The organism is Listeria sp. ILCC796 (assembly GCF_900186175.1).
GTDB classification, from domain to species: Bacteria; Bacillota; Bacilli; order Lactobacillales; family Listeriaceae; genus Listeria; species Listeria goaensis.
This window is the reverse complement of sequence record NZ_FYBV01000003.1, coordinates 115,343-173,013: the sequence shown is the minus strand read 5'-3', so window position 1 is coordinate 173,013 and position 57,671 is coordinate 115,343. Positions and strand designations below refer to the sequence as shown.

Here is a 57,671-nt window from a genome sequence, read left to right as displayed (position 1 = left end):
ACTGGATAAAGCCTCTCTTCAATATCCAAAAAATAGTCCGAAACAACTTTTCGCCCTTTATCATCTGTTACAGCAGACACGACACCCCTAGGCTTATAAAATAAAAAATAACGATGAATTTCTTTTGTAATTTCAATACCTTCTACTTCGATACGGTCAGAACCACTGACCTTCACGCCTAATTCCTTTACGACTTTCCCGTTCACTTTTACTTTACCTTCTTGGATAAGCACTTCTGCTTTTCGTCTTGAAGTCACCCCTGCATTTGCAATCGCTTTTTGCAATCTTTCCATTATTCGTCTTCCTCCGTTCGGTTAAATTTATCAAAAAACAGATCCAATTCATCTTGTTCCGGTTCCGCCGAAGGTTCTGCAAGTTTTGGCAGCTCTTCAATACTACTCAAACCAAAGGCATCTAAAAATTCGCTTGTTGTGACGTATAACTTGGCACGGCCAGCTCCGTCTGCTCGACCTCTATCCGTTATGAGTCCTTTAGCGACAAGCGTGCGTATTGGACCATCCGTTTTCACACCACGAACTTCATCAACTTCCATACGTGTAATCGGTTGGTTATACGCAATAATCGCAAGCGTTTCAAGAGAAGCTTGTGAAAGAGAGCCTGAGTGTGGTGCCTCCACCAATTTGCGCAAGTATTCAGCATGCTCTTTTTTCGTAGCAAGCTGAAAAGACCCAGCAAGTTCAAGAAGAATAAGGCCACGAGAATCGTCCTGTTCATAGCGTTCCCCGAGGCTCTCCAGCAAGTTCAATGCTTCAATATAGGTGATTTCCATCGTTTCCGTTAATTGCTTTGTCGAAAGCCCCTCATCACCTGCCGCAAAAAGCAAGCTTTCTAACACGCCAATTTGTTGCTCTTTATTCACTAATTTCCCCTCTACCTTCTACATACAAGTCTTCTAAGCTTCCAGATTGCTCAACCGAAATTAATTTTCGCTTCATCAATTCGAGCAGTGCAAGAAAAGTTACGACAAGCTGGTCTTTCGTTCCTTTTTCGAACAAATCATCGAATTTCATTTTCCCTTTAACTTGATTTAGCTTCTCTAAAACTTCATCCATACGGGCGTCGATAGAAATTTCCTGTGTGGTGATACGCGTATGAAGCGGCTTATTGAGTTTTTGCCGACGCAGTAACTTATTGAAAGCCCCCAGCATATCGTTTAGCGTCACGTCAAGCTCCACCGAAGTTGTGCCATCATCATATTCGCCTAAATCCATCGGCGCTTTACTAAAGTAGAAACTGCGTTCGTTTTCCTTTTCCTTTAAATCTTTCGCCGCTTCTTTATAACGTTTATATTCCATTAAACGTTCAATCAACTCATCACGCGGGTCAAGTTCCGGATCAAACTCGTCAAAATCTTCTTCAAGCTCTTGTTTTGGTAGTAACATCTTACTTTTAATCGCAAGTAGCGTAGCCGCCATAACCAAGTATTCGCTTGCCACATCTAACTCCAAAAATTGCATTGTATGAATGTATTCCATATATTGCTCAGTAATTTCAGCAACTGGAATATCATAAATATCCACTTCCAATTTGCCAATAAGATGTAAAAGTAAGTCAAGTGGCCCTTCAAATGCCTCTACTTTAAAATTCATTTCCATCATGCGTTCACCACGGTAAATCGTTTTGCACTAGATTTTCATACGATTCGCGTCGCACAACAAGTTTTGCGTTACCATTTTCCACAAATACAACTGGCGGACGTGGAATGCGATTATAGTTGCTTGCCATCGCATAACCGTAGGCTCCTGTACAAAATACCGCTAGCACATCACCAGAATTTGATTTTGGAAGCGGCAAATCCCAAATTAACATGTCACCAGACTCACAACATTTCCCAGCAATTGAAACAGTTTCTTCAGTCTCAAGTAGTGGTGCATTCGCAAGCACAGCTTCATAATGTGCCTCGTAAAGCGCAGGACGAATATTATCACTCATGCCACCGTCAACCGCAACATATTCTCTAACACCCGGAACTTCTTTTCTAGAACCAATTTTATAAAGGGTCGTTCCCGCTTCCCCCACTAACGAGCGGCCTGGTTCAATCCAAATTTCAGGAACGCGCAACCCATTTTCATTCGCCATTTTCTTCACTTCTTGGATAATTTCCTTCACATATTCAGAAGGCTCAAGCGGCTTGTCCTCTTCCGTATAACGGACACCAAATCCACCACCTAAATTTAAAACTTGTGAGTCAAACTGCAATGTGTCATGCCACTCCACCAGTTTTTCCATAATGCGATGAGCAGCCATAATAAACCCTGTTGTTTCAAAAATTTGGGAACCAATGTGGCAATGAAGCCCGATTAAATCAAATTGATTCGGTGCAGCCAAAATGCGTTTAATGGCCTCTTCCGCTTGACCATTTGTTAAACCAAAACCAAATTTTGAATCATCTTGCCCCGTCAATATGTAATCATGCGTGTGCGCTTCAATTCCAGGAGTTACACGAACTAAAACAGGCATTTTAGTCGCCCGTTTTTCAAGTATTTCCTTTAACAATTCAATTTCATAATAATTATCGACCACGATACAGCCAATGCCATAGTCAATCGCCATTTCAATTTCTTCCGCCGTTTTATTATTCCCGTGGAAATGAATCCGTTCAGGTGGGAAATTCGCTTTCATCGCCGTATAAAGTTCACCGCCTGATACAACATCAAGCGATAAGCCTTCCTCTGCCATAAGTTCATAAATCGCAATGGAAGAAAATGCTTTACTTGCATAGGCCACCTGCGCACGAACGCCTAACTTTTCAAATGTTTTCTTAAATCCTCTGGCACGCTCACGAATTAGCGCTACATCATAGACGTATAAAGGGGTTCCAAATTCTTCGACTAACTTTAATGTGTCTACCCCTCCGATTTCTAGATGTCCTTCCGTATTCACATTCATAGTCCCAAAACGTTCAAATGTCACGCCTATCCCCCACCTTTACCAAAGAAATTTAATTTAAGTTCTTTACTATAGTAGCATAAAGGGCACTTCGGAAACAATAACAATCTAAATAAAAATACCTTTACTAAAAAAAGTAAAGGTATCGAATACGCCTATTAATTTAATTCGCCAACAATTGCTTTGACGTATGTTAAAAATGTGCTTCTAACTTTGTCAGTTGTTTCGATAACTTCGGCGTGAGATAACGGCTGGTCTAAAATTCCTGCCGCCATATTTGTAATGCAAGAAATCCCTAAAACGCGCATGCCAGCGTGTCTTGCCACAATGACTTCCGAAACCGTCGACATTCCAACGGCGTCAGCGCCCAGTGTGCGCATCATGCGAATTTCGGCTGGCGTTTCATATGTTGGACCGCTGAAGCCTGCATAGACGCCTTCTTGAATGTTAATTTCCAATTTGTTTGCCAGTTTTCTTGCTGTTTCGCGTAACGAAAGTTGATATGCTTCTGACATATCCGGAAAGCGGGGGCCAAAATGGTCTTCATTTTTTCCAATAAGAGGATTGGTTCCCGTAAAATTAATATGGTCGGAAATCAGCATCAAATCGCCCGCTTTGTAAAGCTCGTTCACACCGCCAGCCGCATTTGTCACAATCAAAATTTCGACGCCAAGCTCCTTCATCACGCGAACAGGGAACGTAACGTCTTGCATGGAATAACCTTCATAAAAGTGAAAGCGTCCTTGCATCGCAACAACTCGCTTATTTTGAAGTTCACCGAAAACAAATTGGCCAGCATGCCCTTCTACCGTTGAAACTGGGAAATGTGGCACTTGATCATAAGATAATTGAACAGGATTTACAATTTCATCTGCCAAAACGCCTAACCCGGAACCGAGAATGAGTCCAATTGTTGGACGTTCTTGATAACTTTCTCTAATTTTTGCTACTGCTTCGTTCACTTTTTGAGTGCTCATGTCTTTACTCCTTCTTTTCTATTATTTTAAGTCGTGTAAAAAACTTTTACCATATTCAGGCATTTTAACAGCGAAGTTTTCAGCAACCGTTGCACCTAAGTCTGCAAAAGTTTCGCGAAGTGGTAACGCTTTTCCGCCATCTTTAAAGCGTTTGGAATACACAAGAAGTGGTACATATTCACGCGTATGATCGGTGCCGCGGTAAGTGGGATCATTTCCATGATCCGCTGTAATCATTAATAAATCGTCTTCCGCCATTTTTTCAAATACTTCTGGAAGTCGTGCATCGAATTCTTCAAGTGCACGTCCGTAGCCTTCTGGATCGCGGCGATGACCGAATAACGCGTCAAAATCAACTAAATTGAGAAAACTCATACCTTCAAACGGTTTGTCTAAAACTTGTACAAGTTGGTCCATTCCGTCCATATTAGACTTCGTACGGATGGATTCTGTGACGCCTTCCCCGTCAAAAATATCGGAAATCTTGCCAATCGCAATGACATCCTTTCCGCCGTCTTTTAGCGCATTCATAACAGTTGGTTTAAATGGCTTAAGTGCGTAGTCGTGACGATTCGCCGTCCGTTTAAACGCGCCTGGTTCCCCGACATAAGGTCGTGCAATAATTCGGCCTAGCATGTAAGGGTCGTCAAGCGTAATTTCTCGACAAAACTCACAGATTTCGTAAAGCTCTTCAAGCGGGATAATATCCTCATGCGCCGCAATTTGCAGCACCGAATCAGCAGATGTGTACACAATTAGTGCGCCGGTTTTCATTTGTTCCTCGCCGAGCTCATCTAAAATTTCCGTACCGCTCGCAGGTTTATTGCCAATTACTTTCCGCCCCGTCTTATCTTCAATCTGCTTAATTAGCGCATCCGGAAAGCCGTCAGGAAATACACGGAAAGGCGTATCAATGTACAGCCCCATAATTTCCCAGTGTCCGGTCATCGTGTCTTTCCCACGCGACGCTTCTTGCATTTTCGTAAAGTAGGCAAGTGGTTTCTCTTCTTTTTCTATGCCTAAAACGGGTTCAATGTTGGAGAGGCCCAGTTTGCCCATTTCTGGCATGTGTAAGCCTTTCATGTGTTCAGCAATATGACCAAATGTATCGACACCAAAATCGTCAAATTCGGCCGCATCCGGCGCCTCACCAATCCCAACTGAATCCATCACAACAACGTGAATACGTTTAAACTTTTCAACCATTTCCTCATCGCCCTTCTATAATTTATGCGCGCGGATGAAACTCTTTGTAGACATCTTTTAAACGCGCCTTTGTTACATGTGTATAAATTTGTGTCGTCGAAATATCTGAATGACCAAGCAGTTCTTGAACAGAACGCAAATCTGCCCCGTTTTCAAGTAAGTGCGTCGCAAATGAATGCCGTAACGTATGCGGGGTAATCGGTTTTTCAATGCCCGTCTTTTTCGCAAGCTGTTTCAAAATTTTCCAAAACCCTTGCCTTGTAAGCCCGTTTCCGTGATGATTCAAAAAGACAAAATCATTTCGATTAGAAGACTTCCTAAGTTTTGGTCGACCGTTTCGCAAATATTCTTCCAAAACCGTTGTCGCCGTTTTCCCAAGCGGAATGATACGCTCTTTGTTCCCTTTTCCAATCGTTTGAATAAAGCCCATATGTAAGTGAAGGTCATCCATTTTAAGTTGCACCAGCTCAGTAACACGAAGCCCTGTCGCATAAAGCACCTCAAGCATCGCTTGGTCGCGCAAGCCAAGCGGCGTATTCGTATTTGGCGCATCTAGCAGCTTCTCAACCTCTGCAAGACTAAGCACTTTAGGTAAACTTTGCGCTTGTTTTGGCGTCTCAATTTGGATCATTGGATCGCCTTTAATTTTACCATCATGAAGTAAAAAATGAAAAAACGAACGAAGTGATGCAATGTAACGTGCCACCGTACGCGGCGACTTCCCGTCATTTCTAGCCACACTAATAAATGCCACAATATCTTCACGCCCAACCTTTTCAAAATCATCATCGTTTGATTTTTCCTTGTAGAAGTTCGCAAAGTAAAGCAAGTCGCGTTTATAGGCAGCAAGCGTATTCATCGATAAACCACGTTCAACAGATAAAAAATGCAAAAAATCCTCAATTAAATCGTTCATTTTCTCGCCTCCTGCCCATTCATTTTAACATGAAACCCTTTTCTGGTGAACTTTTATCTGCTCACTCCGAAATTGTTGTTTTTTTCATATAATTAAAAAAGAACTACTACATTCTTGTAGCAGTCCCAAACTATTTCTTGCTTTTTTTCTTGCAGTCTGAACAAACACCTTGAAACGTTAAACGATGGTCTTTAATAAGAAAATTCCAGCGCTGTTCAATTATTTTCTCGACATCTTCAAGCAAGTCTTCTTGAATCTCTTCCACCGATCCGCATTCTAAGCAAACAAGGTGATGATGGAAATGCTTGGCACCTTCTTTACGCAAATCATAACGCGATACGCCATCACCAAAATTAATTTTATCGACAACACGCAGCTCCGTTAAAAGTTCGAGCGTCCGATAAACCGTTGCAAGGCCCGTATCAGGCGCGATATTCTTCACACGTAAAAAGACTTCTTCTGCACTTAAATGATCTTTTTCATTTTCCAGCAAAACACGAACTGTCGCTTCACGTTGCGGCGTTAATTTATAACTCGCATCATGAAGCTGAGCCTTAATTCGTTTAATGCGACCTTCCATATAGACGCCTCCCTTTAAAAATAAATATTCTCAATCAGAAACCATTATTTAGAATTATTATTATTTAGAAATGAGTATCTTCACATTTCAACACTCTAAAAATATCCGCATTTCCATTCAGATAACTATGTTTATAACGATAACATAATTTACAAAAACTGTCTATAGTGATTATCATTTACAGTAAAAATCAAGATTATTTATAATTATTATTATTTATAATTTTTACTTCCTAAAAGTTTGCCTTGAAAGTTACGCCTAAAACGTCTATACTAAATTCATTGAGAATCATTATCACTAAAATAAATGGAGTGATTTTATGCAAAACTTATATACAGAAAACCTGCAAATTGCTTATGATAAACGAATTATTGTTGACTCATTAAATATATCTATTCCTAAGGGAAAAATTACCGCCCTAGTTGGCGCAAATGGTTCTGGAAAATCTACCATTTTAAAAACAATGTCTCGCCTTATGAAACCAAGTAAGGGACATGTCATTTTAGATGGTAAAAAAATCCATCAAGTCGCGACAAAGCAAATTGCGAAGGAACTTGCCATCTTGCCACAAAATCCGACAGCTCCCGGCGGCTTAACGGTTTATGAACTCATTGCTTATGGCCGCAGTCCTCATCAAACTGGTTTTAAAATCAGCAGTAAAGAGGATCAACATATGATTGAATGGGCGCTTAAAATGACGAATCTTGAAGAGTTTAAAGACCGCCCTATTGAAAACTTATCTGGTGGTCAAAGACAACGCGCTTGGATAGCGATGGCACTTGCACAAGATACATCCATTTTATTTTTAGATGAACCTACTACCTTTTTAGATATGACACACCAATTAGATGTGATGAACATTTTGAAGCAGTTAAATCAAACTGAAAATCGTACCATCGTTATGGTCGTACATGATTTAAACCATGCTTCACGGTACGCTGAACATATGATTGCCATCAAAAACGGGCAAGTTGCCGCAAGCGGAACACCTCAAGAAGTGATGACTTGCGAAATTTTAGAAGATGTTTTTAATATTAAAGCCGATATTTTAATGGACCCTAGAAGCGGCGTACCGCTTTGCCTGCCATATGAAACTTGTAACGGTTGTGAAATTAAAGATGTTGTAAGGGAGCTTGATCATGTTGAAGCCATCTCTATTTGATGTCACCATAATTGGTGGCGGCCCAGTCGGTCTATATGCCGCATTTTATAGCGGTCTTCGTTCTATGAAAACAAAAATTATTGATGCTGAACCAGATGTTGGCGGCAAAATTCGCTACTTCTATCCTGAAAAGCTGATTCATGATATTGGCGGCATCCCTGAAATTCTCGGTGCTGATTTAGTCGCTAATTTTAAGAAACAGGCGGAAACGTTTAATCCGACCTTTGTTTTAAACACCCGCGCAACGTCTGTCGTCAAACAAAATGATGGCACTTTCTATATTAAGACGGACGACGGGACCGTTCATTTAACCAAAACGATTATTATTGCAGTTGGTAGTGGGACTTACAAAATGAATCCGCTCGAAGCTCGTTTTGCGGAAAATTTCCCAGCACAGATTCACTATCATTTGCGCGATTTGGAAAAGCTTAGAGATAAGAAAGTCGTCATTTCAGGAGGTGGCGATGCGGCGCTTGATGCAGCATTGATGCTTCTTCCGATTGCTAAAAGTGTTGAACTTATTTACCGTGGCGATGACTTCAAAGGCTATGAGGAACGCGCGAAAGCCGTTCATTCTTCTGGTATTACGACACATTTGCACCACGAGATTACAAGCTTACATGGTGATGAAAATTTGAAAGAAATTGAATTAACTTGTAAGCATTCTGGGGAAAATAAAAAAGTTATGTGCGATGCGGTTTTTGTCAATCACGGCGTTGAAGTCGATATTGGTACGATGCGTGACTGGGGATTTGCAACTGAAGAATGGGGCATAACAGTCGACAAAGAAATGCAGACGACTGTGCCAGGTATTTATGCTTGCGGCGATGTCGCCTGCTATCCGAGAAAAATTCGAATTATTGCAGCGGGGCTTCACGAAGGTCCAATTGCTGTCAATAGCGCGAAAAAATATTTGGATCCAAATGCGGCGCCAGAAGCAATGGTTAGCACACATCACGAGCATTTTATGCACTAAAAAAGGTTGGGAATTTTGAGCCACCAAAAAAAGTTAGACCTAAAATCTAACTTTTCGGGGCATAACATTTTCCCAACCTTTTACTGTTCTTCTGCTTTTAATTGTTCTAACTCTAAATATTGAATTGCAAACATTGTTTTGGCATCGCAAATTGAAGCTTCTTCAATTAATTGCTTGGCTTCATCTAAAGTGACTTCTAAAACATTGATAAATTCATCATCATCTTGGGCTAAAGGTTTATTTTGTTTATGTAAGCCTCGTGCGACATAAATATGGATAATTTCATCAGCAAAGCCTGGTGCCGTGTAAAAAGAAGTTAATAACTCTAGTCCACTTGCCTTATAGCCTGTTTCTTCTTCTAGTTCACGTTGTGCTGTTTCTTCTTTTGGTTCATTTACTTCCATTTTACCTGCTGGAATTTCAACGACTGTTTTCTCTAAAGGTTTACGATATTGCTCGACCATAACAATTTTCCCATCGTGTGTAATCGGAATAATCCCCACTGCTCCCGGATGTTTAATGAGCTCTCTTTTCGCGATTTTACCGTTTGGAAGGCGCACATCTGCTACAGAAAGCTCCACAACACGTCCTTTAAAAATGGTTTCCTCACTAATTGTTTTTTCTTCTAAATCCTTCATTTAGAGCACCTTCTTTCTATTTATATATTTTAACATAAAATTTGGTCCGAGATGAATTTACATCGCACGACTGATAACATCATTTCTTCAATTATGGTATGATGAAGTCAAATCAAACATCCTTTCTAAAAAGAAAAAATCTTGTATAATGAAAGTAAGTAATCCCAAGAGATTACATAAATTTATTTTTTAGAATAGGTATCTGAAGGAGAAGATAAACAATGACTACATTTAAAAAGATTATGGCGTTTACAGGTTCCATTTTTATCGTCATCGTGTTATTCGGTATTCTTTCAGCCATCTTAAAGAGTAGCTGGCTTCTGATTGCTTTAATCACCATTGCTGTAGCTTCTATTCTGTTTTTCTTTTCTGCAAAAGCAGGTGACCAAGCTTTAACCGAAAAGACAGGTTTAACAAAAAAAGAATTCAAATATATTCGCTCAAATTTAGAGGAAGCGCGTCTTAAAATAATGCGCCTTCAAAAAATCATGTCTACAAATAAAGGACTCTATTCTTTTCAAGAACGTAACAAAACACTTCAACTGGCGAAAAGAATCTATGGGATTGTAAAAGATGAACCAAAACGTTTTTACGAAGCGGAAGATTTCTTCTTCTCCCACCTTGATTCACTTGTAGAACTTACTGAGAAATATGCTTTTCTTGAGAGCCAACCTGTTAAAGATAAAAAAATCTATCAAACTTTGTCAGACACTCGCTCACTTTTAAATGATTTGAGCCGTGTGATTGAAAAGGATTTGTTTACACTCCTTAATCAAGATGTTAACAGTCTTGATTTTGAGCTTGAAGTTGCTAAAAACTCAATTTCCAAGCAAAAACAAAAGTTCGAAAGGAGCTCGAAACATGAGTGAGAACAGTGAAAAAAAAGAATTAAATCAAACTGAATTACTTGAGAAAGATATGAATCATACATTAGATGATTTACTTAGCAATCCATTCGGAATGGATGATACAAAAAACACGAGCATTACGAATAGCGAAAATGACGCGGCGCCTCGCCTCGTAGATATGCTTCCTGAAAGCAATAAACGTCAGGCTCTTGAACTGAGCAAACAAATTGATGCGGGAAATCAGGCGGCCATTCTTGGATACGGTGCACCTGCTCAAGCGAAACTTCATGATTTTTCGCACTCAATGCTCGCCCACGTGCAGAAGCAAGATGTTGGTCCGATTGGGGATATCATTAGCGACTTGATGTATCGACTGCAAGAAGCTGATCCAGACGAGCTTGCTGCACGCAATAAAAATATTTTCACAAAAATGTTTCACCGTGTGAAACAATCGATTAATGAAATCACGTCAAAATATCAAAAAATTGGCACCCAAATCGACCGAATTGCTTTAAAACTAGAGCATTCGAAAAAACGCTTGATGGAAGATAACTCCTTCTTAGAGCAACTTTATGATAAAAATAAAGATTATTTTCAAGCTTTGAATATTTATATCGCGGCTGGCGAATTGAAGCTTGAGGAAATCAATGATAAATTGTTGCCTGAACTTCGCAAAAAAGCTGAAGAAACTGGCGATCAAATGGATTTCCAAGAAGTGAATGATTTGACGCAATTTGCTGACCGTCTTGAAAAACGTGTGCATGACTTAAAACTTAGTCGGCAGATTACGATTCAACAAGCACCGCAAATTCGTTTAATCCAAAATACGAACCAAGCGTTAGCTGAAAAAATTCAATCGTCCATTATGACGGCTATTCCGCTTTGGAAAAACCAAGTGGCGATTGCCTTAACACTTTTAAGACAACAACAAGCAGTTGAAGCACAACGTCAAGTTTCTGAAACGACAAATGAACTTCTGAAACGCAATGCTGACATGCTGAAAACAAACGCGATTGAAACTGCGCGTGAAAACGAAAGAGGTATCGTGGATATCGAAACGCTTAAACATACGCAATCAAGTTTAATTGAAACACTGCAAGAAACACTTAAAATTCAACAAGAAGGCCGTGCTAAACGTGCTGCAGCAGAAAAAGAACTCGTTTCTATGGAACAAGAACTAAAAGATCGTTTAATTGAATTACGTTAAAAATACTATAACTTAAACGTGTCGCGCAAAACTAGGCTTTGGAATCTCAAAGCCTAGTTTTTTAATGTGCGGTACATTAGTGTCACCGCGTAGAACTTGTCGTGAACGCGGAAATAATCGGGATACTCCCCCGCCACATTAAATCCGAATTTTTTATATAACAGAAAGGCAGCTCGGTTCTCACTCACAACTTCAAGCGTCAAAATGTGCAGGCCGGCTGTTTCGGCCGAATGGACAAGCGCCTCCAGCATTTGCGAGCCGATTCCTTGTCCCCAAAACGCTTTTTTCACAGAAAGTGAAATCTCCCCGCGGTGCGCCATTCGCTCTTTAGGTGGCACAATCACAAGCCCAACGCTAATCAGCTCATCATGTTCATAAGCCACGAGCATACAAGCCTTTTGATGATAAAAATAATCTTCGATGATGGCTTCTTCGTCTGAACGGGAAACTAAAAATTCATTTTTCCCAAAAGTTAAAAATGAAGTTTCTCCCCCAACACCGTTTAAATAACGAATAATATTTTCGGCATCCTTTTTTTCAGCAACGCGAATTGTAACCATATACTCCTCCTTTTATATACCTTCTAGGCGCATATTTTCAAAATGAATGGGTTTTAAGTTTGTGACGGTCAAACCGATTAGACGAATAGCTTCTTTACCATCATAAACATCATTTAGTAGCGCGGCTCCGGCTTCGTATATCATTTGGCGATCATGGATATAATCGGTAAGCGTCATCCGTTTTGTTATCGTCGTGAAATCACTATATCGCAGTTTTAAGACTACCGTTTTTCCGTGCTTTTGGATTTTAAGTAGTCGCGTTTCAATCTTTTCTGCAAACCGCATTAAACTTTTTTCAAGCAGAGCCTCATTTAAAACATTTCGTTCGAAAGTGGTTTCTTTCCCAACTGATTTACGGTCACGATGCGGATTGACAATGTTATTCGAACGACCTCGCACGTGGCGATACAAGTAGTAGCCATGTTTATGGAACTCTCGAATCAAATCCCATTCACTCCATGCTTTTAAGTCTTTACCCGTTTTTATGCCTAAACGATGCATTTTTTCGGAAGTTACTTTTCCTACTCCATAAAATTTGTCAATGGGAATAGTTTCTAAAAATTGTTCAGCTTTTTCTGGCGGGACGACTGTCAGACCGGCTGGCTTTTTATAATCGGATGCTATTTTAGCAATAAATTTATTGTAGGACACTCCAGCAGACGAAGTGAGGCCTAATTCATTGTATATCGCATATTGGATTTCCCTTGCGATAAGTGTTGCGGAAGTCATGTTTTTTTTATTTTCTGTCACATCTAAATACGCCTCGTCCAACGAGAGCGGCTCAATGATGTCCGTATAGCGTCTGAAAATATCGCGAATTTGGCTAGAGATTTCCATATAGTGCTCCATGTTTCCATGAATGAAAATCCCTTCTGGGCATAGCTTAACTGCTTGTTTTGTGGGCATTGCAGAGTGTACACCAAATTTACGCGCTTCATAAGAACAGGTCGAAACAACACCGCGCTTGTTTGGATCGCCGCCGATTATAAGCGGTTTCCCGCGGTACTCAGGATGGTCGCGTTGCTCAACAGAAGCATAAAACGCATCCATATCAATATGAATTATCTTTCTGCTCACATCCATGTTAAGCCACCCCTCTGAAAACGAACGTTTGTTCTATTTCTATTATACCAGAATCTTAATTTTTTTCAAGAAAAAAAACGCCTAATATGGCGTCATTTTTTCATGAAAGCATTTCGCCCAAAAAACTCGACGACACTCGGCATTACTTGATAAATTCTTGTCCCCATGTTCATCAAAAACGGCAAATTCACCTCGCGCCGATTTTTCCCAATGATTCGGATTGTTTTTTCAGCTACTTTTTCGGGTTTTAAAACGAAAAATCCTACGCTTTTTAAATACTCTCCTGATTCATCTGCAAGGTCAAAAAAGTTTGTCGCAATCGGTCCAGGATTCACCGTTGTCACCTTAATGTTGTCCGCCTTTAGTTCCATCCTTAACGCATTTGAATAGCCTAACACCGCAAATTTGGTTGCCGCATACGCACTCGATTTTGGCGTCGCAATTTTGCCGGCTTGAGAAGCAATATTTACAATATGCCCGCTTCGTTTTTCCTTGAAATGCGGAATAAAAAGTTGCGTCAAGCGAATGAGTCCCAAAACATTCGTATCAAACATCGCTTCCACCGTTTCAAACGGAGTGTTTTCTGCCGTTTCAAACAGACCAAAGCCAGCGCAATTGATTAGCACGTCGATATCGTGAGCCTGTAAAATTTCTTTGATTATTTGTTCCATAGCAAGAAAATCTGTCACATCGAGCGGGTAGACGTGTGTACTGACTTGGTAGTCACGTTCAATACGCGCACTAATTTCGGCAAGCTTAGCCGCATTTCGCGCAATCAAAATAACACTCGCTTCTGATTTCGCCGCATAATGGGCTAAATTTTCGCCAAGACCGCTTGAAGCGCCCGTTATTAGAACCGTTTTTCCTTTTAAAAAAGAATTCATTTTTGCCTCCTAAATAGTAAAACTAGCAAAGTCTTCAGCGATATCCGTATTTGGAAACACTTCACGCGCCTCGTCGCAAAGCTGTAAACTGGCTTCCTTGTCGTACCGCGAGCTAATATGCGTCAAAATAAGATGTTTCGCGCCAGCAATTTGGGCAAGCTTGGCCGCATCGGTTGTCGTTGAATGCATGTATTCTTTCGCCATCTCTTCTTTAGACGCTTCAAACGTTGCTTCATGCACAATGATATCTGCATTTTCCGCTAACGCTCGCTCGTTCTCTTGTGGCCTCGTATCACCAAAAATCGCAATAATGCGCCCTTTTTGTTTTGGCCCAATAAACGCCTCACCATCAATCATTCGACCGTCAGGAAGCGCCACTTTTTTTCCTTGCTTTAATTCCTGATAAAGTGGCCCTGCCGGAACCCCTTCCTGCTTAAGTCGTGCGGCATCAAGTGTCCCCGGCTTATCCGCCTCAACCAACCGGTAACCAAAGCTCGAAATGCCGTGATCGAGCTCATCACAAACAACTTGCCACTGATTGTCGCGGAAAATTTCGCCTGGTTCAACTTCTATGACCTGAAGTGGGTAGGTCAAATGAGAACCACTAAGTTCCAAAGAATTTTCGATAAAGGCAGCTATGCCCGTCGGACCATAAACTGTCAATTCTGTTTCTCCGCCTTGAAATGAACGGCTGCTTAAAAGACCGGGCAAACCAAAAATATGGTCGCCGTGTAAATGTGTAATAAAAATTTTTTCAAGTTTGCTTAGCCGAATTGAACTGCGCAAAATTTGATGCTGCGTCCCTTCTCCGCAATCAAACAGCCAAATCGCATTTCGCTCATTTAACATGGAAATGGCAATTGATGTGACGTTGCGATTTTTTGAAGGCACTCCCGCACCTGTCCCAAGAAAAATAAGTTCCATTTTTCTCCCAACTTTCTAAATCAATATGTTCCATTTTATCATACTCCTTCAAAAATGAAATGAATTCTCGAAATAAAACGTTTTCATTTTAAATTCACATTCTTTTTCTAGTTCAAACAGTTGCACAAACATACTTTAATGGATAAAATAGTATGGAGCTATAGAGCTTTTTGTGCTCGAATGGATTTATGTAATCCTTGTTAAAGCAGAAACGAGAAAGAGGGTAAGTGCGTATGACAGATAATTTAGAACAAAAAGCTTTGATTACAATTTTTGGCGGTACGGGAGATTTAGCAAATCGAAAACTTTACCCTTCGCTATATCATTTATTTAGCAAAGGCTATTTAAAGAAAAATTTTGCTGTAATTGGAACTGCGCGCCGGGAATGGAGTAATGATTTCTTTCGAGATAAGGTGAAAGAATCAATTCAAGATATTGCCGCTTCAAGTGCTGAAGCAGATGAATTTGCTAGTCATTTTTACTATCAGTCACATGATGTCACCAATAAAGAGTCCTACGTTTCGCTTAAAACATTGTCAGATGAACTTGATCAAAAATATGATTTAGCTGGCAATCGTATTTTCTACTTAGCTATGGCGCCGAACTTTTTCGGCATTATTGCAAGCCGCATCAAATCTGAAGGCTTTGTTGATACGAAAGGTTTCCATCGTTTAATTATTGAAAAACCGTTTGGGCATGACTTAGAAAGTGCTCATGAATTAAATGATTCCCTTCGTGAAGCTTTTCATGAAGATGAAATCTACCGTATTGACCATTACTTAGGGAAAGAAATGATTCAAAATATTTCCGTTATTCGCTTCGCTAATTCTATTATCGAATCACTTTGGAATAATCGTTATATTGACAATATTCAAGTTACGCTAAGTGAAGTTTTAGGTGTTGAAGACCGCGGGCGTTACTATGATGAAAGTGGTGCACTCCGCGATATGGTGCAAAACCATATTTTGCAAATTGTTTCCTTACTTGCTATGGAACCGCCTATTAAACTTTCCACCAAAGAAATTCGTCATGAAAAAGTACGAGCACTACGTTCTCTTCGCGTTTATGAAGGTGAAGAAGTGTTAGAAAACTTCATTCGTGGGCAATACGGTTCTGGTCACGCATTTGGTAAAGATTTAAAAGGTTACCGCGAAGAAGACAATGTGAATCCAGACTCCAATACCGAAACGTTTGTCGCGGCGAAACTATTAATTGATAATTTCCGCTGGACTGGCGTCCCGTTCTATATCCGAACTGGTAAACGTTTAGCTGCCAAAGCTACACAAATTGCGATTCACTTTAAAAACGTCCCAATGAACCTTTTTGGTAGCGATATGTCACTAGGCGGCAATGTGCTCGTCATTCATATCCAACCTAATGAAGGTATCACTTTACATCTTAATGTTAAAAAGCCTGGTCAAGGTATGGAAACCATGCCGATTAATTTAAACTACGCTCATTCTTCTCCAGACGGAATGAACACACCAGAAGCATACGAAAAACTCATTTTAGACTGCTTACGCGGTGATGCCACTTACTTCTCACATTGGGATGAGGTAAGTCTATCTTGGAATTTCATCGATCACGTAGCAGATGTTTGGAAAAACACGAAGGGACACTTCCCGAATTATAAACCTGGCACGATGGGGCCAGATGAAGCAGATGAACTACTCGCTAAGGATGGCTTTAGCTGGTTTAAAGTTCATGAAGAATAAAAAACAAGCGGCGAGGAATTAAATCCTCGCCGCTTGTTTTTAAACATTGTCCGCACTTTTATGGCTAATCGCAAAAGCTCTGCTTCTGTTTTTGGCTCCATTTGGGAATTTAATGCCTCTAATCTTATCATTACTTCCCTTAGCTGTTTATATTTTGGAGGGCCCAATCAATTTTCCCGCGCCCAGATTTTTCGAGAAAGTCATTTGCTTTTGAAAATGGTTGGCTTCCAAAAAATCCGCCATTTGCTGCAAGTGGTGATGGGTGTGTTCCTTTAATTAAATAATGTTTTGGATTCGTCACACCTTCTGCTACCTTTTGAGCGTGGTTGCCCCAAAGAATAAACACAAGTGGTTCGGGGTAATCATTTAGTTCAGCTAACACTCTTTTCGTGAAAGTAGCCCAGCCGTATGATTTATGGCTTCCCGCCTCCCCTTCCTGAACGCTCCAACTTGTGTTCATCATCAAAACACCTTGCTCCGCCCAACCACCTAAATAACCATGATTTGGCGCATCAATATTTAAGTCCGTTTTCAACTCTTTATACATATTTCGCAAGCTAGGCGGAATTTTTTGCCCCGGTTTAACCGAGAAACTAAGTCCATGCGCCTGCCCCGCGCGGTGATACGGATCTTGCCCGATAATGACCACTTTAGTCTTTTCATATGGGCATAATTTAAAACAGGAAAACATATCTTCTTCAGGTGGATAAACATTTCCTAAACGACGTGCCGCACCAACTTTTTCCATCAGTTCGACAAAATAAGTTTCATTCGCTTCCTGCTCTAAAAATTCACTCCAGCTTTTCATTAAGCTTACACCTCTTGCTTTCTTTTTTGACTAAAAAGAAAATATACGCCTAGCATACTTTCTAAGCCTCATCTTATGTATTTTTTTAGATTGCCCTAACTTATACTACAAAACGTAGTTATAAAAATTATATCATACCTAGAAGTTAAAAATAAAGTGCAAATTGATTATTCAAGCTTGAATTTAAATGGGCACATGCTAAAATGAAAGAGAATAATCTTAAAGGAGCAGTTGTAAAATGGCTGATAATTTGCAAGACTACATCGACAACGGGTTATATGGTCCGAAAGAATTGAATCCAGCAGAAAAAAAGAAATATTTGGGAACGTACCGAGAACGCGTCATTGTTGCGTTAAATAAAAGTGAAGTTCTTTCTAAAAAAATGTTGCCTGAACTAGAAGAAAAGGTTCTCACGTATGAAGGTTCCAAATTACTTTTAAATGGCGCACTTGGATACGCGCTGCTTCGGCCATATATTCAAATTGCTGAACGAACGAAACACGAGTTTTCAATTGTGTCACGTGAAGAAGAGGATACCGATATTTATCTCGTTTTAGCCGATACAAAAGAAGTGAATATCGAAGACGTCCATTTACATGCGGAGCAAAAGGAACCTGAAAACACAGAGAAACGCTCCCTTTTAGACAAAATCAAAGAAATTTTAAATTAGCATAGGAGGTTTAAAAGATGTTACACATAGTTGTTGTCGCATTATGCGCGCTAATGCTAATTCAATCACTTTACTTTTTCATTCGAAAAAACGTCAATATGGGCGTACTTTTCTTATTAATTACAGCCGCTTTATTCATGCTCACACGCATTTAACGGCTGATTGGACAAAATGGCTTGTTTCAATTTTGCCTGCATCACGCCAATTCCCGAGTAGCCAATGAGTGGCTGCACAAATTGCTGCGTACCACCTGTGATTTGTTCCAGAAGCGGACCATATTTTTTGCCACCAAGTAGAATAATTGATTCTTGATTTTCAAGTTTTAATGCGCGCCACTGCGCTTTTAGTGCGTCTAGTTGAATAGTTTCAGCTGTGACGCCTTTTTGATTGAAACGGACATCATATGTTTTCAAAAGGGTATCATTTGGGTGCAGGAATCCGTATTTGGGGGACAAAATCACGTATTCATCTGCAAATTTTTCTGCGTAAGCCTGACAGAGTTTATGAAACGTTCCAGTGTATGCTTTTCTTGCCTGACAAGGACCATATTTTGGATTTTTATCCCATATCTTAGGTTTCCCAGAAGGAATTATCATCATGTTTGATCCAGCTCCCAAAGTGTAATTTTCCCGCCTAGTTGCATTTCATCGTGGCCTTCTCGGTATTTAAAGCCGGTGCCTTGTAAAACATGTATCGAAGCTAAATTATGCTCAAATGACCGCGCAAAAATGCGGGTTATTTTTTTCTGCGCGACAAGCCACAAAACCATTTCAGCTAACGCCTCTTTCATGTATCCATGGCCTTGATAGCTTTCTACAATGCTGTATCCGAGCTCAATTTCTCCTGTTTCGTCGGGATTCCCTTGCCCACCAATTTCACCGATTACAATGCCTTCTTCTTTTAAGACAACAAGTTTTGTCCACTTTGTCATCTCAGGTTTGTTTTTCACATTTTCCAGAACATATGGTAAATAAAAAAAGAAATCGATTCCCGGCCATTCTTCTGAAACATCGTATCCCGTCACTTTTTCGAGCTCTGAAATACCTTTAATTGTGGCCTCAATCATTTCAAATGTATATTCAATTAAAAGCAACCGTTTTGTTTCCAAAGGTTCCATTTTATTCCCTTGCTTTCCTCATCAAATTTACTAATTTAAACTTATCAAAAAAAGCTCCACTTGTATACTTTTGGGTCCATCGTGATAAAAATATAATAATTTTAATCAAAAAGTAAAACTATTCTGTTTTCTTTTTTTATTTTCATCGAGAAAGCGTTTTCTTTTAAGTTATAGGTGGATTGTTATACCTGGTACTAATTTATCATTTTTCTATTCTCAATTATTGAATCGTCTAAACTGACAGAAAATTTTCAAATAACTGTTGACTTCTACGAGCAACACGTTTATATTTAATTATAACATTACATCACTTGCTAGATTTAAAGCTTTGATGTGGTAAATTATGAATGCTATATCCCATTTTGATTAAAAGGAGTTAATGACCATGAAACAAGTATCATTTAATGCCGTCATTACAATTTTATTACTCTAGCAGGACTTTGAATTCGCGATTTCAAGCGGTTTCGAGTCCTGTTTAGAATTACTAAATGGGATTCTTTCAAAGCATCCCATTTTGTTTGGAACAAAATTGGGGTGCTTTTTCTTTTGAAAAGATAGCTAGCATACATTTATTGTTTAGTAAATTCACAAAATTCTGCTTAGAAAATTTATGGTAGGAAAAGGGGTAGAAAAATGCGAAGTGATAAAATCAAAAAAGGTGTTGAACAAGCACCGGCAAGAAGCTTGCTGCATGCAACGGGGCAACTAAAAAGCCCGGGTGACATGAATAAGCCATTCATTGCAATCTGTAATTCATATATTGATATTGTTCCGGGTCACGTACATTTACGTGAACTTGCAGATGTAGCGAAGGAAGCTATTCGCGAAGCTGGCGGTATTCCATTTGAATTCAATACGATTGGTGTAGATGATGGGATTGCGATGGGACATATTGGTATGCGTTATTCCCTACCAAGTCGCGAAATCATTGCGGATGCGGCAGAAACTGTTATTAATGCGCACTGGTTTGATGGCGTGTTTTATATTCCGAATTGCGATAAAATTACGCCCGGCATGTTGCTCGCATCAGTTCGGACAAACGTCCCCGCTATTTTTTGTTCAGGTGGCCCGATGAAAGCTGGTCTTTCAGCAACCGGAAAAGCGTTAACGCTCTCCTCCGTTTTTGAAGCTGTTGGATCATTTAAAGAAGGCTCGATGTCGAAAGAAGAATTTTTAGATATGGAAAAAAACGCGTGTCCAACTTGCGGTTCATGCGCAGGAATGTTCACTGCCAACTCCATGAATTGTCTGATGGAAATTCTTGGTCTTGCTCTTCCGGGTAACGGGACGACACTCGCAGTTTCGGATGACCGGCGCGAACTGATTCGGAAATCGGCTTTTCATTTGATGGATTTGGTTAAAAAGGACATTCGTCCAAGAGATATTGTTACGAAGGATGCCATTGATGATGCGTTTGCGCTTGATATGGCGATGGGCGGTTCAACCAACACGGTACTGCACACGCTCGCGCTTGCTAATGAAGCCGGCATCGATTATGAGCTTGAGCGAATTAATGATATTGCAGCTCGTGTACCCTACCTTTCAAAAATCGCCCCGTCTTCCGCCTATTCGATGCACGATGTTCATGAGGCTGGTGGCGTTTCTGCCATAGTGAAAGAACTTGTGGAACTTGAAAATGCGATTCACCCTGACCGAATCACGGTAACGGGCAAAACGATTCGCGAAAATGTAGCGGATGCGGCAATCAAAAATGAAAAAGTCATTCATCCGAAAGAAGATCCTTATAGCCCTGTTGGCGGGTTATCCATTCTCTTTGGCAACATTGCACCAAAAGGAGCGGCGATTAAAGTCGGCGGTGTAGATCCGTCCGTTCAAGTGTTTAAAGGCGAAGCGATTTGCTTTAGTTCACACGATGAAGCGGTTGAAGCGATTGATAATCATACCGTAAAAGAAGGTCACGTCGTGGTCATTCGCTATGAAGGTCCAAAAGGCGGGCCGGGAATGCCAGAAATGCTCGCACCAACCTCTTCTATCGTTGGTCGCGGACTTGGTAAAGATGTGGCGCTCATCACAGACGGTAGATTTTCCGGAGCAACTCGCGGCATTGCCGTCGGTCATATTTCACCAGAAGCAGCAGCGGGTGGTCCGATTGCACTCGTTCGGGACGGTGACCAAATTATCATCGACTTGCCGAACAGAACGCTAAACGTGGACGTGTCAGATGCCGAACTTGAAGCGCGCAAACAAGAACTACAACCTTTTAAAGCAAAAGTAAAAACGGGTTATTTGGCTCGTTACACAGCGCTCGTCACATCGGCTCACACAGGCGGCGTTATGCAAATTCCAGAAGACTTATTAGATTAAAACGAGGTGATGAAGATGCTAAAAAACGAAGTAAGCGACACGGCAGCAAAAACAGGCGCCGAACTGCTAATTGATGCCTTGAATAAACAAAACGTTGAAATGATTTTTGGCTATCCGGGTGGTGCCGTTCTACCGCTTTACGATGGATTTTATGACTGCAATATTCCGCATATTTTGGCAAGACACGAACAAGGTGCCATTCATGCGGCGGAAGGTTATGCGAAAGTGACGGGCAAACCAGGCGTTGTTGTTGTGACAAGTGGGCCTGGTGCTACGAACGTGCTAACTGGAATTGCTGATGCCATGAGCGATTCAATTCCTTTAGTCGTTTTTACTGGCCAAGTTCATACGCCGGGAATTGGTAAAGACGCCTTCCAAGAGGCTGATATGATTGGGCTAACCATTCCGATTACAAAATACAATTACCAAGTGCGCGATGTGCGTGACTTACCACGAATTGTAAATGAAGCATTTCATATTGCGACAACCGGTCGAAAAGGCCCTGTTGTAATTGATATTCCAAAAGACATTGGAATTGCGCATACGGATGTGGTACATCCCGATACAATTGATTTACCGGGATACCAACCTACTTACTTACCGAATCCGTTGCAAGTAGAAAAATTGATGCAGGCGCTTGAAAAAGCGAATAAGCCGCTCATTTTAGCAGGTGCAGGCGTAAATCATTCGCGCGCGACGGCTGAACTTTTAGAATTTGCAGAACGTTATGAAATACCAGTTGTGAATACCTTACTTGGTCTTGGGAGCTTCCCTTCTGATCACGAACTTTTTCTTGGTATGGGCGGTATGCATGGCTCCTATGCTGCCAACATGGCGCTAACAGATTGCGATTTGCTCATCAACTTTGGTTCACGCTTCGATGATCGTTTAGCAAGCGCGCCAAAAGAATTTGCCAAACACGCTGTTATTGCTCATGTTGATATTGACCCAGCGGAAATTGGTAAAATTATTCCGACGCAAATTCCTATTGTGGCAGACATTAATGAAACGCTACAGCAAATTTTAAAAATGGATTTAGCGGACAAGGAAGATATTGCCCACTGGCACAAATTAAATATGACGCGAAAAGAACGACATCCTTATTCATATGACCGGAAACAAAATGCTGAGATTAAACCGCAAAAAGTAATTGAACTCGTTGGTGAATTAACAAATGGTGAGGCGCTTGTGGCAACGGACGTTGGGCAGCATCAAATGTGGGTGGCACAATTTTATCCTTTCCAATTTGACCATCAAATTATTACAAGTGGCGGTCTAGGCACGATGGGCTTTGGGATTCCAGCTGGGATTGGCGCAAAGTTAGCTTTTCCAAATAAAACGGTCGTGGCTTTTGTTGGCGATGGTGGCTTTCAAATGACGTCGCAGGAACTGGCGATTTTAAATGATTACGGCATCGCACTTAAGACGATTATTTTAAACAATGGCTCTCTTGGGATGGTCAGACAGTGGCAGGAAAAATTCCACAATGAGCGCTTTTCACATTCCATTTTCCAAAGTCAGCCTGATTTTGTGAAGCTTAGTGAAGCATACGGGGTCAAGAGTGTACGCATCACAGCCCCTGAAACGCTTGAAGCGAAATTACGCGAAGCTTTTTCACACGATGGTCCTGCTGTCATTGATGTTCATATTTCAAAAAATGAGCTCGTGCTGCCGATGGTGCCGAGTGGAAAACCGAATCATCAGATGGAGGGAGTCGAGTGAGATGCGCAGAATTATTACGGCAACGGTGAACAACGCTTCGGGGGTTTTGAACCGGATTACGGGTGTCATTTCGAGGCGACAATATAATATCGATAGTATTTCGGTTGGTTGGACAGAAACCCCGAATGTATCGCGGATTACGATTGTTGTTCATGTGGACTCACTGTATGAAATTGAGCAAGTGACGAAGCAATTAAATAAGCAAATTGATGTGTTAAAGGTTAGTGATATTACAGATGATCCGCATATTGAGCGTGAATTAGCACTTGTGAAAATTAGCGCCCCTGCTTCTGTTCGTGCGGAGCTCACTGCTGTGATTGAACCTTTTCGAGCGACGATTATTGATGTCGGTGCAAAAAGCATTGTCATTCAAGTTGCGGGAACGAGTGAAAAGGTAGACGCCTTTGTCGATGTTGTCAGACCTTATGGAATTAAACAAATGGCAAGAACTGGTGTGACTGGCTTTACACGCAGTCCGAAAAAAAATTAGGTAATGAATTACCCTATAGAAAAAATTTGGAGGTTAGGAAAATGACAAAAGTTTATTATGAAGATGCAGTAAATGGAAATGCTTTAGAAGGAAAAACGGTTGCGGTTATTGGGTATGGTTCGCAAGGTCACGCCCATTCTCAAAATTTACGTGATAATGGAAATAACGTTATTATCGGTATTCGTGAAGGTAAATCAGCGGAAGCGGCAAGAAATGATGGTTTTAAAGTATATTCTGTCAAAGATGCTGCTGAAAAAGCTGATGTGGTCATGATTTTGCTTCCTGATGAGACACAAGGAGAAGCTTATGAAAATGAAATTAAACCCGGCCTAGAAGCTGGCAATGCACTTGTTTTTGCACATGGTTTTAACATTCACTTTGACGTTATCACGCCGCCAAGTGACGTGGATGTATTTTTAGTAGCGCCAAAAGGTCCTGGGCATCTTGTTCGTCGCACATTCGTTGAAGGCGGTGCAGTCCCTGCCCTGTTTGCAGTTTACCAAGATGCAACTGGAGGCGCGCGCGATGTTGCTTTATCTTATGCAAAAGGTATCGGAGCAACACGTGCTGGCGTTATTGAAACAACCTTTAAAGAAGAAACGGAAACAGATTTATTCGGTGAACAAGCTGTTCTTTGCGGCGGTGCTACACATTTAATCCAAGCTGGTTTTGAAACGCTTGTGGAAGCGGGTTACCAACCTGAACTTGCTTACTTTGAAGTGCTGCACGAAATGAAATTAATTGTGGATTTAATGTATGAAGGCGGTATGGAAAAAATGCGCCACTCCATTTCAAATACGGCGGAATACGGTGATTACGTATCTGGTCCTCGCGTTGTGACGGCGGATACGAAAAAAGCAATGAAAGAAGTACTTACGGATATTCAAAACGGAAATTTTGCCAAAGCCTTTATTGATGATAATAAAAACGGCTTTAAAGAATTCCACCGTTTGCGTGCTGAACAAAAAGGACATCAAATTGAGGAAGTTGGCGCGAATTTACGTCGTATGATGCCATTTGTAAATCCTAAACAAGTTGAACAAGTCAAATAATTTTGTTCCATCAAATAAATCTAATGAGGTGAAATCGAATGAAAAAAATCCAGTTTTTTGACACTACACTTCGCGACGGCGAACAAACCCCTGGAGTAAATTTTGATGTAAAGGAGAAAGTTAGAATCGCCTTACAACTGGAAAAACTTGGTGTAGATGTCATCGAAGCCGGTTTTCCGATTTCTTCTCTAGGTGATTTTGAATGCGTGAAAGCCATTAGTGAAGCCGTTCAAACATCTAGTGTAACTGGTTTAGCACGTTGCCGGGAACAGGACATTTTACGGGCACATGAAGCGCTAAAACATGCGAAAAGCCCGCAACTGCATATTTTTCTTGCGACAAGCGACGTCCATATGCAGTACAAACTCAAAATGACCAAAGATGAAGTTTTGGCTTCTATCAAACACCACGTTACTTTTGCTAGAAAGCTATTTAACATTGTTCAATTTTCGCCAGAAGATGCGACGCGGACAGATCGGGCGTTTCTAATTGAGGCCGTTCAAACCGCCATTCATGCTGGCGCAAAGGTAATTAATATCCCTGACACGGTCGGCTACACGAATCCTACCGAATTTGGCCAGCTCTTCCGTGACCTAAAAGCGAACATTCCAGAATTTGATGATGTGATTTTTTCCTCGCATTGTCACGATGACCTTGGAATGGCAGTTGCCAATTCGCTGGCAGCAATTGAAAACGGTGCGCTCCGCGTGGAAGGTGCTATTAATGGCATCGGCGAACGTGCGGGCAATACTGCACTTGAGGAAGTCGCTGTAGCGCTCCACATTCGGAAGGATTTCTACCAAGCGGAAACGAATATAACACTCAATCAAATTAAGGCGACGAGCGATTTGGTAAGCCGGCTTTCAGGCATGCCGGTTCCGCGCAACAAAGCGGTTATTGGTGGCAATGCCTATGCGCATGAATCGGGCATTCACCAAGATGGTGTGCTGAAAAATCCGGATACGTATGAGATTATTACGCCAGCTCTTGTTGGCGTTCAAAAAAATTCGCTACCACTTGGGAAGCTTTCTGGGCGGCACGCGTTCACAGCACGCATGGAGGAACTCGGCTATTCGCTTTCGGAAGCGGAACAAAACGAAGCCTTTAAACAATTTAAAAATCTTGCTGATGTTAAAAAGGAAATCTCCGAGGCAGACTTGCATGCGTTAGTGGCTGGTCAAGCGGCTGAAACAGCGGAAAATGAATCGCTGACTCACCTCCAAGTGCAATTTGTGACAGATGGCGTTCAGGCGGCGGTCGTTAGAACAGAGGGACAAGATGGCGTGCGCGAAGACGCTGCGACTGGAGCTGGAAGCATTGAAGCGATTTACAACACGATTAATCGTCTGCTAAATCAAGACGTTACGCTCGTGAATTATCACATTCAAGCCATTACTCCTGGTCAAGATGCACAAGCGGAAGTTCATGTGGTTATTAAAAATCAAGCGGGCCATGAAATTCACGGAATTGGCATTGACCATGATGTGCTGACCGCAAGTGCGAAGGCATACTTAAATGCAAGCACGAAAAAAATGCCTGAAACAGAAAAGTCATTTGAGGAGGCACGCTAAATGGAGTATACGATTACAGCACTTCCAGGCGACGGGATTGGACCAGAAATTATGGAGGCTGGTCTTTCTGCGCTAAAGGAAATTGAAAAACAATTTGGTCATACGTTTCAAATTAAAACTTGCGCGTTTGGTGGGGCGGCAATTGATTTGACAGGCCAGCCATTTCCAGAAGAAACGCTTCAAGCATGTCTAAGCGCTGACGCCATTTTGCTTGCGGCAATTGGAGGCCCAAAGTGGGATGATGCACCGATTCGGCCGGAACAAGGCTTACTTGCTCTTCGGAAATCACTCGGTTTGTTCGCAAATATTCGTCCTGTACAGGTGTCTAGAAGTATTAGCCATCTCTCCCCTTTAAAACAAGAGATTGTAAATGGCACTGACTTGGTGATTGTGCGGGAGCTGACGGGTGGGCTTTACTTCGGTGAGCCGAAGCGTTTCGACGCAGACAGCGCGGTAGATACGCTCGTTTATTCTGCTGAAGAGATCCGTCGAATTATCGTTCAGGCGTTTGAAATTGCGAAAAACCGCAAGAAAAAAGTGACTTCGGTTGATAAAGCGAATGTACTTGCATCGAGCAAATTGTGGCGCCAAATCGCAAATGATGTGGCGGCGGACTATCCTGACGTTACACTCGAACATCAATATGTGGACGCATGTGCGATGCATTTGATTCAAAATCCGCGGCAATATGATGTGCTCGTTACGGAAAACATGTTTGGTGATATTTTAAGTGACGAAGCTTCTGTTTTGTCTGGCTCACTGGGCATGCTTCCTTCGGCGAGTTTTGCGGAAAATGGACCTTCGCTTTATGAGCCGATTCACGGATCTGCGCCTGATATTGCGGGTCAAAACGTAGCAAACCCAATTTCGATGATTTTATCAGTTGCGATGATGTTAAGGGAATCTTTCCACTTGGAAGCTGAGGCGCACGCACTGGAAACCGCTGTAAATGATACCTTAATAGCCGGGTTTTTCACAAAAGATTTAAAGGGCGAAACGAGTACGACGGCCTTTACGACAGAAGTTCAAAAACGGATTAAAGGAGGCGTTACACATGGGTAAGACGCTATTTGATAAATTGTGGGACCGTCATGTGATTTACGGGGAAGTTGGTGAACCACAGTTATTATATGTTGATTTGCATCTCATTCATGAAGTGACTTCTCCGCAGGCGTTTGAAGGGCTTCGCATGGGAAATCGTCCAGTAAGACGGCCAGATAAGACGTTTGCGACGATGGATCACAACGTTCCGACTGAAGATATTTTTAACATTCAAGACTTAGTAGCGAAAAAACAAATTGAAGCTTTGCAAAAAAACTGTCGCGATTTTGGTGTCACACTTGCCGATGTAGGTTCTGACCGACAAGGAATTGTGCACATGGTGGGCCCTGAAACGGGGCTGACACAACCTGGGAAAGTCATTGTATGCGGTGACTCGCATACGGCGACACACGGGGCCTTTGGCGCGATTGGTTTTGGGATTGGTTCAAGTGAAGTGGAACATGTTTTTGCGACGCAAACCATTTGGCAGCAGAAACCGAAGTCGATGGGCATTGAAATTACGGGCGAGCTGCAACCAGGCGTTTATGCGAAGGATATTATTTTGCATTTAATTGCCACTTATGGCGTTGCTTTTGGAACGGGATATGCCATTGAATATTTCGGCGATACGATATCGAAGCTCACGATGGAAGAACGTATGACCATTTGCAATATGGCAATTGAAGGTGGCGCAAAAATGGGCATGATGGCGCCAGATCAAACGACATTTGACTATGTTCGCGGACGTGAATATGCACCGCAAGATATGGAAGCGGCCATTACAGATTGGCAGACGCTGAAAACAGACGACGACGCTACTTATGATTTGCATCTTCAAGTTGACGTTTCCACTCTCGAACCTTACGTCACATGGGGAACGAATCCTGAAATGGGCGTGCCGATTTCCCAGCCGTTCCCAGCGATTCAAAATATTAACGATGAGCGTGCCTACACTTACATGGGACTTACTCCTGGCGCACGCGCCGAAGATATTGAGCTCGGATACGTCTTTATCGGTTCGTGCACGAACGCACGGATTTCTGATCTTGAGGAAGCGGCTAAAATCATTGCGGGGAAAAAAGTTAAACCGGGGATTCGCGCACTCGTCGTCCCGGGTTCGCGCAAAGTCCGTTTTGAAGCAGAAAAGCGTGGTTTAGATGAGGTGTTTAAGGCGGCCGGATTTGAGTGGCGCGAGCCTGGTTGCTCAATGTGTCTTGGGATGAATCCCGACCAAGTGCCAGATGGTGTGCACTGCGCCTCGACGTCCAACCGTAATTTTGAAGGACGACAAGGGAAAGGTGCTAGAACGCATCTCGTCTCCCCTGCTATGGCCGCGGCAGCAGCTATTCACGGCAAATTTATTGATGTTCGAAAGGAGGCTGTTCTTAGTGGAAGCTATTCAAATTCATAAAGGGCAAACGGTGGCGCTCATGAATGATAACATCGACACCGACCAAATTATTCCAAAGACCTTTTTAAAACGAATTGAAAAAACGGGATTTGGTGAATTTCTGTTTGATGAGTGGCGCTATTTGCCAAATCGTAAGCCAAATCCTGAATTCCCGCTTAATGCGGCTGACAGACAAAACGCGACGATTCTAGTAACTGGCGACAATTTTGGTTGCGGCTCGTCGCGCGAACATGCCGCTTGGGCGCTACTTGATTACGGCTTCCGGGTCATCATTGCCGGTGGCTACAGCGACATTTTTTACATGAACTGCACAAAAAACGGAGTCCTCCCCATTGTGTTGCCTGCTCTGGCACGCGAGAAACTGTCCAAAATTTCCTCCGAAGAAGAAATCGTTATCGACTTGCCAAATCAAGAGGTGCGAAGCTCTGTCGGTCAATTTTCATTCACGATTGACCCCACTTGGAAAGAAAAGTTTTTGAACGGACTCGACGATATCGCGATTACGCTCGAACATTTAGATGCCATTTTGGCGTATGAAGAAAAAATCGAAACCAAATAGAAAGGTTGTGAAAAAATGGAACTGGCTGATGTACTCGTATCAAAATCCGATGTTTTAAAAGCATATGAGGTGTTAAAATCCATCGTAAAACGGACTCCGCTCGAACTAGATCCGTATCTCTCGCACAAATACGACTGCCAAGTTTTCCTTAAACGCGAAGATTTGCAATGGGTCCGCTCCTTTAAACTCCGCGGTGCCTACTATGCCATTCACCGCTTAGGCGAAGCCGAACGCGCAAAAGGCGTCACATGCGCAAGCGCTGGCAATCACGCACAAGGCGTTGCTTATACATGTCAAAAATTGGGGGTAAAAGCAGCCATTTTCATGCCCACAACTACGCCAAATCAGAAGGTCACGCAAGTAAAATTTTTCGGTGGTGAGTTTGTCGACGTCATTTTAACAGGCGACACATTCGACGCATCTGCTGAATCTGCCAAAGCTTATTCAAAGGAGCATGAAACTACTTTCATCGCGCCGTTTGATGATCTTGATATCATTGCAGGCCAAGGCACGCTTGCTGTTGAAGCCTTTTATGACCTCGAAGCGGCTGGGGAAAAAGCCGATTACGTTTTCGCAGCAATTGGCGGTGGCGGCTTAATTAGTGGCATTTCGAGTTTCATGAAAGAAGCTAGCCCACATACGAAAATAATTGGCGTTGAGCCAAGCGGTGCACCTTCGATGGCGGCTGCCCTTGAAGCCGGCAAAACGGTCAATCTCCCCCAAATCGACAAGTTTGTAGACGGGGCGGCTGTGAAGCAAGTCGGTGAACTCACCTTTAAACATGCCGAGAAGTTTATAGATGGTTGCATTTCAGTCCCAGAAGGCGAAGTTTGCCAGACGATTCTTGAGATGTACACAAAGCAAGCGATTGTGGCGGAACCGGCTGGAGCCCTGTCTGTTGCGGCGCTCGAACACTATAAAGAAGAAATTAAAGGGAAAACGGTCGTCTGCGTGGTGAGCGGTGGTAATAATGACATCAATCGCATGCAGGAAATCGAGGAGCGCTCCCTTCTGTTCCAAGGTTTAAAGCATTACTTTATCGTAAATTTCCCGCAACGCCCTGGTGCGCTAAAGGAATTTGTTGGTGAGGTGCTCGGACCGCATGATGACATTACTAAATTTGAATACACGAAAAAAGTCAATCGTGGCAACGGGCCTGTTATCATTGGCGTGCTACTAAGTTATAAAGAAGACTATCCCGCGCTGCTCGAGCGAATGGGAATCTTTGACCCAAGTTTCATTCCGATTAATGATAATCAAACTTTATATACTCTTTTGGTTTAAAAAAAAGCGTTTGGGGTTGCCCCAAACGCTTTTCATTATTCCGTGATAATTTTATGCACCAGTTTCGGCGCTTCCGCCTGACTAGAAATGCGGATATTCTCATAAATTTTCTCTGTGACACCCGCCACATCTTCCTTATTGCTGAAAATGGTTACGAGAGAGTCGCCTGCTTGAACGGCATCGCCAACTTTTTTGCGTAACATCAGTCCAACCGCTAGATCAATTTCATCTTCTTTCGTTGCACGCCCGGCGCCTAGAATCATTGCGGCCACACCAATTTCGTCTGCTACAATTTCGCTCACAAAACCACTTTTTTTAGCAGGTACTTCAATTTTATATGTAGCTTGTGGCAATTTTTCTGGCGAATCTACAATGCTTGCATCGCCACCTTGGTTTTCTAAAAACTGTTTAAATTTCTGAAGCGCCTGTCCATTTTTCATAACAGCAAGCAATTTTTCGCGCGCCTCTTCTAAACTTTCTGCCTGCTTCGCTAACACTACCATTTGACTGCCTAGCACTAAAACAAGTTCCGTCAAATCAGCTGGACCTTCCCCTTTTAGCGTATCAATCGCTTCCTTCACTTCAAGCGCATTCCCAATTGCGTAGCCTAGCGGTTGCGACATATCAGAAATAACGGCCATCGTATTGCGACCAACACTGTTCCCAATGCGCACCATCGCCCGCGCCAAGTTTTCAGCATCTTCATCGGTTTTCATAAACGCACCCGCGCCAGTTTTCACATCCAAACAAATCGCGTCCGCACCTGCGGCAATTTTTTTACTCATAATTGAACTCGCAATAAGCGGAATGGAATCCACCGTACCCGTTACATCACGAAGAGCGTACAGTTTTTTATCGGCGGGTGTTAAGTTGCCAGACTGTCCAATGACAGCCACCTTATCGCGGTTCACAAGCTCAATGAAGTCATCTTTCGTAATCTCGACATGAAATCCTTCCACCGCTTCTAATTTGTCAATCGTGCCGCCTGTGTGCCCTAAACCTCGCCCAGACATTTTCGCAACCGGAACACCTAAAGCCGCAACAAGCGGAGCTAAAACGAGTGTTGTCGTATCCCCTACGCCACCTGTGGAGTGTTTATCTACTTTTATTCCGTGAATGGCCGACAAATCAATTGTTTCACCTGAATTCACCATCGCCATCGTCATATCCGCGCGCTCGTTATCTGTCATATCTTCAAAATAAATCGCCATGAGTAGTGCACTCACTTGATAATCAGGAATTTCCCCTTTCGTATATCCCTCAATAAAAAAATTAATTTCAGCCGTCGTAAGTTCGTGCCCGTCCCTTTTCTTGGAAATAATATCCACCATTCTCACGCTAACCACTCCTTATTTGGTATCGGTTACATTTTTAGTAAACCGTTTTACTTTTGACTAAAACTATCAGATATTTTCACTATACTTGAGGCTACCAAGTTCTGTCAAATCTTTTTTGTGCTGCCTCGCTCAATCAACTTTAAATCGAGTAAACGATTTTTCATTTTTTCTTCTGGGCAAGCAATTTTTTGCAAGAGAAATTCGGCTGCAATCGCGCCAATTTCATAGATAGGCTGGCGAATGGTTGTAAGTGGCGGCGTCATGAATTCCGAAAGTTCGATATCATCAAAGCCAATGACCGATAAATCCTCTGGAATTTTAATCCCCTTATCAAAAAGAAAGCGATAAAGTCCGACAGCCATTAAATCATTCGTTGCGAACACGCCTGTTACACCGCCTGCAAGCAACTTATCCCCAGCTTTAAATCCGCCGTCCATCGTCTGATCCCCGCTAGCAATCCAGTCTTCTGGTACGGTTATGCCCGCATCTTTCATACATGCCAAATAGCCTTCATAACGCTCAAATACGTTGTAAAATGAGTTGTCCGAAATAATAATCCCGATTTTTTCGTGACCAAGTTCAAGTAAATGTTTGGTCGCCATATAACCGCCCTCATAGTCATCAACAGCAATTCGTCCTTCTTTTTGTTCATTTCGTTGTCGGTCGAGTAAAATGTACGGTTTCTTTTTTTCACGCATACGTTCGAATACTTTGGAAGCTAAAATATTTGGGCTGGCAATAATAAGTCCATCTACAGCGCGGTGTAGTAGTTCCTCCACATATCTATCTTCGCGCTCTTTATCATTGGAAGAGTTGCAAAGCATAATCATGTAATCATGTTGATTTAAATAGTCTTCTGCCCCTTTGACCATTTGCGAAAAAAAAGCATCCGTCACTTCTGGTACAACCATGCCAATTGTATTCGTATGATTCGTGACCATATTTTTAGCAAAAAAATTCGGTTTATACGCCATATCTTTTGCTGCTTTTAACACGCGATTTTTAGTTACCTCGCTAAACCTGTCCCCTTTTCCGTTTAAGATTTGCGAAATGGCCGTAATCGAAACACCCGTTTTCTCCGCAATCTCCCGAATCGTTACACTCATGCCGTTCCCCCGCTTCCTTCAACGCTCCTCTTCATCATACACTAAAGCGACAATCGTTGCAACGCTAGCAATGTAAACGCATACTATTTTATTTTATAAAAAAGAAGCATGCCCGCATGCTTCCTCAAGTTATCCTAATAATCTGATGTACTCGTGCCGCCAGAAACAATAGCAACTCCCGCACTAGCGCCAATTCGTGTCGCACCTGCTTCAATCATCGCAAGAACATCTTCTTTTGTGCGTATGCCACCAGATGCTTTTACCCCAATATTCGGTCCAACTGTTTTGCGCATTAAAGTAATATCAGCTGCAGTCGCACCGCCTGTTGAAAAGCCTGTTGAAGTTTTTACGAAATCAGCTCCCGCTTTTACAGCTAGCTCACATGCACGCACTTTTTCATCGTCAGTTAATAAACATGTTTCAATAATCACTTTAACGAGTGTCCCATTCGCTGCATCTACAACGGCTTTAATATCAGCAAGAACTGCGTCATCGTTACCGTCTTTTAGTTCGCCAATATTAATAACCATATCTACTTCCGTCGCGCCGTTTTGGATAGCATCTTTCGTTTCAAAAGCTTTTACTTCTGCAGTGTTTGCCCCGAGCGGAAAACCAATAACCGTACAAACATCTACATCCGTTCCTGAAAGTGCTTCGCTTGCTAATTTTACCCATGTTGGATTGACGCAAACAGAAGCAAATTGATACTCTTTCGCTTCACTTGTTAGCTTTAAAATTGCCTCTTTGCTTGTTTCAGGTTTTAAAGCAGTGTGATCAATCATCTTCGCAATGTCCATTATTCAAAACTCCTTCGATACATGATATCTGTATCTTAACCTAGTTTTCACTGAAATACAACGGAATAAAAAAATCTAGCAAATATTTTTATTTGCTAGATTTTTGGCTTGGTCAAACTGAAAATTATAATTTAGTTACGTTTTCAGCTTGTGGGCCACGTTGGCCTTCAACAACTTCAAATTCAACTTCTTGACCTTCGTCTAAAGTTTTGAATCCGTCGCCTTGGATAGCGCTGAAGTGTACGAATACATCGTCTCCGCCTTCAACTTCGATAAATCCAAAACCTTTTTCACTGTTGAACCATTTTACTTTACCTGTTTGCATATTTCACAAACCTCCAAAAATTTACTAATATGGCCTTTCTCAAAAAAAACAAACTGGTTCGAGCTAAACAACAAACAACCGAGTGCTTTTTTAAAAAAAATTCACATATTATAAAAAGTATTCAAATGACAAGGCGAATACCCTTTATAACATGTGAATAGTTCTCATCATTACTTCATGATACAACTTGCTTATTTTCTTATCAATATATTTATATTACATCGTTCTACTCTAAAATGCAAGTAAAAAGTAAGGCGTTTACATGATTGAAAATTCCAACCCTTTTATAAAACTTAATAAAAAAAGTGAAGCTTTCAGCATCTTTTCTGAAAAACTTCACTTCAATTTGTTTGCTTATTCTACAACACTTTTATCGTTAAGACGCCATTTTTTTAACATATCATGAAGTGGCTTGCGAACTAAGAAATAAACACCTGTCGAAAGGAAAATCGATGCCATTCCGAATAAGAAACCTCCCAATACGTCTGTCGGGAAATGAACGCCTAAGTAAACACGAGAATACATCACATAGCAAATGATAAATAGTCCTACTACACCTACAACAATTTTCAGCCACATTTGACGCACCGTGAAAATCAAAAATAGTGCTGCTAATCCATAAAACACGCTTGTTGCCGTCGCATGCCCACTTGGGTAACTATAGCCAGTTTCAGAAATCAACCAATTTACTGAATCTGGGCGAGTGCGTTCAACTAAGTTTTTGAACAGTAAATTCAAAACGACTCCGCAAAGTAAAACTGTTCCACCGAACCATAGTCCAACTACAAATTTTCTCAAAATAAATAAGACAATCACGACGATAATCGTCATCACTATGATGTATTCAGCAGAACCAAAATGGGTCAGGAATTCAACCATGTTTGTCGTGCTCGGTTTAATGTTTCCTTCCCTAATGCGTTCAATCCACATTAAATCAAATTTCGCAACCCATCTTTGTTCCGATGCCACACTCATAAGTTCAATCAAAAATAGTAAAAGAGCAAATCCTCCTATGACAAAAAGTGGCAAAGCTTTCTTTCGATTTGTATTCATAAATTCTCTCCTTATTTTGTATCATTTAAAAATTGTTCCACTTCACGAACCATCTTTAGATAATTTTCCTGCTCACCCGTTTCAGAAAAAGCGGTAACTTCAAAACCATTATCACCCAACTCAAAAGTCCCAAAAGCCGTAAATGTCGCATTTCCGATAAGTTGGATGGATTTTTCATCCGCCTTCACACGAACACGTCCACCATCATTATAAACGTCAAGCACCTCATCCAGTTTATCATGGTCGATGAGTTTTTTAATCAGACTAGAGGCCGACATCGCCGTTCCACATGCATTAGTGAAGCCTACTCCTCGCTCATACGTGCGCACAAAAATCTTTTCCGGCGTAAGCTTACGAACAAAACTAACATTGACACCGTCCGGAAAATAGGGATTTTCCCCGTTCAAATAATGCGAGAGCTCCTCCTGCTTACTCGATTCCAAAACGGCCTGACTAGTAAACGTAATCAAGTGCGGATTCGGCACCGCCACCGCAGAAAAAGTCAGTTCGTCATCAAATTCAGGGATTTTTTCATTCAAAAGTTCTTTTTTCTCGTAGTTAAAAGGGAGACTTCCTAAGTCAAACAAAACGGGTGAAATTTCGACTTGATAGGTTGGAATGTCATAGCCGAGCGATTCATTTTTCTGAATCAAAAGATCCGCTTTCATCGTTTCAACTTTCGCCTCGTTTAAGTTTGCCTTCTCAAGCAAATAACGCGCGACCGTCCGAAGACCATTCCCACACATCGAAGCTTCCGAGCCATCCGCGTTAAAAACACGCATTTTCCCAATTGTACCCGCACGCCCAGTACTCACAAATAAAATTCCGTCAGCACCACGTAGTGCATTATCGCGCGCACAAATTAAAAGCGCCAAATTAGTTCGTCTTTCATCAGACCAATTTTCGATGTCATTTAAACGTTCATCGATGATAAAAAAGTCGTTTTGTGAGCCATGAACTTTAATAAACTCTATTTTCATTGCGTCAAAACTCCTCTCACTTTTTTATTAAGGAAAAGGGAGGTCGCTAGTAACGCCCTCCTCTACTCCTTTAATAGTTTTCCGTTACAATTGTCGCACAACGTCCGCAAAGCGTTGGATGAAGCGCATCTACGCCAACATCTTTTTTCACAACGCGGCAACGTTCACATGTTTCGCCTTCTGCTACTGTGATTTCTACGGCAACATGTTCACCTTTTACGGCTTGTTCATTCGCTTTTTCTAAACCAACGACCAATTCGAAATCCGATACAATAAAGAGCTGCGCAAAGTCACCTTGTAAGGAGTTAAATAGTTGTTCACCTTCTGTATCAACGTAAAGCGTTACTTTCGCTAGCATGGACTTCCCAATTAGTTTCTCATTTCGCGCTTCTTCAAGCGCTTTTTGGACGTCATCACGCACACGGAGGAATGCATCCCATTTTGTTACTAAATCAGCAGTATTTGCGTAATTTTGAACTTCTGGAAGGTCTTCTAAGTGAATGCTAGACGATTGTTCCCCGTTTAAATGGTACCACACTTCATCTGATGTATGTGGTAAAATTGGCGCCAGTAGTTTAGCCAGAGAAGAAGCGGCTTCGTAAAAGACTGTTTGCATTGCACGACGATCCGAACTATTTGCCGCTTCGATGTAAACGACATCTTTCGCGAAATCCATGTAGAACTGGCTTAGCATAACCGTACAGAAGTTATTGATTTGATGATAAATCGTCGAGAATTCGAACTTTTCATAGCCATTACGGACATTTTGCGTAAGCTCATTCAGTTTCACAAGCATAAATTGGTCTACTTCACGAAGATCCTGAAAAGCTACTTTATCAGTTTCAGGGTTAAAATCGCTCACGTTTCCAAGTAAGAAACGCATCGTATTACGGATCTTACGATAAACTTCCGACACTTGTTTTAAGATGTCATCACTAATCCGCACATCTGCTTGATAGTCAACGGACGCCACCCAAAGGCGAACAATATCCGCACCAAGCTGATTAATGACTTTACCCGGTAAAATCGTATTTCCAAGCGACTTACTCATTTTCCGACCTTCGCCGTCAAGCGCAAAACCATGGCTAAGTACATTGCGATAAGGCGCAACACCCGTCATAGCAACCGCCGTAGTTAAGGAAGAGTTAAACCAACCACGATACTGGTCGGAACCTTCCATGTAGAGGTCAGCCGGACGCGAAAGTTCTGGTCGACTCGCTAAAACAGCTTGATGACTTGAACCAGAATCAAACCAAACGTCCATAATATCCGTTTCTTTTGTAAATTCGCCGTTTGGACTTGATGGATGCGTAAAACCTTCAGGCAATAAATCCTTCGCTTCGCGTTCAAACCAAACATTCGAACCATGCTCTCGGAATAAATCGGAGACGTGCTTAATCGTTTCATCCGTGATGATGGGTTCCCCGTTTTCGCCATAGAAAATTGGAAGCGGAACCCCCCATGCGCGCTGACGCGAAATAACCCAATCGCCGCGGTCACGAACCATATTGTACAGGCGCGTTTCACCCCACGAAGGCGTCCACGTTACATCTTGAACGGCATCTAAAAGTTCACCGCGGAATTTATTAATCGAAGCAAACCATTGCGGAGTTGCTCGGAATATAACCGGCTTTTTCGTACGCCAATCATGCGGATAACTATGCGTAATGAATTCCATTTTAAGAAGCGCGCCCACTTCTTTTAATTTTTCCGTCACCAATTTGTTGGCATCATCATAAAACAGCCCTTCAAATCCGGGTGCCTCATCTGTAAATACCCCGCGCGAATCAAGTGGAGCTAACACCTCAAGCTCATATTTTTGCCCCACAATAAAGTCATCTTCCCCGTGCCCAGGCGCGGTATGAACTGCCCCAGTACCAGCGTCTGCTGTCGCGTGCTCGCCGTTAATAACAAGCGAATCGCGGTCATAGAATGGATGTTTCGCCACAACGCGGTCAAGTTCAACGCCGCGAATTGTTTTTTCAATGGTTACATCCGTCCAATCAAGTTGCTCTTTTAAGGAATCTACAAGCGCTGCTGCAACCACATATTTTTGCCCGCCAGTGTTCACAACCGCGTAGTCTAAATCTGGGTTTACCGTAATCGCCATATTAGCCGGAATCGTCCACGGTGTTGTTGTCCAAATGATAATTTTTGTGTCATTATCTAAGACACCTTTTCCATCTTTAACATCAAAAGCCACATAAATGGAGGCAGATGTTTTATCCTGATATTCGATTTCTGCTTCTGCTAGTGCGGATTCGCTTGAAGGCGACCAGTAGACCGGTTTTTTACCTTTGTAAATATAACCTTTTTTCGCCATATCGCCAAAAACTTTAATTTGCTCTGCTTCATATTCCGGTTTTAGCGTAATGTATGGATTATCAAAATCACCGCTAATCCCAAGGCGTTTAAAGCCTGTGCGCTGAATATCAACTTGCTTATACGCATACTCTTCACAAAGTTTACGAAACTCTGCAACCGTCATTTCTTTACGTTTAACCCCTTTTTTGGTTAAAGCTTGTTCAATCGGCAAACCATGTGTATCCCAACCAGGTACGTACGGTGAGCGGAATCCGGCCATAGATTTGTACCGCACAATGAAGTCCTTAATCGTTTTATTCATGGCGTGTCCCATGTGAAGTTCCCCGTTCGCATACGGCGGTCCATCATGCAAAATATAAGTCGGACGTCCAGCATTTTTTTCTTGAATTTTATGGTAAAGATTTTCACTCTCCCATTTTGCTTGCCATTCTGGCTCCTTATTTGGTAAATTTCCTCGCATTGGGAAAGCTGTTTTTGGCATTAATAATGTGTCTTTGTATTCCATTTTTATTTGGCTCCTTTAAGATTTGTATATTTTTTGTGAATCAACGCAGGGCTTTGCCCAGCCTTGTATTGGAACTCTAAACGCTGAAGCGTTAAGAGTTTTGTGGATCAACGCAGGGCTTCGCCCAGCCTTGTATTGGAACTCTAAACGCTGATGCGTTAAGGTTTTGTGGATCAACGCAGGGCTTCGCCCAGCCTTGTATTGGAACTCTAAACGCTGATGCGTTAAGAGTTCCAACAAAAAATCTCCTCCCTCAAAAAAGGGACGAGATTATCGCGTTACCACCCTTGTTGACAGGAATTTAATTTCTTGCCCACTCGTTCCAATAACGCTTGGCGGCGCTAGTTCTTACTGGATTCGGAACTAGAGATTCCAGAGTGATTTCTATTTTTCGTCCAATTTCAGTCTCACACCGTCACTGAATCGCTTGGATTGGGTTAGAAAAATATACTTGTCTCTTTCAACATCTATTTAGTCAATATTTTCTTCTGAATCGGCATCTTGTACTTCTTTGATGGATTTTAATTCTGTTGCGTCAACATCATATTCCATCATTTGTTGCCAATCGTCACTTTGGATTAAATCCATTTGTGCTTCTACAAGTAGGCGAAGTCTTTCACGGAAAACTTTGGATTGGCGTTTTAAATCTTCAATTTCAATCGCAATTTTACGTGCTTTTGAAAGAGAGTCAGCTAAAATTCGGTCTGCGTTTTTCTCTGCTTCACGAATGATTAATTTTGCTTCTTTTTCAGCAGATAGTTTCACTTCTTCGGCAGCTGTTTGCGCAACGATAAGTGACTTATTTAAGGTTTCTTCAATGTTTGTAAAATGACCTAAACGCTCTTCGTTGTTGCTAAGCGAATCCTCCATACGTTTCTTTTCTTTAATTACTTGCTCATAATCTTTGATGATTTGATCAAGAAAATCATTGACTTCATCTTCATCGTAACCTCTAAAACCACGGGTAAATTCTTTATTATGTATGTCCAGTGGTGATAATGGCATAGCTAACACCTCCATGCAAATTATAAAAACAGTTTTTAATTTTTTCTTTTAAATAGCTTTTCTGTAAAAATAGCCTAATATAAATTACATTTTACCATAAAGACCTTCGTTTTCATAGTTTTGTGTCAAATTTATTGAACTAGTATGCCTAAACGTCCTAACGCTTCAATAGCTTCATCTAATTGTTCGTCTGTATCTGCTTCAATTGTATGCAAATGAATACCATTAGTTAGCCCTGAAAGCATCATTGCGTTTGTTGCTCCGAGACGCCTAATAAATTTTTCAACATCAAAACGGTTGTTTAAATGTAACGACGCAACGATTTCTCCGTAAATGGGGTGTTCCACAATGACATCAATAATGGATACTCCATAATCAACAAGCGTGTTAAGTTCCTTTTCCGATTCTCGTTTCGTATGTTGACAAGCAATCACTCGCCTTGGCCGACTGCTCTCTGATACGTATAAATAGCCTTGTGGTGTAGAGATAACTGGTGAATTTGTTGCACGAAGAAGAGAAATATCTTGTACAATCACTTGGCGACTGACGTTTGTTCGTTTGGCTAGTTCTGCACCAGAAATTGGCTCGTCTGCTTCCATCAGCCATTTTGAAATCGATTTACGACGTTCCTCACCTAGCATTTTCTTCATTGGCACACCTCTTTAATTTTTATTTCAAAAAACCGATATCCATGCGAATTTTATCTTTTCTTGTTCGTCCATGTATATACAAAAGTTTAATTCGACCGTATCCGCGGACGGATAAGATGTCTGCTTCCTCACAATCAAAATCTGGATTCTCCACAACTTTCCAATTCACTTTAACAATTCCTGCTTGAATCATTTGTTTGGCTTTTTGCCGTGATAAATGTAGGGCATTAGCTACCACACTATCTAAACGAAGACTTGGAGCTGTAATCATTGTTTCTTCCCAGACTGGTTCAATTTGTAACGCCGCATCAAGCGGTAGCTTTTCAAGCGTAATATTGACTTTCCCGATTTTATCAAGTTGACTTGAAACATAATTTTCCATTTCTGAATCTACAAAAAATTGCCATTCCTCTTCTAAATTGACTATGTCACCAAAAATCTCCCTTTTTATTCCGAGTGACATAAGTGTTCCTAAAATCTTTTGATGCGAAAGCGTCGTGAATTTTACTGGGTAGCGAATATGGAAAAGCGCGATGTTAAAATCATCTATTGTTGATGTGTAATAATCTGGATAGATGAGTGCTCTTTTCCGTTCTGTAACAGGCGTTCCGCCGAAAAACTTCACTTCAATATTTTCATAACTGCCCACTATCGTTTGTACGATAAAACGTTGTCGTGGATCTAAAAAATCGGTTAGTTTCGGCGTATATTCATCTGTTACTTGCATCGTAATTTCTAATATTTGGTCAATAAAAGCATGTTCTTCCCCGCGAAAATGTTGATAAATCCCTTCCATTCGTACTCTCTCCTCTTTTTTAAACGCATATACATTTCATTATACCATGGATTTATAACGAACAAAAAAAGCCATGCCTAAGCATAGCTTTAAAATAACAATGGTAATACATATTTATAAATTAAATTTGTTAACACCGACATTGCAAATTGGAATGCAATAAAGGCAACAAGTGATGAGATGTCAAAAATACCAATTGGCGGTATAATCCTTCTAAACGGTTCTAAGATTGGTTCAAAGATTTTTCCTAGAAAACGTCCGATTTTAGATTCACGCGCTCCTGGGAACCAGCTCATCAAAAAGTAAACAAACATTAAAGTTGGCAAATAGCGAATGATAAACAAGATTACTTGCACAACTTGATATAAAAACAGTTCCAAAAAGAGTCCACCTCTCTAGTTACTTACATGAAGTCTTGTTCTTCTAACATTTCGGAAATAGATCCATCTACGTCTACATTTTCAGGTGTACATAAGAAAATATTATTTCCAATGCGCTGAATATCTCCGCCAAGAGCATATACAGTCCCACTTAAAAAGTCTACAATCCGAATCGCCTGATCATGGCTAATTCGTTGTAAGTTTACAACTAGTGTTTTATATTCTTTTAAGTAATCCGAAAGTTCTTGTGCTTCTGCATAAACACGAGGTTCAGCTAACACTACTTGACTAGAAAATTGCGCACCTTGCATACTTACCACCTTGTTGTTTTCAGATTCTTCCACTGCTCGGAATTTATTCTTAGCTGCTTTTTTTTGTACCATTGGTTCAGGCTCCTGTACTTTTTTTGATGTTGGTTCTTCGTAGTATTCTTCTCCATCTTCATCTAAAAAGAAAAAAGATTTAAATTTGTTTGAAAGTCCCATGATTTTTTGCACCTCCGTAATTAGTCGTTCACCAAAGCTCTACCTACTCGAATATGTGTAGCACCTTCTTCTATCGCAATCATGTAGTCATTCGTCATTCCCATCGATAGTTCCTTACATGGTACACGGTTTAAACCGAGCTTTTGAATGTCTAGTTGCAACTGCTTTAATTCGTGAAATACTTGATGTAACTCACTCACATCTTCCGTAAGTGGTGCCATAGTCATTAAACCAATAATTTCAATATTCTTAAAATCCGTCTCTTTCAAGAAACGAACAGCTGCTTCCCTAGTAAAGCCATGTTTTGCTTCTTCACCAGAAATATTAATTTGCAAGAAGCAAGGTGATGATTTTGTTGTACGTTTTTCAATTTCTTTTGCTAAACTAGGGCGGTCTACAGAATGAATGATGTCCACTTTATCCACTATGTCACGCACTTTTCGCGTTTGCAAGGAACCGATGAAATGCCAGACAATATCGGGCAAATCCTGTAAGGCTTCAAATTTTTCTAAAAAAACGTCCGCCCGGTTTTCACCAAAATTCCGTAAACCTAACTCGTATAGCTCTCGTATTCCAGCCACATCGATTGTTTTCGTGACTGCCACCAGATGGACATCATTAGTACGTCCAACTTTTTGGCAGGCTGCTTCAATATTTGATTCAATGTGACTAAGATTGTCTTTTTTCGTCATGATTACCTACACCTTTTTATGTGGATTCCCACTTTATCCGCGGTTTAAACGAAATTAGCTTCTGCGATTTCGATTGCGAATGAAGGCTGGCACATCAACATCGCCGTTATTCGTTTCCACAGCTTGTTTAGGTTCCGCAACTTGCGGTTCCTCATGCTTCACTTCTTGTGTTTCATTGGCTGCATAGTTTGGACGATTTACTTGAATTTGTTGCCCGGCAGCTGGACGACGGTTTTTCATCTCCGCTTGTTTCGCTTCATCAAACCCTGTCGCAATTACAGTCACAATAAGTTCATCTTTTAATTCATCATTGATGACTGAACCAAAAATCATATTGACTTCTGGATCAGATGCGCTTGATACAATTTCAGCTGCTTCTTGAACTTCATACAAGCTTAAGTTTGAGCCACCTGTGATATTCATTAGCACACCTTTTGCTCCATCAATTGATGTTTCAAGAAGTGGAGATGAAATTGCTTTTTTAGCGGCGTCTGCGGCACGATTTTCACCTGTCGCGATACCAATTCCCATGAGGGCAGATCCGCGGTTTGTCATGATGGTTTTTACGTCAGCGAAGTCTAAATTGATTAGCCCTGGGACAGCAATTAAATCCGAAATACCTTGAACGCCTTGTCGTAAAACATTATCAGCTTCACGGAAAGCTTCAAGCATTGGGGTGTTTTTATCTACAATCTGCAAGAGGCGATCATTTGGGATAACGATAAGTGTGTCTACCGCTTCTTTCATCGCTTCAGTTCCAGCTACAGCTTGCTTCGAACGTTTTGGTCCTTCAAAGCCAAACGGACGAGTCACAACACCGACAGTAAGAGCGCCCATTTCTTTTGCAATTTGTGCAATAACAGGGGCTGCTCCTGTTCCTGTCCCGCCGCCCATTCCAGCAGTGACGAAAACCATATCCGAGCCTTTTAATGCTTCTTCAATCATTTCGCGACTTTCTTCCGCAGCTTTCTTCCCGATGTCAGGAACAGCTCCGGCTCCTAGTCCACGCGTTAGCTTTGTGCCAATTTGTAATTTAATTTCTGATTTTGCTAAATTAAGCGCTTGAGCGTCAGTATTCACAGCAATAAATTCAACACCTTGAACACCGTGTTCAATCATGCGGTTAACAGCGTTATTTCCGCCACCACCGACACCAATGACTTTAATCGTCGCCAAGCTCTCAGAATTTGTATCAAACTCTAACATATTTTTGCCTCCTAGTTTCACGATTTCCGATATATTTTATTCGAAAAAGGCTCCAAAAAAGTTTTTCATTTTCGTTGTTACCTTTTCATCTTCTGTTTTCTTTCGCTTCGGCTGTTTCGTAGCTCTTGCTTGCGTTTTTTCCTCTACTTGCTCCTCTGTATCGCTGCTTAAATCTCGGCCATCAAACTCAGCTAAGTTATAAGCATACTGGATTAAACCGACCGCTGTCGTATAAGCAGGATCGCGTACACCGATATAATCTGGCATCGCGAGTCTAACGTGCCCACCTAGTGTTTTAGCCGCTAGTTCGAGGGAGCCAGGTATGCCAGAGCCGCCGCCAGTTAAGACAAATCCGCCCGGCAATTGGGTGAAACCAGCTTGTTTTAAGCCGTCTAGTGCGAGTAGGAAAATTTCTTCCATGCGAGCCTCGATGATGTCGGCGATTTCAACTTGCGTGAAATGTTGCTTCTGGTCAGAACCAATCACATCAATCGCAAAAATTTCGTCCGCTGAAGCTTCGTCATAAAAAGCGTAACCGTGCTCTAATTTAACCTTCTCCGCATTTGTCGTAGAAGTATTTAGACCAAGAGAAAGGTCTTTTGTGACATTATCTCCGCCAACTGGAATGACAAACGTATAAACTAATTTGCCATGTTCAAAGACGCTGACAGTCGTTGTGCCGGCACCGACATTAATTAATGTTGTGCCAAACTCCAAATCGTCTTCCGATAATGAAATTGCTGCTTCTGCTAAAGGTTGCAAGACGATTTCTGTAATTTCAAGTCCTGCTCGCTCCACACATCTCAGTGTATTATGTAAAATTGTTTTTGAGCCTGTTACAAGTGTTCCTTCCATTTCAAGTCGAACACCACTCATGCCGCGGGGATCTGTAATGCCATCAAAACCATCTACAACGAATTGTTCTGGAATTAAGCTAATGATTTCTCTTTCAGCAGTAAGCGGTATCACTTGCGCTGCATCCATCACATTCCATACGTCTTCAACAGTAATTTCAGGCTTGTCACTGCTTACGGCAACAATGCCACGCGCTTCTAAAAGCGCTACTTGACTCGCGACAATGCCAACAATGACTTGCGAAATTTCAACGCCAACCATGCGTTCAGCTTGACTAATTGCTTTTTTAATAGATTCAACGGCTTTATCGATATCAATAATAATACCTTTTTTAATTCCCTGTGCAGGAACATCTCCAACACCAATAATGTTAAGACGTTCGTTTGCCATTTCGGCAATAATGACCTTGATTTTGGATGAACCAATGTCAAGGCTCACATAAATTTCACTTTCTCCCATTTATCGGCACCTCCTTTTATTCATTCATATATTTTCCCAAAACGGGGTTGTTTTCTCTATCCTGTTTTCTATTGTTAGCTTCGAGTTCACTTATTTACAGTCTACACTAACAAAACATGTAATTAAAGCACAAAGAACAATTTTTGACTATTTTTTTGAATTTATTTTTTCAAAACTCAAAAAACGCGAACAAACGCTCGTAATCAAGCCTTAATTCTAATCTTTTTTCTGTTCTTCTGACTTTTTCGCTTCATTTTGTTTATAGTAACTTTCAAAATAGGCGCCTACTTCTAAATTAATGACACCTTTTTGTCCTTCTTGAAGCTGGGCTACAATAGACGGATAATAACTCATTTTTTCTGCAAAAGTAGGGATTGTTGCGGAAACTTGATTGCCGTCATTCATGTAAAGCACAATATGTTCGGCATCGCTTTTTTTAGGGTCTAAATGGACTTCTGAAATGGCTCGTATGACTTCTTCTGGCAATTGATTCATTTGCTCGACCATGTCTTTTAATACCGTTCCATTTTTAAAGCCGACATATAAAGCGCGGTTTCCAATTGGAAATTTTTGGGCATTATCATTTAGAATTTTGCCATTTTCTAAAATATCGTAGTACATGCCGTCTTTTTCCATATAGCCTACCGTTTTATATTCGGTAATTTTTAATTTTAAGTTGCGCAGTCCATCTTTTTCAACAACTGCCTTTTTAATGAGTTCTTGCTTCTCAAGTTGCTTTTCCACTTTGCTATTGTTAACAGCAATCACAAAATCGCTTGAGTCAACGCCACTTGCTTGTCTGATTTCATTCTCGGTCAATTGGCGATTTCCTGAAACATAGATTTGATCAACCTTGCTGAAAGGGGATAGAAAATAAAGGGTAATCAGGATTAAAACGGCAAAGAAGCCTACCAATATAGCGAGATGACGAATAAGTTTCTTCTTGCGATAACGTTTTAGTTCAGGAATTTTATTTTCGATTGAGATAATTTTTTTGTTGTCCGTCATATTCGCATCTCCTTTCTATTGTTTTCATCCCTTTTTTATTTAATTAGTTGCACAACCACATCAACAAGACGTTCTGCTGCGTCAGGTACTCCGAGCTCTTTAGCGGCGTAAGCCATTTTGTTTAACTTGGTTTCATCTACCATAATCGCATCGACTTTTTCCATTAAATTAGCTTGGGTTAATTCTTCTTGCGTAATGACGATACTGGCGCCATTTCTTTCTAAAGAACGAGCGTTATTCTCTTGGTGATTCGCCGTCACGTAAGGGCTCGGGATTAGAATACTTGGCAGGCCTAATGCTGTCAGCTCGGCAAGCGTCGTCGCGCCGGCTCTTGAGATGACGAGATTCACAGAGTTTAAAACAGCGGGCATATCATAGATAAAGGGTTGCACGCTAATGGTATTTGGTAAATCCATTGCGGCTAGCTTATCTTTTATTTTTTCGTAGTGCACTTCGCCAGTCACATAAAGGAGCTGGTAATCTTTTTCACACCACGCGGGTAAAATTTGCTCGACTGCCTCATTAATTGCTTTCGCTCCCCTACTTCCGCCAAATGCAAGCACAGTTTGTTTGGCAGAATCTAAGCCGTATGCCGAAAGAACAGCGGCATCTTCTGTGCGGATGACTTCTGAGGCGCGCGGATTTCCGGTGAAAACAATTTTTTCAGAAGCAAAAGAATCGCTCACTTCTTCAAAACAGATTGCCACTTTATCCGCATACCGACTTAAAAACTTATTCGTCAGACCCGCGACACTATTTTGCTCATGTATGACAGTTGGAATGCCTAACTTTGCTGCCGCATACACGACAGGTCCGCAAACATAACCACCCGTACCAATTACACAATCTGGTTTAAAATCACGCAAAATTTCCTTTGAGCGCGTAACGCCCTTTAGAAAGCGTGTTATCGTTTTGATATTTTCAAAAGAAAGCGAGCGTTTAAAACCAGTGATTTCAATAGCTTCAAACGGAATGTCTGCATGCTTCACAATATCAGATTCCAGCCCCTTTTCTGTACCAATGTATAGAAATTCGGCGTCTGGATATTCTTTTTTACATTCTCTTAGGAAAGCAAGCGCCGGATAAACATGGCCACCCGTACCGCCTCCGCTTAATACGATTCTCATTGTTCCACCTCATCTGTCAATTCTTGAATAGCATTCATATAGGCGTTGCCACGCACTTCAAACGTGCGGTACTGGTCCCAACTTGCACAGGCTGGCGAAAGCAAAATGACGTCGCCGGGTCTTGAAACCTTGAAGGCAACTGGAACGGCGTCCTCAACATTTTTCACGTAGTGGACATCAATCTCGACTTCTTTTGCAATGCGTGCCATTTTATTTGCTGTTTCGCCAAAGACAACAACGGCTTTAACATTTCTTAAAAATGGTTTTAATTCATCAAATTCATTGCCGCGATCAAGTCCGCCGGCAAGCAATATCACAGGCTGTTTAAACCCTTTAAGCGCGCTTTGAGTTGCAAGAATGTTCGTTGCTTTTGAATCATTATAAAATTTTCTGCCGAGTAGCTCAGTGACAAACTGCGTCCGGTGCTCCACACCTTTAAAGGTTTCAAGCACATGCATGATGGCTTCATTCTGTACGCCAATCGTCTTCGCTACCGCAATAGAAGCGAGAATATTTTCCAAATTATGTTCGCCCGGAAGTAAAATATCATCGCGCTTCCCAATTTCTTCCTCGCCAAACATCAACATGCCGTTCTGCACATAAGCCCCTTCTGAAAGCCTTTGGGTGGTTGAAAACGGGATGATCTTAGCCGCCGTTTTTTTCGTCAAGTGGATAAGTTCTTCCTGGTCCCAATTGATGACTAAATAATCATCTGCGGTTTGATTTTTTTGGATTTTCCACTTGGCAGCCACATATTCCTCACGCGTATGATGATAATCAAGATGGGCTTCATAAATGTTTGTAATCACTGAAATTTGCGGACGGAATGTATCAATTCCCATCAATTGGAAAGAGGAAAGTTCCATCGTAATGTATTGGTCACTTGTTGCTTTTTCTGCCACTTCTGACGCGGGGAAACCGATATTCCCTGCAAGAAGCGACTTGTTTTTTTCCATTTCATTTAACATGTGATGAATAATGGTCGTTGTCGTTGTTTTACCATTCGTTCCCGTAATGCCAATGATAGGCGCATCTGAAATTTGGTAAGCAAGTTCAACTTCTGTTAAGATAGGCAATTTCAAGCGTTCTGCTTTTGCAATCATCGGGTTATTATATGGAATGCCTGGATTTTTCACAACCAGTTCAAAGCCTTCATCAAGTAATTCTGTTGGGTGGCTGCCGCAAATGACTTTGATTCCTTGTTCAAGTAAACCTTGTGCTTCTGGGTTCTCACTAAAAGGTAGTTTGTCGTTGACTGTTACGAATGCGCCCAATTTATGAAGTAAACTTGCTGCACTAACACCACTTCTGGCTAAACCAAGCACAAGTACTTTTTTGTGATGGTATTGACTAATATTTTTCATAAAAATTTCCCCCGTTTTTTAAATGCTTAGAAACGACCGAAAGCGCCAACTAAAACTGGTTTTTAAAACCGTTTAGAGACGCCTTATGCCGCAAATTGCGGCCTATATAATAACAAGTAGTACGGCTAAAATGCCCGCTACAAGTCCTACTGCCCAAAAAGTTAAAACAACGCGCCATTCGCGCCAGCCAACAAGCTCAAAATGATGATGAATTGGCGTCATTTTAAAAATTCGTTTTCCGCCTGTCGCTTTAAAATAGGCGACTTGTAACATGACAGACGCGGTTTCGATGACGAAGACGACACCGATTAAAAGGAGCAACCATTCGTGTTTTAAGAGAATCGAGACGGCTGCAAGTGCCCCGCCTAGCGCAAGGGAACCTGTATCACCCATAAATATTTTCGCTGGGTTTTTATTAAAAAGAAGAAAACCTAACATGCCGCCAACAACAGCAAAACAGAAAAGCGCTACTTCCATTTGGTTTTCGTAAATCGCGATAATCCCGAACGCGAGAAACGCGATGCTTGAAAGTCCTGAAACGAGCCCGTCTAAACCATCTGTTAAGTTGACCGCGTTTGAAAAGCCCACGAGCCAGAACAAAACAAACAGCAGGAAAAACCAGCCAATATTAATTTCTGTGCTTGTAAAGGGAATCGTTAATGTGTCTGGGTAACCGCTCAAATGGTAAATGATATAAAAGAGCAGCGAGATAGCTACTTGACCAAAAAACTTTTGTTTAGATGTTAAGCCAAGATTACGTTTTTGTACTACTTTAATATAATCATCGAGAAATCCTAGTGCCCCGAACAGTAGCGTCACTATCAAAATCAGCCATGTTGCAGATGTAAAATCTCCACTTATAACAGATAGAAGCACATAGCTAATTACAATAGCCGTTAAAAAGACTATCGCGCCCATCGTTGGAGTCCCGGATTTTTGCGCATGCAGTTTCGGGCCTTCCTCACGAATGCTTTGACCAAATTTTAGCTTCACTAAAAATGGGATAAATATTGGTACGAAGGCTACTGTTATGATAAAAGCAACCGCTAATGCTGTAATTAAAAAGTATAAAGACACAATTTTTTCTCTCCAATCTTTTTTTCCACTCTAAACTGTTACTATTGTATTAAAGTTTTTGTTTTTTTTCAATAGCTTCTCTAGCGACAACGCGGTCATCAAAATCATGTTTTTCTGTACCGATGATTTGATAATCTTCATGCCCTTTTCCCGCAATTAAAATCACATCGCCGGGTTCTGCTTCGTTTATAGCATATTCAATGGCTTCTTGGCGATTCACACGCACCTCATAAGACTGGCCTTCCACGCCTTTTAGCATGTCCGAAATAATCGACATTGGCTCTTCCGTACGTGGATTATCTGATGTAAAAACAGGATTGGTTGCATATTCTGCCGCGATTTTCGCCATTTTAGGACGCTTGCCTTTATCGCGATCTCCCCCACAACCGACTACAACAAAAATGCGTTTTTTGGCAAATTCAGAAACGGTTTGTAACACGTTCAAAAGTCCGTCTGGTGTGTGTGCGTAATCAACAATGACTGGGAAATCTTGTCCGGCATGGACTAACTCAAAACGACCGGCAACACCTTTTATCGTACAAATTGTTTTCATAATTTGTTGCAGCGGAATTCCGCTAATATAACAAGTTGCGATGGCCGCTAACACATTATAAATACTAAATTTACCAATCATTTGAATGTGAACCTTTTCGCGTCCTTCTGGAGAAAACAATTCGAAAGTGGAACCTTGACTCGTAATTTCAATATTTTGTGCTTGGAAATCTGCCGTTTTATCAATACCATATGTAATTACATGTGCAGCTGTTGCGGTTTTCATCGTGTCAAAAACCGCATCATCCACATTTAAAACCGCCATTTTCGGATGACTTTTCGAGTAACGATTGCCCAGTTGCGCAAAAAGAAGACTTTTCGCATAGGCATATTCTTCCATTGTTTTGTGATAATCTAAATGGTCTTGCGATAAATTCGTAAAGACCGCAACATCATAATCTGTCCCGTAAACACGTCCTTGCACAAGCGCGTGACTGGATACTTCCATGACCGCAGATGAGACGTCTCTTCTTTTCATCTCGGAAAAAACACGCTGTAAAGTCAAACTATCTGGCGTTGTATTTTTCGTTTCAACTGTTTGATTCGCAATGCGCATGTACATCGTACCAATTAATCCCGTTGTTTCGCCTGAATCGCGCAAAACCTGCTCCACCAAATGACTTACAGTTGTCTTGCCATTTGTGCCAGTGATGCCAATGAGACGCATCTTTTGACTCGGAGAACCATAAAAACAATCCGCAAGAAGCGCCATTCCACGTTTTGTATCCCGAATAAGGACAACCGGAATCGAAACGTCTACTGGCTTTTCAGCAATAATGGCTACCGCCCCGTTTTGTTCCGCAACTTGCGCAAATTGGTGTCCGTCTACAACTTCGCCATCAATACAAATAAAAAGCGTGCCTGCTTCGACTTCGCGGCTATCTTGTGCAATTTTGGTGATTTCCATATTTAAATCCGCCTTCGACTCATAAAGCGGCAATATACTGAGCAACTCTTTTAACTTCAAAATGTCCATCTCCTTTAGCGACATTTTCCCGCACTTTGCTAAGAGAAAAAATATCCTTCTCTATCTTAGCAAAAAGCAAGAAGCATTTCCATAGGGTAAAATGAGTACATGTCTCAGACAAAAATGGCTTATTTGTCTAAGACACGTCTTCATTTATCTTGTAAGCAAGTCCCCAACACCCGCATTTTCTTGAATGTTCGTATCCTGCTTCAATTGATCTTGATTCGTCTGATCACGGTTTTGATTAAAGGCATAAATTTCATTTGGTGCTTTCATCGTTAAGGTCACTTTCGAATTTTCATTTAAAATAGAACCTGCTGAAACGCTTTGCTTCGCTACATATCCGCTTCCATTATAGGTGAACGGGATACCTGTTATTTCGGAAACTTTTTGAGCATCATCGCGCGACCAATTTGTCATGTCTGGCATCGTCATATCGCCATCTGTCATGATGACAATTCTCTCGCCTTCCATCACTTTATTTGCCTGTTGCGGGATTTGTTGAACTACTTTTGAACCATTTCCGACAACAACAGGAACCAATTTGCTTTTCGTAATAGCGGCCTTAGCGTCTTCAACCGATTGTCCAGCATAATTTGGAACTGAAACTTTTTCCATCTTCGCTTCTTTCGCTGGCTTAATGTTCATATATTGCAAACTGTTTTTCATAACCGGATTAAACACTTCTGAAACGGCCTCACCACCAGTTTCGCTGCCCTCCAATTGCGGCTGTTGCATCGTAACATACATCACCAATTCTGGATCGTCTGCTGGTGCCATTCCCATGAAAGAGAAAATATAATTATCGCTTCCCGTCATGTATTTGCCCGTTTTCGGGTCAGCAATTTGAGAGGTTCCCGTTTTACCGGCAACCGAGTAGCCTGGAATCGCATATAATTTACCAGTTCCGTGTTCTCCGCTAACAACTTGCTGCAATTCTTCACGTGTTTTCTTAGCAGTTGCCTCACTAATTGGTGTTCCTGATACTTTCGTTTTCGTTTCGGTTACTTCATTTGTATTTGGATTGGTAATTTTTGAAACAATATAAGGCTGCTTCATTTTCCCATCACTTGCAATTGCTGAAGCTCCTTGAAGCATTTGCATCATGGATACGGTTGTCCCTTGACCGAAAACAGTTGTTACTTTTTCAACTGGATAGTTGTAGAGGATTTTCCCGCTTGCTTCATTTGGGAGCTGGATTCCGGTTTTTTGGCCAAAGCCGAACTTCGTCAAATATTCTTCAAACGTATCCGTCCCCATTTTATTCAAAAGAGTAGCAAACGCCACATTACTAGAGCGTTCAACGCCTTCGCGATATGTGATTGTCCCCCAGCCGGCACCGCCGTTATGGTCATGAATCGGAATATCGCCGACGCGGTAAATACCGGATTTATAGTAGGCATTTGGATTATAAACACCTGTATCAATTGCTGAGGCTAATGAGAAAATTTTCATAACAGAACCTGGCTCATAAGCATATTCGACTGGCAAATCTTGCCACACACCCGCATTTTCTGTACTTAAACCTTCTTTAGTTGACGGATTGAATGATGGGCGTTGACTCATCGCTAAAATTTCACCTGTTTTAGGATTCATGACAACTGCCATCATATTTTTAGGTTTATATTTCGCATTAACTGTTGTCATCGTATCTTCTAAGAATGTTTGAATCTTTTTATCAATAGTCAGCGTAATATCGCTTCCATCTTCTGCTTCTTTTACATTTTTCTTTGAATTAGGTAAAATGTAACCGAGTTTATCTGTACTATAATTAATTTCGCCATCTTTACCCGTTAATATGGAATTGTAGCTTTTCTCGAGTCCCATTTTTCCAACAAGTGTGGATTCACCTGTTTCGCCTTCGGTTTGTTGCGCAAAGCCCACTAGCTGCGAAGCAAAGGTGCCATTTGGATAAAACCGGGCAGCTTGACGTGTAAATTCAAGTCCTGGTAAATTCTCCGCTTCAATTTTATTTTTCGTTTCGACGGATATATTTTTTCCAGCTTTTCCAAATTCAACTTGGTAAACATCTTCCGTATTTAAACGTTCTAAAATTTCTGCTTTAGACATAGCAATGTATTTCGCAAGTGTTTCCGCTGTTTGCTCTTTATCGACAACATATGTGGGATTTTTTGATGTTTTGGAAAACTTATCCGACACGACAGCCGCAAGCGTATACGTCGATGTATCTTCTGCAATCACTTCGCCTTTTTGGTCTAAGATAGAACCACGTTTCGCTTCTATCTTTTCCGTTTTCAAATGTTGTTTTGCGGCTTCAGCGGCTAATGGTTCGCCGTTTGCCTCACCGGTAATTTGCAAATAAAGAAAACGGCCAGTAAGAATAAGGAAGAGCGTCGCGAAAAAGACAAAAAGTACCAGTGCGCCCCTCCTCATATTTCCTCTGCGCCGTTTCATTTACCGTCCACTACCTTTACATTATCTCCGTTTAAACTTAAGCCTTTTTCTTTCGCCATTTTCAAGATGCGTTCATACCGACCTAAATCGTTTACTTGCACTTTTAAATCATCATTCGTTTTTTGCTGAGTTGCTAATTTTTCTTCGCTTGCTTCAATATCCTTATTAACGGTATAAATAGAAGTTTGAACGCTGATGATAGAAAATGCAAAAATCGCCATAGCCACAATCGCCATGAGTACAATTAGTTTTTCAAAGAGTGTCACTTGTCCACGCTTTAAAATTGCTTTTTTCGGTTGTTCTACTTCCTTATGTATTCGCTTAGGCTCCAGATTGGATTTGTAGGCAAAATTACTCACATTTTTCAACTCCTACTCATTTCTCAATTTTTTCAATAACGCGCAGTTTTGCTGAACGCGCCCGATTATTTGCTTCAACTTCTTCTTCACTAGGTAAAATGGGTTTTCGTGACACAAGCTTAAAGTCTGGCTCAAATTCTTTCGGAATAACAGGAAGTCCTTTCGGTATTTCCGGCCCCTTCGTCACTTCTTGGAAAATGTGCTTCGTGATGCGGTCCTCTAAAGAATGAAACGTAATCACACTAATTCGACCGCCCGGTTTTAAAAGCGTAAGCGCATCGTGTAATGAATCCTCGACAGCACCAAGTTCATCGTTCACCGCAATTCGAATCGCCTGAAAAGTTCGCTTACCAGGGTGTCCCCCTTTGCGTCTTGCCGGCGCTGGAATCGCTTCTTTAATAATATCAACGAGCTCTTGTGTTGTTTCAATCTTCTTCATTTCCCTACGACGCTCAATCTCACGTGCGATTTGTTTTGAAAATTTTTCTTCCCCGTAGCGAAAGAATATTCGCACCAAATCTTCGTACGCCCATTCATTAACAACAATTTGCGCTGTAAGTTCTTGTGATTGATCCATGCGCATATCTAGCGGAGCATCTTGATGATAGCTAAAACCTCGTTCACGAACGTCAAGCTGCGGTGATGAAACACCTAAATCATATAAAATACCGTCCACCTTTGAAATGCCATTTTCTAACAGCGCTTCTTTAATAAAACGAAAATTAGATTTAATAAAGAGCACTCGCTCATCTTGTAATTTCACTTTCGCGTTTTCGATTGCCGTAACATCTTGGTCAAAAGCCACTAAACGCCCTTGCTTTCCCAGTTTGCTTAGCAAGTATGCGGAATGACCTGCACCGCCTAGCGTGCAATCCACATAAATGCCATCTTTTTTTATATTTAACATGTCTACAGTTTCATGTAGTAAGACCGTTTCATGCTTAAACATCGTAGCCCCCCTTTAAATATCGAATCCAATCATATTTTCTGCAATTTCGGAGAAGGATTCTTCTGATTCCTCAAAAACTGCATCCCATTCCGACTTACTCCAAATTTCAATACGATTTGAAACTCCGATAATAACGGTTTCTTTTTCAAGCCCCGCATAACCGACTAGATTTTGCGGAATATTAATTCTTCCTTGTTTATCTAACTCACACTCAGAAGCACCTGAAAAGAAGAAACGCGTAAAAGAACGAGCATCTTTTTTAGTCAGTGGAAGCGTCTGAAGTTTTTCCTCGAGTTTTGACCATTCGTTTTGCGGATAGGCAAATAAGCACTTATCTAGCCCGCGCGTAATGACAAAATTGTCCCCGAGTAGTTCACGGAACTTCGCTGGCACGATCAAACGGCCCTTTATATCAATGTTGTGTTGATATTCTCCCATGAACATTAGACTTCCCCCACTTTCTTACGTACAACTTTACCACATCTCCCCACTTTGTACCACCCAAAACCTAAAAAAAGACAAAAAAAATTCATCTCTTCATTTAAAAGAGATGATAAATCATTGGTACAAAGCCATTTTTACATAAGATTATAAAATGGTGGGAAAGTGGGGGACAAAACCACTAATCCCCACTTTCAAGAGAATCTGATTCATTTCCGGCAAGAAGAACTTGTTTTTTTCTGAGTGCAAGACGCCCGAAGATACATGCCAAGGCGCCGCAAACAATGATGAAAACGCCCATTCCATATTTTCCTATTAAAGGAGCGAATAATAAACTGGCGGCGCCAAATAGTTTTCCGACTTGAAAGATAATCCCATTAAAAGCCATATAAGCGCCTCGTTTATTGTCGTTGATAATCGCTGCTAAAATGGTTTGGCGTGTTGGTACATAGAGCAATTCCCCTAAAGAAAGTAAAAGCGTTGCGAAAAATAACAACCACATGTTTGATAAAAAGGCTGAAAAAGAAAAGCCTACTGCGAATAGAAGAAAGCCAACATACATGACCGGTTCATTTTTGCGATGTATTAGCCACTTGGCGACTGGCGCAGTGAACAATACGATGCACAACGTATTTAGCGCCGTGAGCAAGCTTAAAATTCGCACGCCATCAATTGGGATTGCCAAAAGCTGCCCCATTTGCAGCGTAAGGTTTTGAAATTCATCTGCAAGACGTACAGAAATGAAATTGTTACGCTGAAACTCAATTGTCATGATAAAAATCCCAGAAATCGTGAACAAAACAAAGCTTTTATCGCGAACGACGTCGGAATAGGCGTTAAAAACTTCTTTTATGCCAGTCCCTGAACTTTTACTTGAGTCTTGCTTATGCGTTTCTGTAATAAAATGGAACGTTAACCACGTTGTTAGTATCGACATAAGAAAGAGCGCAATTAAAAGTTCGAAAAAATGTGTTGTAAAGAGCCAACCACCTATAATAATTCCAATCATAGAAGACAGATTATTTGCCCAGTAGCTAATGGAATACATAAAACTTCTGGATTCTGGTGTGCTGACATCGATTAGCATTGCATCTGCTGCAGGATTAATGATTCCTTGTGCAATTCCGATGAGCAATAAAAATACAAATGTGAGTAATGGAGAGCTAAATAGTGCGGAATTCACCAAAACTAGCCCCAGATAGCTAATCATTTTTAGCACTTCTCCGGTCACCATTAGTTTTCTGCGCCCCAATACATCTGCTAAATGGCCACCATAAAGGCCTACTGCAAACGGGATCGCAATGTTAAGCATTAATAAAATGCCCGCTACAGAAGGATTAAAATGCGCTGTAAAGTAAATGGCCAAAAAAGGGAAAATCATGGAAGCAATAATTTTACTAAAAAAGTTAATCACTATTCGCATGCGAATATTTGGGTGAAGCGCACGAAACATGAATATCCCCTCCGTATAAAATTTCTTTTGATACGTTACTTCTGTTATTATAAAGTAGAAATAAATTTATAAAAAGGGACGTTAATTGATTTTTTTGTCCCCTTTTAACAGGTGGAGGTTTTTAATATGGATTTTGACTATTTTAAATTGCGGAATTATTTAGAAAATCATAGCTGTTCTTTCAAACTGGCTGAAATCGCCAATCTTTGGTACTGCTCGCCCAAAAATGCGAAACGAAAAATCCAAGCTTACGCCACTCAAAATCTACTTTATTATTCTCCCGGCCGCGGTCGTGGGCATTTATCTTCCATAACTTTCACACAATCTTTTTTAGAAGATATCACCTCTTTTTTGGGAGGAAAAACAA

The 57,671-nt window shown here is 41.3% G+C and carries 58 protein-coding genes and 1 other annotated feature (2 of these 59 running past the window's edge); of the genes, 17 read left to right on the top strand and 41 right to left on the bottom strand.

Annotated features, from left to right (window positions below; translation table 11 throughout):
- From CFS04_RS05485 to CFS04_RS05450, 8 genes are all read right to left on the bottom strand, one after another.
- A protein-coding gene (locus CFS04_RS05485) for a pseudouridine synthase (RefSeq protein ID WP_088809621.1) crosses the window boundary here: on the bottom strand, window positions 1–293 show its beginning. Its footprint begins 448 nt before the window's first position; only the first 293 of its 741 coding nucleotides appear in the window; its start codon is at window positions 291–293; the stop codon falls past the left edge of the window.
- On the bottom strand, window positions 293–880 hold the full coding sequence (gene scpB, locus CFS04_RS05480) for an SMC-Scp complex subunit ScpB (protein ID WP_088809620.1): 588 nt from the start codon (window positions 878–880) through the stop codon (window positions 293–295). The genes CFS04_RS05485 and scpB overlap by 1 nt, the downstream gene beginning before the upstream one ends.
- Entirely contained in the window at window positions 873–1,619 is a 747-nt protein-coding gene (locus CFS04_RS05475) for a segregation/condensation protein A (RefSeq protein WP_088809619.1), read from the bottom strand. Before CFS04_RS05475 ends, scpB begins: the two co-directional genes overlap by 8 nt.
- A 4-nt stretch (window positions 1,620–1,623) precedes the next feature.
- Window positions 1,624–2,934, bottom strand: a complete 1,311-nt coding sequence (gene lysA / locus CFS04_RS05470) for a diaminopimelate decarboxylase (protein WP_088809618.1) — start codon at window positions 2,932–2,934, stop codon at window positions 1,624–1,626.
- A 134-nt stretch (window positions 2,935–3,068) separates the two neighbouring features.
- The gene (locus CFS04_RS05465; RefSeq protein ID WP_088809617.1) at window positions 3,069–3,887 is read right to left on the bottom strand and encodes a purine-nucleoside phosphorylase; all 819 of its coding nucleotides are present in this window, start codon (window positions 3,885–3,887) and stop codon (window positions 3,069–3,071) included.
- A gap of 21 nt (window positions 3,888–3,908) precedes the next feature.
- Window positions 3,909–5,093 carry a phosphopentomutase gene (deoB, locus tag CFS04_RS05460; RefSeq protein WP_088809616.1) on the bottom strand — a complete coding sequence of 395 codons (1,185 nt, stop codon included), beginning with the start codon at window positions 5,091–5,093 and terminating at the stop codon, window positions 3,909–3,911.
- 22 nt (window positions 5,094–5,115) lie between these two features.
- Window positions 5,116–6,009, bottom strand: coding sequence for a site-specific tyrosine recombinase XerD (gene xerD, locus CFS04_RS05455; protein ID WP_088809615.1), 894 nt, complete (start codon window positions 6,007–6,009; stop codon window positions 5,116–5,118).
- 130 nt (window positions 6,010–6,139) lie between these two features.
- Window positions 6,140–6,589, bottom strand: coding sequence for a Fur family transcriptional regulator (locus tag CFS04_RS05450; RefSeq protein ID WP_088809614.1), 450 nt, complete (start codon window positions 6,587–6,589; stop codon window positions 6,140–6,142).
- 319 nt (window positions 6,590–6,908) lie between these two features.
- Between CFS04_RS05450 and CFS04_RS05445 the strand changes: the two genes are divergently transcribed.
- Both CFS04_RS05445 and CFS04_RS05440 read left to right on the top strand, forming a co-directional pair.
- Complete coding sequence (locus CFS04_RS05445) at window positions 6,909–7,751, top strand: ABC transporter ATP-binding protein (RefSeq protein WP_088809613.1); 843 nt, start codon at window positions 6,909–6,911, stop codon at window positions 7,749–7,751.
- Complete coding sequence (locus CFS04_RS05440) at window positions 7,729–8,727, top strand: NAD(P)/FAD-dependent oxidoreductase (RefSeq protein ID WP_369821516.1); 999 nt, start codon at window positions 7,729–7,731, stop codon at window positions 8,725–8,727. Before CFS04_RS05445 ends, CFS04_RS05440 begins: the two co-directional genes overlap by 23 nt.
- A gap of 80 nt (window positions 8,728–8,807) precedes the next feature.
- On the opposite strand, the gene CFS04_RS05435 is transcribed toward CFS04_RS05440, so the two are convergent.
- Window positions 8,808–9,365, bottom strand: a complete 558-nt coding sequence (locus CFS04_RS05435; protein WP_088809612.1) for an NUDIX domain-containing protein — start codon at window positions 9,363–9,365, stop codon at window positions 8,808–8,810.
- 221 nt (window positions 9,366–9,586) lie between these two features.
- Between CFS04_RS05435 and CFS04_RS05430 the strand changes: the two genes are divergently transcribed.
- On the top strand, window positions 9,587–10,234 hold the full coding sequence (locus tag CFS04_RS05430) for a 5-bromo-4-chloroindolyl phosphate hydrolysis family protein (RefSeq protein ID WP_088809611.1): 648 nt from the start codon (window positions 9,587–9,589) through the stop codon (window positions 10,232–10,234).
- Window positions 10,227–11,420, top strand: coding sequence for a toxic anion resistance protein (locus CFS04_RS05425; protein ID WP_088809610.1), 1,194 nt, complete (start codon window positions 10,227–10,229; stop codon window positions 11,418–11,420). The genes CFS04_RS05430 and CFS04_RS05425 overlap by 8 nt, the downstream gene beginning before the upstream one ends.
- A 53-nt stretch (window positions 11,421–11,473) precedes the next feature.
- Here the strand turns inward: CFS04_RS05425 and CFS04_RS05420 are convergent, their stop codons facing one another.
- The 4 genes from CFS04_RS05420 to rnz form a co-directional block, all read right to left on the bottom strand.
- Window positions 11,474–11,980, bottom strand: coding sequence for a GNAT family N-acetyltransferase (locus tag CFS04_RS05420; RefSeq protein ID WP_088809609.1), 507 nt, complete (start codon window positions 11,978–11,980; stop codon window positions 11,474–11,476).
- A gap of 12 nt (window positions 11,981–11,992) precedes the next feature.
- Window positions 11,993–13,063 carry a DNA polymerase IV gene (gene dinB, locus CFS04_RS05415; protein WP_088809608.1) on the bottom strand — a complete coding sequence of 357 codons (1,071 nt, stop codon included), beginning with the start codon at window positions 13,061–13,063 and terminating at the stop codon, window positions 11,993–11,995.
- A gap of 92 nt (window positions 13,064–13,155) precedes the next feature.
- Window positions 13,156–13,947 (bottom strand): SDR family oxidoreductase, encoded by a 792-nt coding sequence (locus CFS04_RS05410; RefSeq protein ID WP_088809607.1) that lies wholly within the window; start codon window positions 13,945–13,947, stop codon window positions 13,156–13,158.
- Between the two features lie 9 nt (window positions 13,948–13,956).
- A complete protein-coding gene (gene rnz / locus CFS04_RS05405) occupies window positions 13,957–14,871 on the bottom strand; it encodes a ribonuclease Z (RefSeq protein ID WP_088809606.1) in 915 nt (304 codons plus the stop codon).
- Between the two features lie 233 nt (window positions 14,872–15,104).
- Here rnz and zwf point away from each other — a divergent pair, with 233 nt between their 5' ends.
- On the top strand, window positions 15,105–16,586 hold the full coding sequence (gene zwf / locus CFS04_RS05400) for a glucose-6-phosphate dehydrogenase (protein WP_088809605.1): 1,482 nt from the start codon (window positions 15,105–15,107) through the stop codon (window positions 16,584–16,586).
- A gap of 139 nt (window positions 16,587–16,725) precedes the next feature.
- Here zwf and CFS04_RS05395 read toward each other — a convergent pair whose 3' ends face one another.
- Window positions 16,726–17,394, bottom strand: a complete 669-nt coding sequence (locus CFS04_RS05395; RefSeq protein WP_088809604.1) for a uracil-DNA glycosylase — start codon at window positions 17,392–17,394, stop codon at window positions 16,726–16,728.
- A gap of 238 nt (window positions 17,395–17,632) precedes the next feature.
- Between CFS04_RS05395 and CFS04_RS05390 the strand changes: the two genes are divergently transcribed.
- Window positions 17,633–18,064 carry a YueI family protein gene (locus CFS04_RS05390; protein ID WP_088809603.1) on the top strand — a complete coding sequence of 144 codons (432 nt, stop codon included), beginning with the start codon at window positions 17,633–17,635 and terminating at the stop codon, window positions 18,062–18,064.
- 17 nt (window positions 18,065–18,081) lie between these two features.
- Window positions 18,082–18,219 carry a hypothetical protein gene (locus tag CFS04_RS12985; RefSeq protein ID WP_088809602.1) on the top strand — a complete coding sequence of 46 codons (138 nt, stop codon included), beginning with the start codon at window positions 18,082–18,084 and terminating at the stop codon, window positions 18,217–18,219.
- On the opposite strand, the gene CFS04_RS05380 is transcribed toward CFS04_RS12985, so the two are convergent.
- Window positions 18,196–18,663: a DUF6884 domain-containing protein gene (locus CFS04_RS05380; RefSeq protein WP_088809601.1), complete on the bottom strand. Its 468-nt coding sequence runs from the start codon at window positions 18,661–18,663 to the stop codon at window positions 18,196–18,198. The two genes, CFS04_RS12985 and CFS04_RS05380, sit on opposite strands and share 24 nt — an antisense overlap.
- Window positions 18,660–19,181, bottom strand: a complete 522-nt coding sequence (locus CFS04_RS05375; RefSeq protein WP_088809600.1) for a GNAT family N-acetyltransferase — start codon at window positions 19,179–19,181, stop codon at window positions 18,660–18,662. Before CFS04_RS05375 ends, CFS04_RS05380 begins: the two co-directional genes overlap by 4 nt.
- A gap of 633 nt (window positions 19,182–19,814) precedes the next feature.
- Here CFS04_RS05375 and ilvD point away from each other — a divergent pair.
- Genes ilvD through ilvA form a run of 9 tightly spaced genes read left to right on the top strand, consistent with a single transcriptional unit; the run spans window position 19,815 to window position 30,636 of the window.
- Window positions 19,815–21,506: a dihydroxy-acid dehydratase gene (gene ilvD / locus CFS04_RS05370; RefSeq protein WP_088809599.1), complete on the top strand. Its 1,692-nt coding sequence runs from the start codon at window positions 19,815–19,817 to the stop codon at window positions 21,504–21,506.
- 9 nt (window positions 21,507–21,515) lie between these two features.
- Window positions 21,516–23,228 carry a biosynthetic-type acetolactate synthase large subunit gene (ilvB, locus tag CFS04_RS05365; protein WP_179946381.1) on the top strand — a complete coding sequence of 571 codons (1,713 nt, stop codon included), beginning with the start codon at window positions 21,516–21,518 and terminating at the stop codon, window positions 23,226–23,228.
- Between the two features lies 1 nt (window position 23,229).
- The gene (ilvN, locus tag CFS04_RS05360) at window positions 23,230–23,718 is read left to right on the top strand and encodes an acetolactate synthase small subunit (RefSeq protein ID WP_088809597.1); all 489 of its coding nucleotides are present in this window, start codon (window positions 23,230–23,232) and stop codon (window positions 23,716–23,718) included.
- 41 nt (window positions 23,719–23,759) lie between these two features.
- Window positions 23,760–24,770: a ketol-acid reductoisomerase gene (gene ilvC, locus CFS04_RS05355; protein WP_088809596.1), complete on the top strand. Its 1,011-nt coding sequence runs from the start codon at window positions 23,760–23,762 to the stop codon at window positions 24,768–24,770.
- Window positions 24,771–24,808: 38 nt separating this feature from the next.
- On the top strand, window positions 24,809–26,341 hold the full coding sequence (locus CFS04_RS05350; RefSeq protein WP_088809595.1) for a 2-isopropylmalate synthase: 1,533 nt from the start codon (window positions 24,809–24,811) through the stop codon (window positions 26,339–26,341).
- Window positions 26,342–27,403 carry a 3-isopropylmalate dehydrogenase gene (gene leuB, locus CFS04_RS05345; RefSeq protein WP_088809594.1) on the top strand — a complete coding sequence of 354 codons (1,062 nt, stop codon included), beginning with the start codon at window positions 26,342–26,344 and terminating at the stop codon, window positions 27,401–27,403.
- A complete protein-coding gene (gene leuC / locus CFS04_RS05340) occupies window positions 27,396–28,793 on the top strand; it encodes a 3-isopropylmalate dehydratase large subunit (RefSeq protein ID WP_088809593.1) in 1,398 nt (465 codons plus the stop codon). The genes leuB and leuC overlap by 8 nt, the downstream gene beginning before the upstream one ends.
- The gene (gene leuD, locus CFS04_RS05335; RefSeq protein ID WP_088809592.1) at window positions 28,771–29,352 is read left to right on the top strand and encodes a 3-isopropylmalate dehydratase small subunit; all 582 of its coding nucleotides are present in this window, start codon (window positions 28,771–28,773) and stop codon (window positions 29,350–29,352) included. Before leuC ends, leuD begins: the two co-directional genes overlap by 23 nt.
- Before the next feature lie 15 nt (window positions 29,353–29,367).
- Window positions 29,368–30,636, top strand: coding sequence for a threonine ammonia-lyase IlvA (ilvA, locus tag CFS04_RS05330; protein WP_088809591.1), 1,269 nt, complete (start codon window positions 29,368–29,370; stop codon window positions 30,634–30,636).
- Between the two features lie 35 nt (window positions 30,637–30,671).
- On the opposite strand, the gene CFS04_RS05325 is transcribed toward ilvA, so the two are convergent.
- From CFS04_RS05325 to CFS04_RS05200, 25 genes are all read right to left on the bottom strand, one after another.
- Complete coding sequence (locus CFS04_RS05325; RefSeq protein WP_088809590.1) at window positions 30,672–31,973, bottom strand: pyrimidine-nucleoside phosphorylase; 1,302 nt, start codon at window positions 31,971–31,973, stop codon at window positions 30,672–30,674.
- A 104-nt stretch (window positions 31,974–32,077) separates the two neighbouring features.
- Window positions 32,078–33,079, bottom strand: a complete 1,002-nt coding sequence (locus CFS04_RS05320; protein ID WP_088809589.1) for a LacI family DNA-binding transcriptional regulator — start codon at window positions 33,077–33,079, stop codon at window positions 32,078–32,080.
- A 134-nt stretch (window positions 33,080–33,213) separates the two neighbouring features.
- Entirely contained in the window at window positions 33,214–33,876 is a 663-nt protein-coding gene (gene deoC, locus CFS04_RS05315; RefSeq protein ID WP_088809588.1) for a deoxyribose-phosphate aldolase, read from the bottom strand.
- 124 nt (window positions 33,877–34,000) lie between these two features.
- Entirely contained in the window at window positions 34,001–34,201 is a 201-nt protein-coding gene (gene cspD, locus CFS04_RS05310; RefSeq protein ID WP_007472424.1) for a cold-shock protein CspD, read from the bottom strand.
- 354 nt (window positions 34,202–34,555) lie between these two features.
- A complete protein-coding gene (locus CFS04_RS05305) occupies window positions 34,556–35,254 on the bottom strand; it encodes a phosphatase PAP2 family protein (protein WP_088809587.1) in 699 nt (232 codons plus the stop codon).
- An 11-nt stretch (window positions 35,255–35,265) separates the two neighbouring features.
- Window positions 35,266–36,234 (bottom strand): diaminopimelate epimerase, encoded by a 969-nt coding sequence (dapF, locus tag CFS04_RS05300; RefSeq protein WP_088809586.1) that lies wholly within the window; start codon window positions 36,232–36,234, stop codon window positions 35,266–35,268.
- Between the two features lie 70 nt (window positions 36,235–36,304).
- The gene (ileS, locus tag CFS04_RS05295) at window positions 36,305–39,064 is read right to left on the bottom strand and encodes an isoleucine--tRNA ligase (RefSeq protein ID WP_088809585.1); all 2,760 of its coding nucleotides are present in this window, start codon (window positions 39,062–39,064) and stop codon (window positions 36,305–36,307) included.
- Window positions 39,065–39,321: 257 nt separating this feature from the next.
- Window positions 39,322–39,537, bottom strand: a binding site (T-box leader).
- On the bottom strand, window positions 39,536–40,069 hold the full coding sequence (locus tag CFS04_RS05285) for a DivIVA domain-containing protein (RefSeq protein WP_088809583.1): 534 nt from the start codon (window positions 40,067–40,069) through the stop codon (window positions 39,536–39,538). (Overlaps the previous feature by 2 nt.)
- A 131-nt stretch (window positions 40,070–40,200) precedes the next feature.
- Entirely contained in the window at window positions 40,201–40,719 is a 519-nt protein-coding gene (locus tag CFS04_RS05280) for a transcription repressor NadR (RefSeq protein ID WP_088809582.1), read from the bottom strand.
- A gap of 19 nt (window positions 40,720–40,738) precedes the next feature.
- Entirely contained in the window at window positions 40,739–41,515 is a 777-nt protein-coding gene (locus CFS04_RS05275; protein WP_088809581.1) for an RNA-binding protein, read from the bottom strand.
- A gap of 89 nt (window positions 41,516–41,604) precedes the next feature.
- The gene (locus CFS04_RS05270; RefSeq protein ID WP_088809580.1) at window positions 41,605–41,895 is read right to left on the bottom strand and encodes a YggT family protein; all 291 of its coding nucleotides are present in this window, start codon (window positions 41,893–41,895) and stop codon (window positions 41,605–41,607) included.
- A gap of 23 nt (window positions 41,896–41,918) precedes the next feature.
- Window positions 41,919–42,380, bottom strand: a complete 462-nt coding sequence (locus tag CFS04_RS05265) for a cell division protein SepF (RefSeq protein WP_088809579.1) — start codon at window positions 42,378–42,380, stop codon at window positions 41,919–41,921.
- 20 nt (window positions 42,381–42,400) lie between these two features.
- Complete coding sequence (locus CFS04_RS05260; protein WP_088809578.1) at window positions 42,401–43,072, bottom strand: YggS family pyridoxal phosphate-dependent enzyme; 672 nt, start codon at window positions 43,070–43,072, stop codon at window positions 42,401–42,403.
- 54 nt (window positions 43,073–43,126) lie between these two features.
- A complete protein-coding gene (gene ftsZ, locus CFS04_RS05255) occupies window positions 43,127–44,278 on the bottom strand; it encodes a cell division protein FtsZ (protein ID WP_088809577.1) in 1,152 nt (383 codons plus the stop codon).
- Window positions 44,279–44,314: 36 nt separating this feature from the next.
- The gene (gene ftsA / locus CFS04_RS05250) at window positions 44,315–45,592 is read right to left on the bottom strand and encodes a cell division protein FtsA (RefSeq protein ID WP_088809576.1); all 1,278 of its coding nucleotides are present in this window, start codon (window positions 45,590–45,592) and stop codon (window positions 44,315–44,317) included.
- A gap of 216 nt (window positions 45,593–45,808) precedes the next feature.
- Window positions 45,809–46,600 (bottom strand): cell division protein FtsQ/DivIB, encoded by a 792-nt coding sequence (locus CFS04_RS05245; protein ID WP_088809575.1) that lies wholly within the window; start codon window positions 46,598–46,600, stop codon window positions 45,809–45,811.
- Between the two features lie 35 nt (window positions 46,601–46,635).
- Window positions 46,636–47,727: an undecaprenyldiphospho-muramoylpentapeptide beta-N-acetylglucosaminyltransferase gene (murG, locus tag CFS04_RS05240; protein ID WP_088809574.1), complete on the bottom strand. Its 1,092-nt coding sequence runs from the start codon at window positions 47,725–47,727 to the stop codon at window positions 46,636–46,638.
- Window positions 47,724–49,091, bottom strand: a complete 1,368-nt coding sequence (gene murD / locus CFS04_RS05235; RefSeq protein ID WP_088809573.1) for a UDP-N-acetylmuramoyl-L-alanine--D-glutamate ligase — start codon at window positions 49,089–49,091, stop codon at window positions 47,724–47,726. The genes murG and murD overlap by 4 nt, the downstream gene beginning before the upstream one ends.
- Before the next feature lie 102 nt (window positions 49,092–49,193).
- On the bottom strand, window positions 49,194–50,168 hold the full coding sequence (mraY, locus tag CFS04_RS05230) for a phospho-N-acetylmuramoyl-pentapeptide-transferase (RefSeq protein ID WP_088809572.1): 975 nt from the start codon (window positions 50,166–50,168) through the stop codon (window positions 49,194–49,196).
- Between the two features lie 49 nt (window positions 50,169–50,217).
- Window positions 50,218–51,687 (bottom strand): UDP-N-acetylmuramoyl-L-alanyl-D-glutamate--2,6-diaminopimelate ligase, encoded by a 1,470-nt coding sequence (locus tag CFS04_RS05225; protein ID WP_240310308.1) that lies wholly within the window; start codon window positions 51,685–51,687, stop codon window positions 50,218–50,220.
- 153 nt (window positions 51,688–51,840) lie between these two features.
- Complete coding sequence (locus CFS04_RS05220) at window positions 51,841–54,102, bottom strand: penicillin-binding protein (protein ID WP_088809571.1); 2,262 nt, start codon at window positions 54,100–54,102, stop codon at window positions 51,841–51,843.
- Complete coding sequence (gene ftsL / locus CFS04_RS05215; protein ID WP_088809570.1) at window positions 54,099–54,461, bottom strand: cell division protein FtsL; 363 nt, start codon at window positions 54,459–54,461, stop codon at window positions 54,099–54,101. Before ftsL ends, CFS04_RS05220 begins: the two co-directional genes overlap by 4 nt.
- Before the next feature lie 16 nt (window positions 54,462–54,477).
- Window positions 54,478–55,410 carry a 16S rRNA (cytosine(1402)-N(4))-methyltransferase RsmH gene (gene rsmH / locus CFS04_RS05210; protein ID WP_088809569.1) on the bottom strand — a complete coding sequence of 311 codons (933 nt, stop codon included), beginning with the start codon at window positions 55,408–55,410 and terminating at the stop codon, window positions 54,478–54,480.
- Between the two features lie 12 nt (window positions 55,411–55,422).
- Entirely contained in the window at window positions 55,423–55,854 is a 432-nt protein-coding gene (gene mraZ, locus CFS04_RS05205; RefSeq protein ID WP_088809568.1) for a division/cell wall cluster transcriptional repressor MraZ, read from the bottom strand.
- 178 nt (window positions 55,855–56,032) lie between these two features.
- The gene (locus tag CFS04_RS05200) at window positions 56,033–57,304 is read right to left on the bottom strand and encodes an MFS transporter (RefSeq protein WP_088809567.1); all 1,272 of its coding nucleotides are present in this window, start codon (window positions 57,302–57,304) and stop codon (window positions 56,033–56,035) included.
- A 126-nt stretch (window positions 57,305–57,430) separates the two neighbouring features.
- Here CFS04_RS05200 and CFS04_RS05195 point away from each other — a divergent pair, with 126 nt between their 5' ends.
- On the top strand, window positions 57,431–57,671 hold the 5' end (the start) of the coding sequence (locus CFS04_RS05195) for an ABC transporter substrate-binding protein (protein ID WP_088809566.1). Its footprint extends 1,478 nt past the window's final position; 241 of the gene's 1,719 nt are visible here — the first part of the coding sequence; it begins with the start codon at window positions 57,431–57,433; the stop codon falls past the right edge of the window.

What these genes read in the sequence shown, in the direction of transcription:
- CFS04_RS05475 (WP_088809619.1), bottom strand. Translation starts at nt 1,619, where the DNA reads ATGATGGAAATGAATTTTAAAGTAGAGGCATTTGAAGGGCCACTTGAC.
- CFS04_RS05465 (WP_088809617.1), bottom strand. Translation starts at nt 3,887, where the DNA reads ATGAGCACTCAAAAAGTGAACGAAGCAGTAGCAAAAATTAGAGAAAGT.
- deoB (WP_088809616.1), bottom strand. Translation starts at nt 5,093, where the DNA reads ATGGTTGAAAAGTTTAAACGTATTCACGTTGTTGTGATGGATTCAGTT.
- xerD (WP_088809615.1), bottom strand. Translation starts at nt 6,009, where the DNA reads ATGAACGATTTAATTGAGGATTTTTTGCATTTTTTATCTGTTGAACGT.
- CFS04_RS05450 (WP_088809614.1), bottom strand. Translation starts at nt 6,589, where the DNA reads ATGGAAGGTCGCATTAAACGAATTAAGGCTCAGCTTCATGATGCGAGT.
- CFS04_RS05445 (WP_088809613.1), top strand. Translation starts at nt 6,909, where the DNA reads ATGCAAAACTTATATACAGAAAACCTGCAAATTGCTTATGATAAACGA.
- CFS04_RS05440 (WP_369821516.1), top strand. Translation starts at nt 7,729, where the DNA reads ATGTTGAAGCCATCTCTATTTGATGTCACCATAATTGGTGGCGGCCCA.
- CFS04_RS05435 (WP_088809612.1), bottom strand. Translation starts at nt 9,365, where the DNA reads ATGAAGGATTTAGAAGAAAAAACAATTAGTGAGGAAACCATTTTTAAA.
- CFS04_RS05430 (WP_088809611.1), top strand. Translation starts at nt 9,587, where the DNA reads ATGACTACATTTAAAAAGATTATGGCGTTTACAGGTTCCATTTTTATC.
- CFS04_RS05425 (WP_088809610.1), top strand. Translation starts at nt 10,227, where the DNA reads ATGAGTGAGAACAGTGAAAAAAAAGAATTAAATCAAACTGAATTACTT.
- CFS04_RS05420 (WP_088809609.1), bottom strand. Translation starts at nt 11,980, where the DNA reads ATGGTTACAATTCGCGTTGCTGAAAAAAAGGATGCCGAAAATATTATT.
- dinB (WP_088809608.1), bottom strand. Translation starts at nt 13,063, where the DNA reads ATGGATGTGAGCAGAAAGATAATTCATATTGATATGGATGCGTTTTAT.
- CFS04_RS05410 (WP_088809607.1), bottom strand. Translation starts at nt 13,947, where the DNA reads ATGAATTCTTTTTTAAAAGGAAAAACGGTTCTAATAACGGGCGCTTCA.
- rnz (WP_088809606.1), bottom strand. Translation starts at nt 14,871, where the DNA reads ATGGAACTTATTTTTCTTGGGACAGGTGCGGGAGTGCCTTCAAAAAAT.
- zwf (WP_088809605.1), top strand. Translation starts at nt 15,105, where the DNA reads ATGACAGATAATTTAGAACAAAAAGCTTTGATTACAATTTTTGGCGGT.
- CFS04_RS05395 (WP_088809604.1), bottom strand. Translation starts at nt 17,394, where the DNA reads ATGAAAAGCTGGAGTGAATTTTTAGAGCAGGAAGCGAATGAAACTTAT.
- CFS04_RS05390 (WP_088809603.1), top strand. Translation starts at nt 17,633, where the DNA reads ATGGCTGATAATTTGCAAGACTACATCGACAACGGGTTATATGGTCCG.
- CFS04_RS12985 (WP_088809602.1), top strand. Translation starts at nt 18,082, where the DNA reads ATGTTACACATAGTTGTTGTCGCATTATGCGCGCTAATGCTAATTCAA.
- CFS04_RS05380 (WP_088809601.1), bottom strand. Translation starts at nt 18,663, where the DNA reads ATGATGATAATTCCTTCTGGGAAACCTAAGATATGGGATAAAAATCCA.
- CFS04_RS05375 (WP_088809600.1), bottom strand. Translation starts at nt 19,181, where the DNA reads ATGGAACCTTTGGAAACAAAACGGTTGCTTTTAATTGAATATACATTT.
- ilvD (WP_088809599.1), top strand. Translation starts at nt 19,815, where the DNA reads ATGCGAAGTGATAAAATCAAAAAAGGTGTTGAACAAGCACCGGCAAGA.
- ilvB (WP_179946381.1), top strand. Translation starts at nt 21,516, where the DNA reads ATGAAGATGCTAAAAAACGAAGTAAGCGACACGGCAGCAAAAACAGGC.
- ilvN (WP_088809597.1), top strand. Translation starts at nt 23,230, where the DNA reads ATGCGCAGAATTATTACGGCAACGGTGAACAACGCTTCGGGGGTTTTG.
- ilvC (WP_088809596.1), top strand. Translation starts at nt 23,760, where the DNA reads ATGACAAAAGTTTATTATGAAGATGCAGTAAATGGAAATGCTTTAGAA.
- CFS04_RS05350 (WP_088809595.1), top strand. Translation starts at nt 24,809, where the DNA reads ATGAAAAAAATCCAGTTTTTTGACACTACACTTCGCGACGGCGAACAA.
- leuB (WP_088809594.1), top strand. Translation starts at nt 26,342, where the DNA reads ATGGAGTATACGATTACAGCACTTCCAGGCGACGGGATTGGACCAGAA.
- leuC (WP_088809593.1), top strand. Translation starts at nt 27,396, where the DNA reads ATGGGTAAGACGCTATTTGATAAATTGTGGGACCGTCATGTGATTTAC.
- ilvA (WP_088809591.1), top strand. Translation starts at nt 29,368, where the DNA reads ATGGAACTGGCTGATGTACTCGTATCAAAATCCGATGTTTTAAAAGCA.
- CFS04_RS05320 (WP_088809589.1), bottom strand. Translation starts at nt 33,079, where the DNA reads ATGAGTGTAACGATTCGGGAGATTGCGGAGAAAACGGGTGTTTCGATT.
- deoC (WP_088809588.1), bottom strand. Translation starts at nt 33,876, where the DNA reads ATGGACATTGCGAAGATGATTGATCACACTGCTTTAAAACCTGAAACA.
- cspD (WP_007472424.1), bottom strand. Translation starts at nt 34,201, where the DNA reads ATGCAAACAGGTAAAGTAAAATGGTTCAACAGTGAAAAAGGTTTTGGA.
- CFS04_RS05305 (WP_088809587.1), bottom strand. Translation starts at nt 35,254, where the DNA reads ATGAATACAAATCGAAAGAAAGCTTTGCCACTTTTTGTCATAGGAGGA.
- dapF (WP_088809586.1), bottom strand. Translation starts at nt 36,234, where the DNA reads ATGAAAATAGAGTTTATTAAAGTTCATGGCTCACAAAACGACTTTTTT.
- ileS (WP_088809585.1), bottom strand. Translation starts at nt 39,064, where the DNA reads ATGGAATACAAAGACACATTATTAATGCCAAAAACAGCTTTCCCAATG.
- CFS04_RS05285 (WP_088809583.1), bottom strand. Translation starts at nt 40,069, where the DNA reads ATGCCATTATCACCACTGGACATACATAATAAAGAATTTACCCGTGGT.
- CFS04_RS05280 (WP_088809582.1), bottom strand. Translation starts at nt 40,719, where the DNA reads ATGAAGAAAATGCTAGGTGAGGAACGTCGTAAATCGATTTCAAAATGG.
- CFS04_RS05275 (WP_088809581.1), bottom strand. Translation starts at nt 41,515, where the DNA reads ATGGAAGGGATTTATCAACATTTTCGCGGGGAAGAACATGCTTTTATT.
- CFS04_RS05265 (WP_088809579.1), bottom strand. Translation starts at nt 42,380, where the DNA reads ATGGGACTTTCAAACAAATTTAAATCTTTTTTCTTTTTAGATGAAGAT.
- CFS04_RS05260 (WP_088809578.1), bottom strand. Translation starts at nt 43,072, where the DNA reads ATGACGAAAAAAGACAATCTTAGTCACATTGAATCAAATATTGAAGCA.
- ftsZ (WP_088809577.1), bottom strand. Translation starts at nt 44,278, where the DNA reads ATGTTAGAGTTTGATACAAATTCTGAGAGCTTGGCGACGATTAAAGTC.
- ftsA (WP_088809576.1), bottom strand. Translation starts at nt 45,592, where the DNA reads ATGGGAGAAAGTGAAATTTATGTGAGCCTTGACATTGGTTCATCCAAA.
- CFS04_RS05245 (WP_088809575.1), bottom strand. Translation starts at nt 46,600, where the DNA reads ATGACGGACAACAAAAAAATTATCTCAATCGAAAATAAAATTCCTGAA.
- murG (WP_088809574.1), bottom strand. Translation starts at nt 47,727, where the DNA reads ATGAGAATCGTATTAAGCGGAGGCGGTACGGGTGGCCATGTTTATCCG.
- murD (WP_088809573.1), bottom strand. Translation starts at nt 49,091, where the DNA reads ATGAAAAATATTAGTCAATACCATCACAAAAAAGTACTTGTGCTTGGT.
- CFS04_RS05220 (WP_088809571.1), bottom strand. Translation starts at nt 54,102, where the DNA reads ATGAAACGGCGCAGAGGAAATATGAGGAGGGGCGCACTGGTACTTTTT.
- rsmH (WP_088809569.1), bottom strand. Translation starts at nt 55,410, where the DNA reads ATGTTTAAGCATGAAACGGTCTTACTACATGAAACTGTAGACATGTTA.
- mraZ (WP_088809568.1), bottom strand. Translation starts at nt 55,854, where the DNA reads ATGTTCATGGGAGAATATCAACACAACATTGATATAAAGGGCCGTTTG.
- CFS04_RS05200 (WP_088809567.1), bottom strand. Translation starts at nt 57,304, where the DNA reads ATGTTTCGTGCGCTTCACCCAAATATTCGCATGCGAATAGTGATTAAC.